The following is a 57,318-nucleotide window of genomic DNA, read 5'->3' on the forward strand; positions in this document are numbered from 1 at the left end:
GTCGCCCCCCCCCCCCCGCCGGCCCGGGCCGGGGGTTGGGGGGGTCCCGCGCCCTCTCTCCCCTCCGGGCCCCCCCCCCGGCCGCCCCCCCCCCCGCCCCCCCCGGGCGGGCGCGATCCGGCGATCCGGCGATCCGGGGCCCTCTTGTGACCACCCTCTCGAGTCACAACAATGTCCATGCCAAAACCGAAAGAACTTCGGTCTCGAGAGGACCCCCCACATGAAACGACCTCTCAGAGGAGTCTTCGCGGCAGCCCTCGCGGCCCTCGCCGCGGTCGCGACCCTCGGCCTGTCCGCCACCCCCGCCTCGGCGACCGGCCGGGACGCAGTGGCGGCATCACCGGACGCCACGGCGGCGGTCGCCGTCGACTTCGCCGGGACGGTGTCGCTCAGCAACTGCTCCGGATCGCTCATCCGCTTCCCGGGCTCCGCGTCCACCGACCCCGCCCTGGTGCTCTCCAACGGGCACTGCCTGACCAGTGGCTTCCTGGACCCCGGCGAGGTGCTGGTCGACCAGGCGTCCACCCGGACCTTCGGCCTGCTCAACGCCTCGGGCCGCTCGGTCGCCACGCTGCGCGCCACCAAGCTCGCGTACGCGACCATGACCGACACCGACATCTCGGTGTACCAGCTGAACCGCACCTACGCGCAGATCCAGTCCTCCTACGGGATCTCCGCGCTGGAGGTAGCCGGCACGCACCCGGTGCAGGGCACGGCCATCAAGGTGGTCTCCGGCTACTGGAAGACCATCTACAGCTGCAGCATCGACGGCTTCGTCCACCTCCTCAAGGAGGGCGACTGGACCTGGAAGGACTCGGTCCGCTACACCTCCTCGTGCAACACCATCGGCGGCACCTCGGGTTCGCCCGTCATCGACACCGCGACCGGCAAGGTCGTCGCCATCAACAACACGGGCAACGAGGACGGCGGCCGCTGCACCCTCAACAACCCCTGCGAGGTGGACGCGAACGGCACCGTCACCGTCCGCCGGGGCATCAACTACGCCGAGCAGACCTACGGGATCGGCGCCTGCGTCACCACGGGCAACCGCTTCGACCTCACCCTGCCGGGATGCCTGCTCCCCAGGCCGTGACCGCGGTTCAGCGCCGGTACATCGCGTCGATCTCGGCGGCGTAGGCCTCCTCGACCGCCCGGCGCCTGAGCTTGCGCGAGGGGGTGACCAGCCCCCGCTCCTCGGTGAACGAGGCGGCCAGCACGCGGAACGAGCGGATCGACTCCGCCTTCGACACCCGTGTGTTGGCCGCCGACACCGCCCGCCGCACCTCGGACTCCAGGTCCGGGTCCCGCACCAGTTCCTGCAGCCCGGCCTCCTCCTTGCCGCGCAGCCGCAGCCACTGGGCCGTCGCCTCGGCGTCCAGGGTCACCAGGGCCGTCACGTACGGCCGGTCGTTGCCGATGACCAGGCAGTGCTCGACCAGCGGATGCTCGCGGACCCGCTCCTCGAGTACGGCCGGGGAGAGGTTCTTGCCGCTGGTGGTGACGATGATCTCCTTCTTGCGACCGGTGATCGTCAGATAGCCGTGCTCGTCGAGGGAGCCTAGGTCGCCGGTGTGCAGCCAGCCGTCGCGCAGGGCCTGTGCCGTGGCCTCGTGATCGCCGAGGTAGCCGGAGAAGACCGCCGGGCCGCGCAGCAGGATCTCGCCCTCCTCCGAGATCCTGACCGTCGTCCCCGGCACGGGGTGGCCGACCGTGCCGTAGCGCACCCGGCCGGGCGGGTTGGCGGTGGCCGCCGAGGTGGACTCGGTGAGTCCGTAGCCCTCGTACACCGTGACCCCCGCGCCCTCCAGGAACAGCCCTAGCCGCCGCCCCATGGTGGAGCCGCCGCTCACCGCGTTGCGGACCCGGCCGCCCAGCGCCTCACGGACCCTGGCGTACACCATCCGGTCGTAGAAGCGGTGCAGCACCCGCAGCGCCGCGCTCGGGCCCGGGCCGGTGCCCAGCGCGCGGCGCTCGCGGGCCTCGGCGAAGCGCACCGCCACGTCGACGGCCTTGTCGAACACCCCGAGGTGGCCCGCCTCCTCCGCCTTGTCCCGCGCGGAGTTGAAGACCTTCTCGAAGACGTACGGCACGGCGAGCACGAAGGTCGGCCGGAACAGCGCCAGGTCGGGCAGGAGTTCGGCGGCCGTCATCTCCGGCTGGTGGCCCAGCCGCGCCCCGGCCCGCACGGTCGCCACCTGGATCATGCGGCCGAAGACATGGGCCAGCGGCAGGAAGAGCAGCACGGACGGCTGCGCGGCCGTGCCGCTGTCGAAGACCGGCCGCCAGCCGGCGATGAGGTTGTCGGTCTGGCACATGAAGTTGCCGTGGGTCAGGACGCAGCCCCGCGGGCGCCCGGTGGTGCCCGAGGTGTAGATCACGGTGGCGACGGCGTCGGGGGTGACCGCGACCCGGTGCCGGTGGACGACGTCCTCGGAGATCCGCTCGCCGTCCGCCACCAGCTGCTTCACCGCCCCGGAGTCCAGCTGCCACACCCGGGTCATGGCGGGCAGCCGGTCGATCACCGAGCCCAGCGTCATGGCGTGGTCCTCGTGCTCCAGGACGCAGCCGACGGCCCCGGTGTCGTGCAGGATCCAGCGCAGCTGCTCGGCGGAGGAGGTCGGGTAGACCGGCACCGGCTGCGCCCCGACGGTCCACAGCGCGAAGTCGAACAACGTCCACTCGTAACGGGTGCGCGACATGATCCCCACCCGGTCCCCGAACCGCACCCCGTGCGCGAGCAGCCCCTTGGCCAGGGCCATCACCTCGTCGCGGAACTCGGCCGCGGTCACGTCACGCCAGCGTCCGTCCTCCTTGCGGCCCAGCCGCACCTCGTCGGGGGCCCGCGCAGCCGTCTCGAAGACCACGTCGGCCAGACCACCGGCGAGGGTGGCGGGGACCAGCGCGGGCAGACCGAATTCGCGCACGCGGGCACCTCGTGGGGGTCGGAGCAGGCGGAGAAGCGTAACGTAACGGATCTCTCACTCACTGTCGGCCCCCGGCCGGCCGGTGTCCCGCTTCTTCACCAAACCTCCCCCGGCGAGAGATCATGGATGCAGGAGGTGACCTCCATGACCACCAGGATCCGACTCCACGGCGGCCCCGGGGACGGTCTCACCCTCGGCGTCGCCCTGGGAGCCGGGGGGCAGCCCCCCGAGGGCATCCTGTACGACCCGCTGGCCATCAGCGTGCAGGACGCCGGGGTGCACCAGGCGTGGCCCGACAGCGCCGCGTACTACAAGCGCCTCGAGCACATGGCCGACGAGCCGTGGGACTACGAGTACGAGAGCGAGGCCACCGCTCCCCTGGAGTGACCGGCCGGCGTGCCGCGGACCGCACCCGGGACCCTCCCGGGCCGTCTCCCGCGGCGGCCGGACGTGGCACGGGCGAATGCCGCCGTTTTGGCCGGGCGCCCCGGCCTCCGTAGAGTTCCGCAGGACACCAGTGGGAACACACGATCCAGGGAACGACGGCGGGCATGACGGCGACCGAGAACGAGCAGAGCACGGCCACGGCCCGGGACGGCGTCCCCGGCATCGACCCGGTACGCCTGGAACTGTGCCTCAGCGTGCTGAGGGAACTCGACGAGCTTCCGCTGGACCACCCCGACGCGATCACCGTGCGCAGGGCCACGGCCGGCATCTACCGGAACGTGAAGCAGCGCCGCCGCCAGGAGCGGCGTTCCGCCAAGACGGCCCACGACAAGTCCGTCACCGAGGCCACGGCCACCGGCTCCGCGGAACGCATCGACGACGAGACGCAGGGCCTGCTGCCGTCCTCCTCGACGCTCGGCGAGATCGCCGGCATCCTGCAGCGGCCGCGCTCCTGCTACGTGTGCAAGAGCCGCTACGTCGAGGTCGACGCCTTCTACCACCAGCTGTGCCGGGAATGCGCGGCCCTCAACCGCGCCCGGCGCGACGCGCGCGCCGACCTGACCGGCCGGCGCGCCCTGCTCACCGGCGGCCGGGCCAAGATCGGCATGTACATCGCCCTGCGGCTGCTGCGTGACGGCGCCCACACCACCATCACCACGCGGTTCCCCGCGGACGCCATCCGCCGCTTCAAGGCGATGCCGGACAGCGACGAGTGGATCCACCGCCTCAAGATCGTCGGGGTGGACCTCCGCGACCCGGCCCAGGTGGTGGCGCTCGCCGACTCCGTGGCCGCCGAGGGTCCCCTGGACATCCTGGTCAACAACGCGGCGCAGACCGTACGCCGCTCCCCCGCCGCGTACGCGGAGCTGGTGGCCGCCGAGTCCGCGCCGCTCCCGGCCGGGGCCCTGCCGGCCTCGGAGGTCTTCGGCGCCTTCGGCAGCGGCGCCCAGCCCGCGCTGCCCGCCCCGCGCGCCGAGCTGTCCGCCCGGGCCCAGGAGGTCACGGACCTGGCGCTCGTGAGCGGTTCGGCCTCGCTCGCCCGGATCGAGGCCGGCACGGCGATCGACGCCGGTGGGCTGATCCCCGACCTGGACGCGGAGAACAGCTGGACCCGCGCCGTGGGCCAGGTCGACCCGGTCGAGATGCTCGAAGTGCAGCTGTGCAACGAGACCGCGCCGTTCATCCTGGTCAGCAGGCTGCGCCCGGCGATGGCCGCCGCCGCTGCCCGCCGCAAGTACGTGGTGAACGTCTCCGCGATGGAGGGCAAGTTCACCCGCGGCTACAAGGGCGCGGGCCATCCGCACACCAACATGGCCAAGGCCGCGCTCAACATGCTGACCCGCACCAGCGCCCGGGAGATGCTGGAGACCGACGGCATCCTGATGACCAGCGTCGACACCGGCTGGATCACCGACGAGCGCCCGCACCCGGACAAGGTCCGCATGGCCGAGGAGGGCTTCCACGCCCCGCTGGACCTGATCGACGGCGCTGCCCGGGTGTACGACCCGATCGTCCGCGGCGAGCAGGGCGAGGACCTGTTCGGGGTCTTCCTCAAGGACTACGCGCCGACCGACTGGTGAGGGCCCCGGCACCGTCCCCCAGGGCCATGTGACGGCCCGTTGCGGGACAGGTGGGACAGGCGGGGCGGCCGGTCCGCGGCTACGATCGAAGCGTGGCCGAGCGAGGTTCCGCGCCCACCGCGCCCAAGCTCGTGCTCGAGACCGACGGGGACACCCGGATCCTGGTCCCGGGTCGGGACTACCACGTCGGTCGCGACCCCGACGGCGACATCGTCCTCGACGACCCCCGGGTGTCGTGGCACCACGCGGTGATCCGCCCCGCGGGCGACAGCTGGATGCTGCACGACGTGGGCAGTACCAACGGCACCTTCGTCAACGGCCGGGAGGTCCGGCAGTGGGGCATCGGCCCGGGCAGCGTCATCCGCTTCGGCCACGCCGAGCAGGGGCCGTGCGCCCGGCTGAGCAGCGCCGAGGCACCCACCGGGGTCTACCGCGCGCCGCCCGTGTCCTCCCCCGCGGCGACCGGCACCTTCCGCCGCCCGACGTCGGTGCGGTCGCTGCCGCACCGCACGATCCACATCGGCCGCGCCTCCGACAACGACCTGGTCGTCTCGGACCTGCTGGTCTCCCGCCACCACGCCGAGCTGCGGTCGCTGCCGGACGGCGGCTACGAGATCGTCGACCTGCACAGCCACAACGGCACCTACCTGGACGGCCAGCGCGTCGACCGGGCGGTCGTGCACCAGGGCGACATCATCGACGTCGGCCACGCGGTGTTCCGGCTGGTCGGCGACAAGCTGCAGCAGTTCACCGACACCGGGGAGGTCTCGCTCAACGTGCGCGACCTGTCGGTGCGGGTGGGCGCGGGCGGCAAGGTGCTGCTGGACGACATCAGCTTCCCCGTCGGCGAGAAGTGCCTGCTCGCGGTGGTCGGGCCGAGCGGCTCCGGCAAGTCGACGCTGCTGAACGCGCTGACCGGGCTGCGCCCGGCGGACCAGGGCACGGTGCTCTACGACGGCCGCGACCTGTACCGGGAGTACGCGGACCTGCGCCAGCGCATCGGCCTCGTCCCGCAGGACGACATCCTGCACCAGCAGCTGCCCGTGGGCCGCGCCCTGTCCTACGCCGCCGAGCTCCGCTTCCCCGGCGACACCGCCAAGGAGGAGCGGCAGGCCAGGGTGGACGAGGTGATCGCCGAACTGGGCCTGGAGGCCCGGGTGCGGCAGCCGGTGCACACGCTCTCCGGTGGCCAGCGCAAGCGGGTGAGCGTCGCCCTGGAGCTGCTGACCAAGCCCTCGCTGCTCTTCCTGGACGAGCCGACCTCGGGCCTGGACCCGGGGATGGACCGTTCGGTGATGACGATGCTGCGCGAACTCGCCGACGACGGCCGCACGGTGATCGTGGTGACGCACAGCGTGCTGAGCCTGGAGGTCTGCGACCGCCTGCTGGTGATGGCCCCCGGCGGGCGCATGGCCTACTACGGGCCGCCGTCCAAGACCCTCCCCTTCTTCGGCTTCCGGCAGTGGCCGGAGGCCTTCGAGGCGTTCGAGCACGAGGAGAACCGCGACTGGGCGGGCCAGTACGAGGCCTCGCCGCTCTACGACGAGTACATCGCGGCGGCGCTGGAACCCGCGGGCCCCGAGGCGCCGGCGGAGCTCGAACCCCTCGCGCCGCCCAAGCCCCAGGGCTGGGGCGGCCAGTTGTGGACGCTGGTGCGCCGCTACACGGCGTCGCTGGCCGCCGACCGCACCTTCCTGGCGATCATGGTGGCGCTGCCCTTCGTGATGGGCGGGATGGCACGCGCCCTGGCCGGCGGTTCGCTGGGCCGCAACAACGCGCTCAACGTGCTGCTGATCCTGTGCGTCGGCTCGGTGCTCACCGGGGCCGCGAACGCGGTCCGCGAGCTGGTCAAGGAACGTGTGATCTACCGGCGGGAACGGGCCGTGGGCCTGTCCCGCTCGGCGTACCTGGCGTCCAAGGTCGTGGTGCTGGGGCTGATCACCGTCGCGCAGGCGGTGGTCCTGACGATGGTCGCGCTCGTCGGAGTGCGTCTGAGACCCCAGGGCGGCAGCGGGGTCCTGATGCCGCCGTTGCTGGAGATCACCCTGGCGGTGGCACTGCTGGCGTTCACCTCGATGATGCTCGGGCTGCTGATCTCGGCCCTGGTGCGCAAGGAGGAGGTGACCATGCCGCTGCTGGTGCTGCTCGCCATCGTGCAGGTCGTCTTCTGCGGTGCGCTGCTCCCCCTGCACGGGGTTCCGGGCCTGGAGCAGGTGGCCTGGCTCGTGCCGTCGCGCTGGGCACTGGGCGCGATGGCCGCGACGCTGGACCTGCATGCCATCACACCGGGCAACGTGACGTCGGACCCGCTGTTCCGGTCCGTCCCCTCGATGTGGCTCCTGGACATGGGCATGCTCGTGGTGCTGTCGGCGGTCTTCGGGCTCGTCGTCACCAGGCTGCTGCGGCGCCAGGAGCCGGCCGTCATGCGGAGGTAGGCCCTGATGTACGAGCCGGAGTTCGTCCCGACCCACGTCGCCCCGGCCGCGGGGCTCCCCACCTGGCGGGCGCCGGACGACTCCAGCCCCTCCGCCGGGCTGGACCCGCTGCTGCCGGTGCGGGTGACCGAGCACCGGGGCGACTGGGCGCGGATCGTGTGCTCCAACGGCTGGTCCGCGTGGGTGGACGGGCGTCTGCTGATCACGGTCCCGCAGGGACCCCCGGCTGTCGGCGGCTCCCCGGCCCGCACCGCGGACGCCCGGCCCCTGCTGGGCCGGCTGGTGGAGGCGCTCGACTCGTACCAGGCCATGGTGCAGGACCTCGCGGCCGGCCGGATCGACCTGGAGACCTTCGACCGAGGCACGAGCGGCATCCGGATCGGCGCCGTCGTCGACGGCGACGCGGTCTGGCTCTTCGACGCCGAGCACGACCGCTGGTGCTACTGCGACGGCACCCGCATGGCCACGTACGCCTCCTCCTCACCCCCCGCCATGCGCCCGGGCGAACCCGTTCCCCCGGCCGGGTCCCCGCCGGGCAGCGACTCCTCCCCGACCCAGACCCATCCCATCCCCTGGACGGGCGAACCCTGACGGGAACGTGGGACCCCGGACCGGGGGCGTCGTCAGCGGGCCGGGGCGTCCCGGCGGGCGGGGCGGGCGCGGGCCAGGAGGCCGGCGGCCATGCTGCCGAGGAGACCGGCGGCCACACCCCACAGGGCGGCGATGCCGATCGCGGGGAGCAGGTTCGGGAGCAGCACGATGGAACCGCCGAGGCCGCCGGTGTCGGAGGGGTCCCCGATGCCGAACAGCGACAGGCCGTAGTGCGCGTCGATCCTGGTGAGCACGCCGATCAGCAGCATCGCCACCGCCGACGCCACCGCCAGGTGGACGGCGTTGCGCACGTGCCCCGTGCCGGGCGGTGCGCGCCGGGCGGTGGCCCAGCCGGCGCCCAGCATGGCGACGGCGGCGGCGACCACCAGCCACCACGCCCTCCCGTCGTGCTCGGACAAGGCCCCGAGGTCGAGGGTGACGTCCCCGTCCCCGCTGCGCAGCACGGCCGCCAGCGCCTCCGGCATCGGCACGCCGAGCGCCCCCTGCACGGAACCGTGCCACGAGGCGCCCATGCCGAGGCCGAGGGCGAGCCAGGCGACGTTCGGCAGGCCGAGGAAGACGACGGCGAAGCTGTCGGCGGGCTCCGCGCGGGTGAAGGCCGTGACCACCGCGATCACGGCGCCGACGACCACGTAGGCGAGCAGGACGCCCACCATGGCCCGGGCGGCCGGCCGGACGACGGTGTGGGCGGGCACCAGCCGGGAGGGCAGCGGCGCCCTCCGCGACACGGCGAAGGCCAGGACGAGGACGACCGCCAGCCAGAGCAGCCCGGCGACGACCGTGACCGGTACGTCGGCGCGGAAACCGATGGTGGGGGTGACGCCGAACAGGTCGCCGAGGTCGTTGAGGAACTCCTCCCCCGTGGAGATGGTGAAGGTGTGGCGTGCGCCGAGGGCGATCAGCAGCGTGGCGAGGGCCCACAGCACGCCCGTCCGGACGAAGAGCCACGTCATCCGGCGTCCGGGGAACACCGCGTGCCGGCGCAGCGGCCGTACGACCACGTAAGCGGTGACGAGGGCCCCGGCGAGGGCGACGGACAGCGGGAAGACGGTCACCGCGGCGTCCGACCGGGCGATGGCGCCCGCGCCGCCCTCGAGGCCGACGCGTCCCCCGACGGCCATGACCACGGTGGCCGCGATGACGGGCAGGAACGCGCCCTGCGGCAGCTCGGAGGCCCCCGCGAGCCAGAGGCCCAGGGCCGCCACGACCACCATGACGACGTACCCGGCCACGACCGCCGCGAGCGCGTGCAGCCAGCCGTGGGCGAACCCCGGGGCGGGGGGCGGGGCGGAGGGCGGATGCCGGGTCACGGTGTCAGGCTAAGCAGCGCGGCGGCAGCCCGCCCGTCCGGAATGTCCCGGCTTGCGGCCGGGTCGGAGGGTGGACGGAGAATGCGGGAGTGACCTCACCCCCGCCCCAGGAGCCACCCGGAGCCCCCGGCCCCCGCCCCGGTCAGGACCCGCCCGCGCACGCGCGCCGCAGGTGGTGGACGTCGAGCGCCGGACTGTCGGCGATCGCGGCGCTGGGGGCCGCGGCGCTCGTCCTGGCGGTCTTCCTGGCCACGCGGGGCGGTGACGGAGGCACCGGCGCCCCGGAGGCGAGCCGGACGCCCCCCGGGCCGCAGATCGTGCTGCAGCCGGCCCAGGTGGCGGGGCTCGACGCCTTCACCGCGGGCACGGCCAGGGAGTTCCCGCCCGCGGACGCCCCGGCGCCCACGCTGGCCCCCAAACTCTCCGACACCTACGGGGCGCCCAGCGTCTCCGGCGGTACGCGCGCCCTGTACGGCGGCACCAAGGGCGCGTCCTCGTGCGACGTCGCCGAGCAGACCGAGTACCTGACCGCGGACCCCGCCAAGGCGGCCGCGTTCGCCCGGGTAGCGGTCATCGACGCCGACGGTATCGGGCGCTACCTGAAGTCGCTGACCCCGGCGCTGCTGCGCGCCGACACCCGGGTCACCGACCACGGCTTCGCGGACGGCTCCGCGACCTCCTTCGCGGCGGTGCTGGAGACCGGCACGGCGGTGCTCGTGGACGACCGCGGCGTACCCCGGGTGCGCTGCGCGGGCGGCAATCCGCTGTCGGCACCGAAGGCGGTGAAGGGCGCCGGCCACACCGGGCAGCCGTGGCCGGGCTTCCAGGCGTCGGAGGTGGTCGCGGTGCGACCCGCCCCACGGACGCACACGTCGTTCGTCCTGTACGACGCGGGTCGCGACGAGCTCTTCCGCCGGCCGGTGGGCACGCGGGGCGCCGACGACACCTGGGTCGGGTGAGCCGGGCCGCCGGAGTCGGGCGGGGGATCGGCCCAGGGACCTTGCGGAGCGCTACAGGCAGTTGCCCGCGGTGCTCGGCGGGGAGCCGTCGCGTCCCGGACACGTGGCCGAGTTCCGTCGGCCGGCCGGGGTCTCGGGGCGCATCCCTGAGGGCCCGCCGTGCCCTCAGGAGTGCTCCTGCAGGCGGGGGCCGTACATGTCGAGCATCCTGGCCCGGGCGGAGCCCAGCCGCTGGGCGATGGTCTGGGCGGCGGCCAGCACGATGGCCTGGCCCAGCACGGGGTTCTCCCGGCACAGGTCGCGGATCTCGGCCCCGCTGAACTCGTACGCGCCCACCGAGCCCAGGGCGTGGGCGCCGACCTGCCAGCGGTAGGGAGGGAACAGCCAGGACCAGCCGACGAGTTCGCCCGGGCCCAGGGTCTCGACGGAGACCGCACCGCGCCCGGGGACGTCCATGTCGATGGAGACGGCCCCCGACTCGACCACCCAGAACCGGTCGGCGAATCTGCCCTCGTCGCAGATGCGCCAGCTCTGCGGGAAGCTGACCTTCCTGGCGTGCTCGAGGAAGGCCCGGCGGTGGGCCGGCGGGAGTGAGTCCAGCATGGTCACCGTGCTGCTCATCGGCGCATCCTCCTGCTCCCTTCCACACCCCCTGACCTCAGGGTACGGTCACGGACCGGCCGTCGCAGGGAGGTGACCGGCCAACCAGTCGCGCGCCAGGTGCGCCACCTCGTCGAGTGCTCCGGGCTCCTCGAAGAGGTGGGTCGCGCCGGGCACCACGTGGAGCAGGCTGGGGCAGCCGAGCGCTTCCTGGGCACGCCGGTTGAGCTCCAGGACGGTGGTGTCCCGGCCGCCGACGATGAGCAGGGTGGGCGCCCTGACCTCGCCGAGCCGTGGCATGGCCAGGTCGGGACGGCCGCCCCGGGAGACCACCGAGGAGACGGACGGGGCGGCCCGCGGGTCGGCCGCGGCCCACAGCGCGGCGGCGGCGCCCGTGCTGGCCCCGAAGTAGGCGAGCGGCAGGTTCTCGCCGCGGGCCCACTCGGTGACGTCGACCAGGCGGGCGGCGAGCAGTTCGACGTCGAAGACGTTGGCCCGGTCCGCCTCCTCGGCGGTGGTGAGGAGGTCGAACAGGAGGGTGCCGAGGCCCGCCTGGCCGAGGGCGGCGGCGACGGCGCGGTTGCGCGGGCTGTGCCGGCTGCTGCCGGTGCCGTGGGCGAAGACCACCAGGGCCCTCGCGTCGGCGGGCATGGCCAGCGTCCCGGCGAGCCGCACCCGCGTCCCGCCCCCCACGGCGAGCTCCACCTCGGTGGTCCGCGGTCCCCGGGCGGCGGCCTGTTTGAGCAGGCCGGACACCTCGTCGTCGGCGGTCTGGGAGAAGTCGTGGTACCACTCCCCCACCGCGAAGAAGGCGCTCGGCGCCGACAGGCACACCACGTCGTCGGCGGCGTGCCGCAGTGCGGGCAGCGACTGGGGCGAGGCCACGGGCACGGCGAGCACGACCCGGGCGGCGCCCTGTGCGCGGGCCACCTCGCAGGCGGCGAGGGCGGTGGCGCCGGTGGCGACGCCGTCGTCGACGACGAGCACCGTGCGACCGGCCAGCGGGGTCCGCGGGCGCCCCTCGCGGAAGCGGTGCGCCTGCCGGGCCAGCTCGGCCTCCTCGCGGTGCTCGACGGTGTCGATGTCGGCGCGGGAGACGTGGCTCATGCGGACGATGTCGTCGCTCAGCACCTTGGCGCCGCCCTCGCCTATGGCGCCGAAGCCGAGTTCCCGGTGGTACGGGACGCCCAGCTTGCGGACGACGATCACGTCCAGGGGGGCGTGCAGGGCCTGTGCGACCTCGTAGGCGACGACCACGCCGCCACGCGGCAGGCCCAGCACGATGGGGTTGTCGAAGTCCAGATGCCGCAGCCGCTCGGCGAGCTGCCGTCCGGCATCCGCGCGGTCTGTGAAGTGCATGGTTCCACCCCCGCGAGCGGGGAGATGCGGGACTCCTTACGACCTACCCTGAATAGGGACCAGCAAGCAACCGGCAGGGACCGAGCGATGTCCGTGCTCGTGGGAACCTCGGGGTGGCAGTACCGGGACTGGCGCGGCGTGCTGTACCCGCCCCAGGTGCCGCAGCGGCTGTGGCTGGAGGAGTACGCGCGCCGGTTCGGCACGGTCGAGAGCAACAACGCCTTCTACCGGCTGCCCTCCCGGGAGACCTTCGCGGCCTGGCGCGAGCACACGCCCGAGGGGTTCGTCATGGCGGTCAAGGCCAGCCGCTACCTGACCCACATGAAGCGGCTGCGCGACCCGCAGGAGCCGGTGCGCCGGCTGCTGACGCACGCGGAGGGGCTCGGCGACCGGCTCGGTCCGGTGCTGCTGCAGCTGCCGCCGAACCTGAGGGCCGACGCCCGCGTCCTGGAAGCGTGCCTGCGCTGCTTCCCGGCGGACGTGCGGGTGGCCGTCGAGCCGCGGCACGCCTCCTGGTGGACCCCCGAGATCCGCGCGCTGCTGAGGCGCCGCGGGGCCGCACTGTGCTGGGCCGACCGGCGGGCACGTCCGGCGACGCCGTTGTGGCGCACCGCGGACTGGGGCTACGTACGCTTCCATGAGGGCATCGCCCGGCCGTGGCCCCGCTACGGGTCCCGGGCGCTGACCACCTGGGCACACCGCATCGCGGACACCTGGCCGGAGGGCTCCGACGTGTTTGTGTACTTCAACAACGACCCCGGCGGGGCGGCCGTCCTGGACGCCGAGGCCTTCCGCGACGCGGTCCGCCAGGTGCGGCCCTCGTGATCCGGCGGCGGGTCGTGGTGACGGGTGACGTCCAGGGGGTGTACTTCCGGGACACCTGCCGTACGACCGCGGGCGGGGCCGGCGTCGCCGGGTGGGTCCGCAACCGGCCGGACGGCACGGTCGAGGCGGTCTTCGAGGGCCCGCGCGAGGCGGTGGAGGAGATGGTGGCCTGGTCGCACGAGGGCTCGCCGCTGTCCATCGTGGACCGCGTGGAGGTCGTGGAGGAGGAGCCGGAGGGGCTCACCGGCTTCGAGATCCGTCCGACCCCGTGGCGCGACTGAGAGCCCGCTCGACGAGGGAGTCCAGCCGCCCACGGTGGGCGCCGCGCCAGTAGATCCGGGCGCAGTCCGCACAGCGTGCGAAGACCTCCTGGGTCCGGCGGGTGCCCGGCTCCAGGAGGTGGGCGATCTCGTCCTTGGCCACCGGAACGAGTACGCCGTTGCAGGCGGTGCAGCGGGTCCACGGCGCCAGGGGCGGGGCGAACCGGTCCAGGACGTCGGCCAGTTGCTCGTCGGCACGGTCGCCGCGCACATAGGCCCCGCGACGCAGCGCCCGGCGCGCGAGCAGGCCGCGGTCACGGGTCAGCAGCACCCGGCCTTCGGCGTTCGCCCGGGCCACCAGCGTCACGTCGTCGAGGTCGTTGCCGTACGCCGTGTCCAGGCCGAGGACGCGCATGCGCCGGGCGAGCTTGCCCAGGTGCACGTCGAGCAGGTACGCGGCCGCCGCCGGCTGGGGCCTGGCCACGGCGGCGACCTCGACCAGCTCACCGCCGTGCGGCCGGTACGCGGGTCCGACCGGACGCCCGTCCGCCGTCATCGCGCCGACCTCGGTCGGCGGCACGCCCACCGACTGCACGACGTGCCCGAGCGTGGACACCCCGTCGGCCGCCACCCGCACCTCCCGTCCGCGCAGCGGCGCGGCGAGGAACGTCACCAGCTCCGCCGCGAACCGCAACCGCAGCGCGGGCCACGGCCGGGGCCACGGCAGCGGCGCCCGGGCGTCGTCAGCCATGACGCCGCAGACCCTCGAGGTCGACCGGCGGAAGGTACTCGCGCACCAGGCTCCGCTCCCACCAGGCACCGGTGGCGCGCCGGGTGCGCCGGTCCGTGAAGCGGTAGTGGTAGAGGCGGGCGCGGACGTAGGTGGGCGGGGCGTCCGGGAAGGGGTTGCTGCGCAGCAGCCGGAGCGTGCGGGGGTCGTTCTCCAGGAGCTTGCCGACGAACGGGATGAACCAGCTCCACGCGTAGGCCGAGGAGATCCCGGCGAACCACATCATCCAGTCCAGGCGCAGGTGGTACGGGGCGAACTGGCGGGGCAGCCGGTGCCGGTCGGTGGGCTTCCCCTTGAAGCCGTACTCCTTCCACACGGTGCCGGGACCGGGTTCGGCGGCGTCGGTGCCCTCGACGACGACCTCCAGGCGCATCCGGTTGATGCTGCCGAAGGCACCGTAGGAGTTGACCAGGTGCAGCCGGTTGAAGGAGACGTTCATCATCTGGCCGCGGGAGAGCAGGTTGCGGGCCGGCCAGTAACTGAGGACGGCCACCAGGACGGTTGCGGCGATCACCAGGGCCGCGTACCAGTCGGGCGGTGGGACGGACGCCGCGGCCGGCGGCGCGGCGGCGTACGAGCCGTCGAGCGCGGCGACGGCGAGGACGATCGTCAGCCAGTTCAGCCAGGCGAAGTTGCCCGAGAGCACGAGCCACAGCTGGGTGACGATGACGACGCAGGCGGCGACGCTCGCCACCGGTTGCGGGGTGAACAGGGCGACGGGCACGACCAGCTGGGCGAAGTGGTTGGCGGCGGTCTCCGCCCGGTGCGCCCCGCGCGGCAGATGGTGGAAGAACCAGCTGAGCGGGCCGGGCATGGGCTGCGTCTCGTGGTGGTAGTACAGGCAGGTCAGGTCGCGCCAGCAGGCGTCGCCGCGCATCTTGATCAGCCCGGCGCCGAACTCGACGCGGAAGAGCAGCCAGCGCATCAGCCACAGGATCAGCACGGGCGGCCCGGTGTCGTCGTTGCCGAGGAACACCGCCAGGAAGCCGGCCTCCAGCAGCAGGGACTCCCAGCCGAACGCGTACCACGTCTGGCCGACGTTGACGATCGACAGGTAGAGCAGCCACAGCACCGCCCAGATCAGCATGGCGGCCCACAGCGGCACGAGGTCGGTGGCGCCCGCCACGACGGCGGCGGACAGCGCGACGCCGCCCCACGCGACGGCGGCGAAGAGGCGGTCGGAGTAGCGGAGGTGGAACAGGCTCGGCGCCTGGCGCAGCGACACGCGCCGCAGGAAGTCCGGGACGGGCAGCAGTCCGTGCTCGCCGATGAGGGCGCGGAACTGGTTGGCGGCGGTGAGGAAGGCGACCAGGTAGAGCACGCCGAGGCCGCGCTGGACGACGACGCGGCTCAGCCAGTAGTCGGGTGCCGTGAACCACTCCATGGCCGCTTCTCTAGTGCCCCGCCGGGGTGTCCGCGACCCGGCGGGACGGTGGCGGGGCGAGGTTCATCCGATGGGACGCGGCGGGCGCGCGCTACTGGTGGTCGGCGACGAGGGAGAGCAGTCCGCCCTCAGGGTCGCGGATGCCCGCGACCCTGCCGTAGGCGCTGTCAAGGGGTTCGCCCGTCACCTCGCCGCCGAGGTCCTTGGCGCGCCGGACGGCCTCGTCGACGTCGGCGACGGTGAAGAAGACGTGCCACCGCGGCCGGACCTTGGGGTCGGCCGCGGCCTCCACGCCGCCGCCGCGGATGCCCGCGACGCTGTGCCCGTCGACGTAGAGGACGACGCGGTCGTTCTCCCACTCCACGACGTAGCGGGGGCCGCGCCGGTCCCAGTGGAAGACCTCGCCGTAGAACAGGGCCGCGGCGAAGGCGTCGCGGGTGCGCAGCTCGATCCAGGACGGGGCGCCGTGCATCCGCAGCTTGCGGGCGGGGCCGTGCTCGCCCTCCCAGATGCCGAAGGAGGCGCCCATGGAGTCGGCGACCAGGGCGAGCCGCCCGGCGTCGAAGTCGAGCGGGCCGACGGCCACCGTGCCGCCGCGGTCACGGATGTCGGAGGCGGCGGCGTCGGCGCTCTCCACCCCGAAGTACGTGGTCCAGGAGACCGAGGTCTCCCAGTCCCGGGCGATGGCCCCGATGCCGGCGACCTCCGTGCCGTTCACGAGTGCGCGTTCGTACGGGCCCCACCGTGAGGGCCCGGGTTCGAACTCCCAGCCGAGCAGTGGTCCGTAGAACGCCTTCGCCACGTCCAGGTCGCGTGCCATCAGGCTGACCCAGCACGGGGCGCCCGCCACACAGCAGATCTTCGTGGTGGACACGTACCGGCCTCCTTGTCCTGCCCCGTTCCCAGAATGGCGGCAGCGGGACCGGGGGGCATCTCCGGCGGTCCGTCGTACGTACCGGTCGCCGGGCGCCACGTGCTCCGGCGCGGCGGGTCAGTGGCCGAACAGGTGCATGCCCCGGCGGCGGGACGCGGTCGTGGGGGTCTTCTGCGTGGTGACCGCCTCGTCGTCGGTCCTGGCGGTGCTGGCGGCGGGGGCGGTGCCGGCGGCGGCCTCGGGCGCCTGCTCGGCGGCACGGGCCCGGCGGCGCAACCGGCGCAGCTCCGCGCGGCGGCTGCGCTCACGTCCGGCGCCGGCCAGGGCGATGACCGAGGCCAGGCAGAACACCAGGGCGAGCGCGAGACCGGCGAGGAACGCGCCGAGGGTGTTGACGGTGGCGATGTCCGAGCCGAACAGCGTCACGGTGTAGTCGGGTCCTCCCCCGAGGTTCTCCGCGATCAGGAGTCCGGTGAAGGCGGCGGTTGCGCCCATGAGCACGAGTCCCAGCAGCAGCATCGTGTCCTCCTCGATGTCGGGCGTGATACGGGCCCTCACGCTGCGCCTACCCCGGGTACGGTCACGGATGCGTACGGCGTGCCTCGCGCAGGAAGCGCCGCAGCCGGGTGAGCGGCCAGGCGTTCACGACGTCGTCCTCGGTGAGCCAGCCGCGCTGGGCGGTGCCGACGCCGTAGCGCATGTAGTCCAGGTGGACGGTGGAGTGCGCGTCGCTGTCGACGGCGAACTTCACGCCGTGCCGGCGGGCCCGCAGGATCAGTTCGTCGCCGAGGTCGAGCCGGTCGGGCTGGGCGTTGACCTCCAGCGCGGTGCCGGTGCGGGCGCAGGCGGCGAAGACCTCGTCGAGGTCGGCGTCGATGCCCGGGCGTCTGCCCAGCAGGCGGGTGGTGGGATGTCCGATGATGTTGACGTACGGGTTCTCGGCGGCGCGCACCAGGCGCCGGGTGAGGGCGTCCCGGTCCTGGTTGAAGTGGGAGTGGATCGAGGCGACGCACAGGTCGAAGCCGGCCAGGAACTCGTCCGGCCAGTCCACGCCCCCGTCGGGGTCGATGTTGAGTTCGGTGCCGTGCAGGACGCGCATGCCCTTGTGGGTGCGGTCCAGGCGGCGGACCTGCTCCCGCTGGGCGAGGATCTTCGCATCGGTCATGCGCTGCATGTACAGGTTGGGCGCGTGGTCGGTGACCGCGTAGTAGGCGTAGCCGCGCGCCGCCGCCGCGGCCACCATCTCCTCCAGGCCGGCGAGGCCGTCGGTGAGGTCGGTGTGGGTGTGCAGGTCGCCGCGGACGGCACGCGGCGCGAGCGGCTCGGGGAGCTCCCCGGCCAGCCCCGCCTGGATCTCGCCCCGGTCCTCGCGCAGGGTGGGCGGTATCCAGGGCAGGCCGAGCCGGGCGTACACCTCCTCCTCGGTCCGGGAGACGACCCGCTCGCCGGTCGCGGTGTCGAAGAGCCCGTACTCGGAGAGCTTGAGGCCGTGGTGGACGGCCATCTGCCGGGTGCGGATGTTGTGGGCCTTGGAGCCGGTGAAGTACTGCAGCGCCGCGCCCCAGGAGTCGGGGGGCACCACCCGCAGGTCGACCTGGAGCCCCTTGGTGGTGCGGATCGAGGTCTTCTTCCCGCCCCGCACGATGACCTCGGCGGTGGTCGGCATCCGGGTGAACGCGTCCATGAAGCGCCCGGACCGGTCGGCGGCGACGAGGACGTCGACGTCGCCGACGGTCTCCCGCATGCGGCGCAGCGAGCCGGCGTACGTGCAGCGGTCGCAGCTGGGGAGCGCGGAGAGCTCGGCGACGACCTCCTCGGCGACCTCCGTGGCGACGTTGAGCGGGACCCGGCCGCCCGAGGACTGCAGCAGGCCGATGCCGTGCAGGATGTTCTCCTCGGTGCGGGCGCCGAAGCCGGGCAGGTCGCGCAGGCGTTCGGCGCGGATGGCGTCCGCGAGCTCCTGCACCGAGGCGATGTGCAGTTCCTCGTAGAGCATCATGGCCCGTTTGGGGCCGAGCATCGGGATCGCGGTCATCTCCCGCACGCCCGCGGGGATGCGGGCGCGCAGTTCCTCCACGGCGGGGACGCTGCCGGTGCGCAGGTACTCGGTGACCTTCTCGGCCACGGACCTCCCCACGTTGGGGATCTTCCGCAGCTCCTTGTCGTCGAGCCGGGACACGTCCTCGTGGTGGCCGCCGATGGCGCGGGCGGCCTTCTCGTAGGCGCGCGCCTTGTAGGCGTCGCCGCCGGTGATCCGGACGAGGTCGGCGTACTCGCGGAGCAGGGCTTCGACCTCGTCGTTGGCCCTGGCCATGTGGGGCCCCTTCCCGTGGCACGCCGTGGGCTAACCGCCCCGGGCCGTCCTTCCCCTCGCGGCCCGAGGGGCGATGAGGCACCGTGGAGGGGCGGCGGAACCGCCCGTCCCACCGATCAGGGAGGCCCCATGACCGACCACACGTACCGGGTGACCGAGATCGTCGGCTCGTCCAGCGAGGGCCTGGACGCCGCCATCCGCAACGGGCTCAGCCGGGCCTCGGAGACCCTGCGCAACCTCGACTGGTTCGAGGTGACGCAGATCCGCGGTCACCTGGCGGACGGGCAGGTCGGGCACTACCAGGTCGGGCTGAAGGTCGGCTTCAGGATCGAGGAGAACGGCTGAGCGACTGTCGTACCCGTCGGGCAGCATGGGGCCCACCGGTGCCGGCACCGGGCGGGCCACTTCGACGGAGGCACACCATGGTCGCGTTCCAGCTCACGATCGACTGCGCGGACCCTGAGGCGCAGGCGCGCTTCTGGGCGGACGCGCTGCGCTACCGGCCGGAGGACGCGCCGGGCGGTTTCGCCACCTGGCGGGAGTACTGGCTCTCCGTCGGTGTGCCCGAGGAGGAGCTCGGCGACGGGGAGTGCTGCGACTCCATCGTGGACCCGGAGGGTGACGGGCCCCGGATCTGGTTCCAGCAGGTGCCCGAGGGCAAGGTGGTCAAGAACCGGCTCCATCTCGACGTCAAGGTGGGCGGCGACCGGGCCGAGGTGCCCCTGGAGACGCGCAGGGAGCGGGTCGAGGCCGAGGCCGGCCGGCTGGTCGCGGCGGGGGCGTCCCGGCTGCGCGTGCTCGCCGAACCGGGCGTCGACCACTACGGCGTGGTGATGCGGGACCCGGAGGGCAACGAGTTCTGCGTCGCGTAGCCGGTGACCGGCCGCCGGATCACGTTGCCTGCCCCAAACGGCGCATTTAGGCTCGGAACGACGGGGTGACACGGCGGTGCGGACCGCCGCCACGACCAGCACCGGATCCCGCCGGGAAGAGGGGCAGTGGCATGCCTGCGACCAAGAAGATCCTGGTCATCGTGACGAACGTCGACGAGTACGAGAAGGTCGGCATGCGGACCGGGTTGTGGCTCGGGGAGCTGACGCACTTCTGGGACGTGGTCGAGCAGGACGGCTACACCATGGACATCGCCAGCCCCGCGGGCGGCAAGGTCCCCCTCGACCCGGAGAGCCTCTCCCACGAGGTGCTGGGCGAACTCGGCACGGGGCGGCACTACGCCGACCGGGAGTACATGGACCTGCTCGAGGACACGTTGCCGGTCGCCGAGGTGAACCTCGAGGACTACGACGCCATTTACCTCACCGGCGGCCACGGCGTGATGTTCGACTTCCCGCAGAGCCGGGAACTGGAGGACCTGATGGCCCGGTTCTACGAGTCGGGCCGGATCGTGTCCACGGTCTGCCACGGGGCGACGGGACTGCTCAACGTGACGTTGAGCGGCGGCGACCCGCTGGTCCGTGGCAGGCGGGTGACCGGGTTCTCGTGGCCCGAGGAGGAACTCGCCCACCGGGCCGAGGCGGTGCCGTACAGCCTCCAGGACGAGTTGAGGAAGCTCGGCGCCGACTACTCCACGGCAAGGCGGCCGTTCGACACCTACGTCGTGGAGGACGGACGGCTGATCACCGGCCAGAACCCGGGCAGCGCCCGCGCGGTGGCGGAGGCGGTCGTCCGGCAACTGGAGGGGGCCTGAGCTCGGCTCCCAAGCCGCCTCCGTCAACTCGCACCGTCCGATCGCCTGACAACCTGACGAAGCGCTACTCGGGGAGGAGTTGCCGCCAACTGGGGTCCAAGGCGATCTCCTGGAGTTGGAAGATGCTCAGCGCGGGGTTTTCGCGGGTGGCGGGTATGCCATACGCGCGTGCGTTGTCGGAGGAGACCACTACGCGTAGACCGTCTTCGCGAAGGGTGTCGACGGTCCGCTCGATGGCGCCTTTGCCGCCCAGAGCGGGAGGCTTCTCGCTCGTGGTGATCCGAGTGCCGTCGGACAGCGTGCGGGCGCCGTGAAAAAGTTGGCGGATCCTCGGATCGCCGGGTTTCCACGACTGCACGTTCATCGCCACCAGGCTGGGCCCATGACCGTCGTTGAGGACGACGTGACCGAAGCCGTCGCTTCCTTGCGGATCAGAGACACTCATTCTCTTCGGCACGAGCCGCTGCAGCGTATCGGTGATCTGCTGTGCGCTGATCTTCCGCCCGACGGAAGGTGGCGCGGAAGGGGCGGGCAGAGCGGACAGGTAACGCTTCCAGGTGCCGGATGCGGCAATGGCCGCCAGGCGCTTCGTACTCAGCGGCGGCACGGATCGCGTGGGGGCGGTGTCCTTTTCGGTACGGGCGTTGGTTTCGCTGACGAAGACTTGTCGACCGTCCGGAGCGGTGTACAAGGCGGTCCAACGTTTGACTGCGGATGGTGTGGTGTCAGTGACGGGCGAGATGTCCACGCTCAGCTGCGCTCCGCCGCTCTGGGTGGTGTGGGTGCACTCGCTGTAGGGATGGTAGGCGGAATCCGGGCACAGGGGGACTGGTGTCCGGGTGTTGAGGGTGACCTGGACCAGCGTTACTCCGCGCCCGTCATCGAACAGGACCTGCGCGCGCGTTGACCCGCCCGCGGACACGGGCCGGTGGTTCGCCGGTTGCGCGACCTCGGAGACGCTTCCTCGGGGCAGCAGCGCGGTCAAGGCTCGCACCATGTCGTGCTGCGATCGCACTGCCGGCGCAGCAGGCTGTGCCGACCCGCTTGACGAGGTGCACCCGGTCAGGACGGACAGTCCCGCCGCGGCCGCGGCGACGACGATCGTCCAGCGCCGGGAGCCCCGTGATCGCCCGCCACCGAGGAAAGGGGTGGGCGATCCGGCGCCGCCGGACTGGGCCCGAACCACGGGACCGGAGGCCGCCGCGCGACCCGTCCATTCGACAAGCATGTGTATATCCATCATTCAGGTGACGGCCGGCCACGCCCTGGGATAAGGATTTCCGGGGCTCAGCGCTGTGGGACCGCTCGCGCGAAATGCCCGGCAAGCGACAGGAACGGGGACAGGTAAAAATTCTTCGTCTTGTGCATACGCTCCCTGGGGTGCAGCCCCGTAGACAAATTGAAGGGTGCACCCCAGGTCGCACGCTATTCACTTCGGGAACAGCCTGCCGGCACTACATGCCCAGCTTGTTTCAGGCCTGCAGCGCCGAACTGAGCGTGTCATTCCACGACGTGTATGCGAAATCCACTTGGTATCCATGCATGATGTACATGGCGCTGCCCGTGTAGTTGACGCCCTGGTAGAGGTAGAAGGAGTGGCTGTTGGCGTTCCAGACCCCGGTGACCAGGTCGTTCCAGTTCTTCGCAGTGCCCCAGGGCCCCGTGGATCCCATGTTGTAGAAGTTGGGCTGACTACCCGAGAAGGCCACAACCGCGCCGGTGTAGCCGCCGTCCTGGTAGAAGTTCACCAGGCCGTTGATCCCGGATCCATTACCCGGCCCGGCTGCCTGCGCGGGGGCGGCCGAAAGTCCGGCACCCAGCACTGCGGCACCGATTACGGTCAGAGCCGCCAGGGCCTTCTTTGAACGAGTGAACACGATGACTCCATCGATCTGAGAATTCAAGTGCAGTGGAGTGCCATCGGATAGCAGCAGCACGTTGCGGCGGCACAACGCCGCCATCGGCAGAGAAGTGCCATAACGTCGCACACGTCACATACGCTCTTCAGCCGCACCGCACCTCCCGGTGCCGGGTTGGCCACCAGGCGTGAGTGACGTGCAGGTTCACCTCGTGGGTGGTTTCTGCGACTCATCGGCAGGCCTATCCGAACGCCCTCCTTTCCGGCACGATATCTAATCATGCCTGCGCAAGCAACTATCTCCCCATGGCGGCCCGGCGCGCGACCGCGTGATCCCGGTTGCGGGTCGTTGACGGGCGAAACAGCATGAAAGGGAGACCGATCTGGAGGTGGACCGGTGTCCTCACATGTTCCGGCGAACACCGCGGCGGAGTACGGCGTACTGCAGGAGCGCGGCCCCGGCCCCGTCCCCGTCGCCCTGCACGTCAACGGGGAGCGGCGGGCGGTGGACATCGAACCCCGGGTGAGCCTGCTCGACGCCCTCCGGGAGCACCTCGGTCTGACCGGTGCCAAGAAGGGCTGCGACCAGGGCACCTGCGGGGCCTGCACGGTGCTGGTGGACGGGCGGCGCGTGCTGGGCTGCCTGACGCTCGCCGTCACGTGCGAGGGCCACGAGGTCACCACCATCGAGGGGCTGGCCCGGGAGGGCCGGCTCGACCCGATGCAGGAGGCGTTCATCGCGCACGACGCCTTCCAGTGCGGCTACTGCACCCCGGGCCAGATCATGTCGGCGGTGGCGCTGCTGCGGGAGGGGCACGCCGCGGACGACGCGGAGATCAAGGAGTGGATGAGCGGCAACATCTGCCGTTGTGCCGCGTACCCCAACATCCTTGCGGCGATCCGCGCGGTCCGCGACGCGGACCCGGACGCCGCCCCCCGAACCGGCAGCGGAGCGTGACACCGTGCGGCCCATCAGCTACACCCGCGCCACGGGCACGGCGGACGCGATCGCGGCCGTCACCGCCGACCCGCGGAGCCACTTCCTGGCCGGCGGCACCACGGAGGTCGACCTGCTGCGGCAGAACGTGCTCGCGCCGCGCCGGCTCGTCGACATCAACGACCTCCCCCTGACCGAGGTGGAGGGCATGCCCGACGGCTCGCTGCGGATCGGCGCGCTGGCCCGGATGAGCCAGGTCGCCGAGGCGCCCGTCGTACGGGAGCGCTTCCCTCTCATCGCGCAGGCGCTGGAGCTCGGGGCCTCGGCCCAGCTGCGCAACATGGCGTCCATGGGCGGCAACATGATGCAGCGCGTGCGGTGCGGCTACTTCCGCGACACCGCGTCGGCCTGCAACAAGCGCGTGCCCGGCAGCGGTTGCGCGGCGATCGAGGGCACGAGCCGCGGGCACGCGGTCCTCGGCACGAGCGCGCACTGCATCGCCACCCACCCGTCGGACGTCGCCGTGGCCCTGGCGGCGCTCGACGCGAGGATCAGGACCCAGGGGCCCGGCGGTGAACGCTCCTACTCCTTCGAGGAGTTCTTCCTGCTGCCCGGCGACACCCCGGACCGGGAGCACCCGCTGGAGCACGGCGAGCTGATCACCGTGATCGAGGTGCCCTCGGTGCCCATCGCCCGCCACTCCACGTATCTGAAGGTCCGGGACCGCGAGTCGTACGAGTTCGCCCTGGTGTCGGTGGCGGCCGCGCTCGCGCTGGCGGACGGGCTGGTACTGGACGTCCGCCTCGCGCTCGGCGGGGTGGGCACCCGGCCCTGGCGGGCCGAACGCGCCGAGGAGTTCCTGCTCGGGGCACCGGCGATCGCGGAGAACTTCCACGAGGCGGCGCGGGTCGAGATGGCCGCGGCGCGCCCCACGGCGATGAACGCGTTCAAGGTCGAACTCGCCTGCCGGGCCGTGGTCCGCGCGCTCGGGACCCTCACCGGGAGCCCGTCATGACACCCGCCGTGGGACAGCCCCTGGACCGGGTCGACGGGCGCCCCAAGGTCACCGGCTCGGCACAGTACTCCGCGGAGATACCGCTGCCCGGCATGGCGTACGCCGCGCTCGTCGGGGCCCACATCGCCTGCGGGCGGATCACCTCGATCGACGCCGGCGAGGCCGAGGCCGCCGAGGGGGTCCTCGCGGTCCTCACCCACGAGAACACCCCGCCCATCGCGGCGCAGCCGCCGCTGATCCCCTCCCTGGCGGGGACGGCGGCACCCGGCCAGACCTTCTTCCCCCTGCAGGACGACGTCGTCCACTACGCGGGCCAGCACATCGCCGTCGTCGTCGCCGACACCCACGAACGGGCCCGGCACGCGGCGAGCCTGCTGCACGTGCGGTACGCGGAGGAACCGTCGGTCACCACCCTCGACCAGGGCCGGGACCTGGCCCACGTCCCCGAGGCGATCTTCGGCGGCTTCATGCCGGGGCGCATGAGCCGGGGCGACCTGCGCAAGGGGATCGACGAGGCCGAGGTACGGCTGGACGCCACCTTCACGTACGCGGCGAACAACCACAACCCCATCGAGCCGCCGGCGACCACCGCGTCCTGGGAGGGAGACGAACTCACCCTCTGGGACGCCACGCAGGGCATCACCTCGACCCAGCAGACGGTCGCGGCGCTGCTCGGCCTGCCGGTCTCCCGCGTGCGGGTCATCGGGCACTACACGGGCGGAAGTTTCGGCGGCAAGGCGATGATCTGGCACCATCCGGCCCTCGCGGCGATCGCCGCCCGGCAGGTGGGACGGCCGGTGAAGCTGGCGCTCACCCGCGAGCAGATGTTCACCTCGATGGGGCACCGCGAGGAGCAGGAGCAGACGATCATGCTCGCCGCGGCCGGGGACGGGCGGCTCACCGCGCTGCGCCACCACAAGCTCTCCCCCACCTCGCACTTCGACGAGTGGGCCGAGCCCTCACTCGGTGTCGCCTCGCAGATCTACGGGTGCCCCCACTACGAGGGCGAGTACCGGCTGTTCCGCGCGAACACCATGACGCCGACCTTCATGCGCGCACCCGGCGAGGCCTCGGGCATGTTCGCCATGGAGTGCGCGATGGACGAGCTCGCCGAACGTCTCGGGATGGACCCCCTGGAACTGCGGCTGCGCAACATCACGGCGACCGACCCGATGACGGGCGACCCGTGGTCGAGCTGGGGGCTGGAGGAGTGCTACCGCCGCGGCGCGGAGCGCTTCGGCTGGGCCGGCCGCGACCCGCGGCCGCGCTCCCGGCGCGAGGGGCACTGGCTGATCGGTACGGGCATGGCCAGCGCCGGCTACCCGGTGGCCCAGCCGGTCACGCCGCAGCGGGCCCGCGCCCGCCTCTACGCCGACGGCACGGCGCTGGTGCAGGCGGCCACCCCCGACTTCGGCACCGGCGTGGCCACGGCCATGACGCAGGTCGCCGCGGACGCCCTCGGCCTGCCGGCCGAGCGGTGCCGCTTCGAGAACGGCGACACCGCCCTCCCGCAGATCGCCGCGGCCGTCGGCTCGGCCGGCGCGGGCATGATCAGCGCGGCCGTCCACACGGCCGCGACGGCCCTGCGCGACGCGCTCGTCGCGCGGGCGGTCGCCGACGCCGAGTCACCGCTGCACGGGGCGGCCCCCGAGGCCGTCGAACTCCGGGACGGCCGCATGGTGCTCCGGGACGAGCCCGGGACGGGCGAGACCTACGCAGAGATGATGCACCGTCAGTTCCTGCCGGACGTCGAGGCCCTGGGCTCCTGGACCCCCGGCCCCGGCGCGAACGGGCACGCCATGATGACCTTCGGCGCCCAGTTCGCCGAGGTCGCCGTCGACGCCGACCTGGGCCTCGTCCGGGTCCGCCGCATGGTCGGCGCCTTCGCCCCCGGGCGGGTCCTCAATCCCAAGACCGCCCGCAGCCAGCTCGTGGGCGGCATGATCTGGGGTCTGGGCCAGGCCCTTCTCGAGGCCAACCACATGGAGGCCCGCACCGGCCGCTGGGCGGCCTCGAGCCTCGGCGACTACCTGGTCGCCGTCAACGCGGACGTACCTGACGTCGACGTCGAACTCGTCGAGGTCGAGGACACCGTCGTCAACCCCCTCGGCGTCAAGGGCGTCGGCGAGATCGGCCAGGTCGGCGCCGGCGCCGCCATCGCCAACGCCGTCCACCACGCCACGGGCCGCCGGGTCCGCAAGATGCCGATCACCATCGAGGACCTTCTCTAGGCCCGGGCCGGTGCGCGCGACGGCGCAACGGCTGCCACGCTGATGGCGCACACAGGGCCGTGAGGGCCGCGCTCAGGGGCCGGCGCCGCGGCGGCCGCGGCGGCGGATGAGGTAGCGGGCGGCCAGGGCTGCGCAGAGGAGGGCCGCGGCGATCAGCGCGTAGAGCTGGAAGCGGGTGAGCCAGGCGTAGAGGGTGCCGAGGCGGGTCCCGGCGGCGTAGGCGAGCGCGGCCCAGACGCCGACCCACAGGACCGCGCCCAGGGTGTTGCACAGCAGGAAGCGCCACCAGGGCATGCCCGCGGTGCCGGCGATGATGCCGTTGGTCTGGCGCAGGACGTCGACGAAGCGGGCGAGCAGGACGACGAGGTCGCCGCGGCGGGCGAAGAACTCCTCCCCGCGCAGGAAGCGTTCGGGGGTGAGGAGGACGTAGCGGCCCCAGCGGTGGACGAAGGCGCGGCCTCCGCTGCGGCCGATGAGGTACCCCAGGCAGTCGCCCGCGACGGCCGCGGCGACGGCGACCGCGACGACGGCGGCGATGTCCATCCGCCCGGTGCCCGCGTAGGCGGCCGCGACGACGAGGACGGTCTGACCGGGCACCGGGATGCCGCCGTTGTCGAGCAGGACGAGGACGCCGACCGCCAGGTAGCCCCAGTCGTCGAGGAGCGGAGCCAGGTGTGCGAGGGGGCCGGGGAGGGGCGGCGGGACGGCGGCCGGGGCCATGGCTCAGCCCGCGGCCTGGTCGCGGGGGTGCTCGGGGAGCGTGAGGTTGTCGCCGGTGGCCGGGTCGAAGATCTGGGCCTGGGCGGTGTCCAGCCACAGCCGCAGACGTTCCCCCTCACGCGCCCGGGTCCTGGTGGAGAGCCGGGCGACGACCTCCGGCCCGCCGGCGCCGGTGTCGGCGAGCCCTGAGTCGGCGGCGAGTTCGGCCAGTTGTTCCGCGGCGGCAGCGGCCGCCGCGCCACCGTCCTGGGCGACGTGGACGTAGACGTCGGAGCCGAGGGACTCCCGGACGTCGACGGTGACGGTGACGGTGGCGCCGCCACGGCCGGGGTCGACGAGCGCGGCGTCCTCGAAGTGCTCGGGCCGGAAGCCCGCGATGACCTCGCGCGGTGCGTCGCGGCGTGCCAGGGCGGCACGCAGGCGGTCGTCGAGCGGCAGCTCGCCGAGCGGGGTGCGCAGCCGGTCCTCCTCCACGGCGGCGGGCAGGAAGTTCATCGCGGGCGAGCCGATGAACCCGGCGACGAAGAGGTTGCGCGGCCGGTCGTACAGCTCCTGCGGCGAGCCGGTCTGCTGGACGACGCCGCCGCGCATCACGACGACGCGGTCGCCGAGGGTCATGGCCTCGGTCTGGTCGTGCGTGACGTACACCGTGGTGGTGCCCAGGCGCCGCTGCAGCCGGGCGATCTGGGTGCGCATCTGGACCCGCAGCTTGGCGTCGAGGTTGGACAGCGGCTCGTCCATCAGGAATGCCTTGGGCTCGCGGACGATGGCGCGGCCCATCGCGACGCGCTGGCGCTGCCCGCCGGAGAGGTTGGCGGGCTTGCGGTCGAGGTGGCCGGTGAGGTCGAGGACACGGGCCGCCTCCTCGACCTTCCCCCTGATGACGGCCTTGTCCACGCCGGCCAGTCGCAGGGCGAAACCCATGTTCTGGCGGACGGTCATGTGCGGGTAGAGGGCGTAGCTCTGGAAGACCATGGCGATGTCGCGGTCCTTGGGGGCCTTGTCGTTGACGACCCGGCCGCCGATGCGGAGGGTGCCCTCGGTGATGTCCTCCAGCCCGGCGATCATGTTGAGGGTGGTCGACTTGCCGCAGCCGGACGGCCCCACGAGGATCACGAACTCGCCGTCCGCGATGGCGAGGCTGACGTCGCGGACGGCGACCGCGCCGTCGGGGTAGCGCTTGGTGACGCCCTCGAGGGTGATCTCGGCCATGTGCGGTCCTTCAGCCCTTCACTGCGCCGGAGGTCAGTCCGGCCACGATGCGCCGCTGGAACAGCAGCACGAAGACGACGATCGGGACGGTGATGACCACGGCGGCCGCGGCGATCGAACCCGTGGGCTGCTGGAACTGGGAGCTGCCTGTGAAGAAGGCGATCGCCGCCGGGACGGTGCGCGCGGCGGTGGTGGAGGTCAGCGAGATCGCGAAAAGGAAGTCGTTCCAGCAGAAGATGAAGACCAGGATCGCCGTGGTGAACACCCCGGGCGCCGCGAGCGGTGCGATGACCAGCCGGAAGGCCTGGGCGGGGGTGGCCCCGTCGACCTTGGCCGCCTTCTCCAGGTCCCAGGGGATCTCGCGGAAGAAGGCCGACAGCGTGTAGATCGCCAGCGGCAGCGAGAAGGTCATGTACGGGATGATCAGCCCGGCCCAGGTGTCGAACAGCCCGAGGAAGCGCTCGATCTCGAACAGCGGCGACACCAGGGAGATCGGCGGGAACATCGCGATCAGCAGCGAGGTGCCGATCAGCAGTCCCTTGCCGGGGAAGCGCAGCCGCGCCACGGCGTAGGCGGCCATGGTGCCCAGCGTGACGGCGACGACGGTGGAGATCAGCGCGATCCCGATGGAGTTGATCAGCGCGCGGGTGAACTCGGAGGTCGCGAAGATGCCCCGGTAGTTCTCCAGCGTCCACGTGCGGGGAACGAAGCTGCCGTCGGAGAGCGTGGCCGGGTCCTTGAAGGACAGGGCGACGATCCACCACACCGGGAACAGCGCGTAGAGCACGACCACGGTGTTGACGACGCTCCAGCGGGCGATCCGGCGCCGCTGCGCCGGGCTCGTGCTCATCGTCCGGTGTCCTCCGATCCTGGGGCGGCCGTGCCGAACAGCCTGATGAAGGCGAAGGCGATGACCGCCACGCAGAGGAAGATCAGCACGGAGATCGCCGATCCGATGCCGAGGTTCAGCGCCGTGAAGAGGTTGTCGTAGCCGAGGATCGACACGGAACCGGTGCCGTTGGAGCCCTGCGTGAGCACATAGATGTTGTCGAAGATCCGGAACGCGTCGAGGGTGCGGAACAGCAGCGCCACCAGGATGGCCGGTTTCATCAGCGGCAGTGTGACGAGCCGGAAGCGCTGCCACCGGCCGGCGCCGTCGACCATGGCCGCGCGCAGGGTCTCCTCGGGCACCAGCGCCAGCCCGGCGAGCAGCAGCAGCGCCATGAAGGGCGTGGTCTTCCAGACCTCGGCCAGGATGATCAGCCCGATGGCCTTCCAGTGGTCGGTCAGCGGGGCCTCCCCCGCCGCGTCGACGAGGTAGCCGATGCCGGGGGTCCAGGCGTACTGCCAGGAGAAGGCGGCGACGACGGTCACGATGCCGTACGGCAGCAGCACCGCGGTACGCACCCCGGAGCGGCCGAGGACGGCCCGGTGCATGACGACGGCCAGGCCCATGCCGAGGGCCAGTTCCACCGCGACGGAGACGACGGTGATCAGGCAGGTCACCCAGAACGCCTCCCACCAGAACCCGGAGCTCAGGACCGCCGCGTAGTTGTCCAGGCCCACGAAGCGGGCCAGCTGCGGGAAGCGCAGGTCGTAGCGGTGCAGGGACAGGTAGACGGCGTAGAGCACGGGGTAGGCGGTCACGGCGAGCATGACGAGCACGGCGGGGGCGCAGAGCAGCCAGCCGAGCCGCCGTTCCTGCCGGGCGCCCTCCGACAGCCGCGTCACGGGACCAGCCCCTTGGACTGCAGGGCGTCCTCGATCTGTCCCCGCAGGTCCCGGACGGACTCGGCGGGCCGGATCGCGGCGGGCGGTGACAGGGTGTGGGACACCGCGATGGACACGTTCTGGTAGGCGGGGGTCTGCGGGCGCAGGGCGGCGTTCTCCAGCTCGGCGAGGATGTCCTGGGCGAAGGGGTAGCTCCGCTCGACCTGGGCGTCGTCGTAGAGGGAGCGCAGGGTCGGCGGCAGGCCGCCCCGCAGCGCGGCGTTCCGCTGGTTGTCCCGGTCGCGCAGGCACAGGGCCGCCTCGAAGGCGAGCTCGGGCCGGCGGCTGTAGGCGCCGACGGCGAGGTCGATGCCGCCGATCGTGACCCGGGCGGGGCGGCCGGCGTCGACCCGGGGGTAGCGGGCCCACCGCAGGTGCCGGAACAACTGCGGGTTGTCGGCCTTCATCGCCGGATACACGAAGGGGTAGTTCACCTGGAAGGCGGCCGTGCCGGACTCCATGGCCAGCCGGTTCTGGTCCTCCGTCTGGTTGGGCAGCGACGGGTCGGCGGCGGGCGAGACCGCCAGGTCGCGCATGATGCCCGCGGCCCGCACGGCGGGCGGGCCGAGCGAGGGCGCGGTCGCGTCGGCGTTGAGGATCGACCCGCCGGCGCTGGCGACGAGCGTGTTGAACCAGACGGTGAGCCCTTCGTACTGGGCGCCCTGGACCTCGATCCGGTGGGGTTTGCCGGCCTTCGCCAGGGCGCGGGCCGCGTCGAGCATCGCGGCCCACGTGGTGGGGGGCTCCGCCACGAGGTCGGCGCGGTACCAGAGCAGCTGGACGTTGGTGTTGTACGGGACGGCGTAGAGGCGGCCCTTCCAGGTGGCCGTGCGCAGCGGGGCGGCGAGGGTGTCCCGGACGGCGTCTGCGCGCCGGGTGCCGGTCCACGGGCGGATCCAGCCGGCCTCGGCGAATTCCGGGGCCCAGGTGACGTCGAGGCCGAGGATGTCGAGCGCGGGGTCGTGCGCGGCCAGCCGGCGTACGAGTTGCTGCCGCTGGCCGTCCGCCGTCCGGGGGAGTTTGTTGTAGCGGATGACGTACCGTCCGCCGGAGTCGCGGCTGCACCGGTCGGCGGCCTGCTGCAGGGCCCCCGAGTCGTCGGGGAAGTTGTACCAGTCGAGCGTGGCCCGTCCGGACGTCCGTGACGCGCCGCCGCACGCGACCGCGGCGGCCGCGAGGACGAGCACCGCGGCAAGGGCCCGGGAGCGCCGCACCGCGCACGCCATAGGCACCTCGATCCCTGCTCGGACACACTCCGGCCCCGGACCATGAAGCCCCCGCCCGGGTCGCCGACGGTGCCTCAGGGGCGTGTCGGGGCCGGGTATTCACGCGGTCGGCGCAACCCGCTCCCGCTGACCGGTGCCGGAGTCCCGCGCCCGGGGAGACTGGCAGGGTGCCCGGCGTCCTCCCCGCCCCGCTCGCCGACCTCCTGCGGCGCAACAACGACCCGATCGTCGTGCAGACGGTGCGCTCCACCGTGGCCGCGGTGCTGTCGTACGCCGTGGCCGACCGGCTGCTGCCCAACCCCGCGCCGCTGACGGCCCCGCTGACGGCCCTGCTCGTGGTGCAGGTGACGCTCTACACGACGGTGACCACGGGCATCCGACGGGTGGTCAGCGTGGTGGCGGGCGTCCTGATCGCGGTGGGCTTCGCGGAGCTGATCGGGCTGACGTGGTGGAGCCTCGGGCTCATCATCCTGGCGTCGCTGGTGATCGGTCACTTCATCCGGGTGGACGAGTTCGTGGCCGAGGTCGCGATCAGCGCGATGCTCATCCTGGCCGTCCCCGCCCCCTCCGGCGAGGCGCTGGACCGCATCCTGGAGACCCTGGTCGGAGCCGGCGTCGGGGTGCTGCTGAACGTGGTCGTGCCGCCCCCCGCCTTCGTGGAGCCGGCCGGTGACGCGGTGCGCGAGCTGGCCGAGCACATGCGGGCGCTGATGCTCCGCATGGGCCGGGAGGTACGCGCCGGCGCCACCGCCGGCCAGGCCCGTTCCTGGCTGATGGACGCACGCCGGCTGGACAACGAGATCGCGCGTTTCGACGCCTCGCTGCGCAGGGCGGAGGAGGGGACCCGGCTCAACCCGCGGGTGAAACCGGCGGAGGGCGCGATGACCCGGCTCCTGCTGCGCAGCGGGCTGGACACCCTGGAGGTGTCGACCGTGCTGCTGCGGACGCTGTGCCGCTCGCTGACGGAGCTGGACCGTGAGCGCGGCGGACGTGAGCCGCTGTTCACCGGCGAGCTCGCCGCCGGCATCGACGAGTTGTTCGCCGACATGGCCGACGCCGCCGACAGTTTCGGCCGGCTGATCGCCGCCCAGGTCACGGAGGGCGCCGACCAGGCGGAGGCCCGGCTGGCGGACGCCCTGCGGCGCGGGCGGGAGGAACGGGACCGCATCGCGGTGCTGCTGCGGGCGGAGACGGAACGGCGCTGGGAGAGCTGGGACCTGTACGGGGCGCTGCTGGCCAACATCGACCGGCTGCTGGACGAGCTGGACCTCGAGAAGCGCTCGCTGTGGCTCTCGGAGCAGCTGGTGGCCGCCGCGCCGCGGCGGCCGACGCTGTCCGGCCGGATGCGCCGTCAGGCGCGCTCCGCGGCCGCCCGGCTGCGCCTCGGGTCCCCCGGGAGGACCGGTTCCGGGCGGGACGGCCGGTGATCATGCCGCATGCTGGTGGGATGGACCTGCTGAACGTGTGCGTCGCCGGGGCGACCGGCTGGACCGGGGAGGCGGTCGCGCGCGCCGTCCTGGACTCCGCGGACCTGCGGCTGCGGACGGCGGTGGCGCGGTCGGCGGCCGGCGCGGACCTCGGGGCGGTGTGGGGCGGTCCCGAGCTCGGGGTGCCGGTCTTCAGCACGGTCGACGACGCGCTGGACGGTGTGGACGTGCTGATCGACTACACCTCGCACACCGCTGTCGGGCGCCATGTGCGGACCGCCGTGGTCCGCGGGGTCGACGTCGTGGTGGGCTCGTCGGGCCTGTCGGGCGCCGACTACGAGGAGATCGCCGCGCTGGCCGAGGAGCACGGGGTCGGCGTCGTGGCCTCGGGGAACTTCTCGCTGACGGCCGCGCTGGCGCAGGCTGCCGCCCGGCTGGCGGCCCGTCACCTGCCGCACTGGGAGATCATCGACTACGCCTCCGCGACCAAGCCCGACGCCCCCAGCGGCACCGCACGCGAACTCGCCGAACAACTGGCCGCCGTACGGCGCCCCGAGTACGCCGTGGACCCGGAGCGCACGGCGGGGCACCCGGAGGCCCGCGGCGCGTCGATCGCGGGCACACAGGTCCACTCGCTGCGGCTGCCGGGCTACACCCTCGCCGTGGAGGCGCAGTTCGGGCTGCCGGACGAACGTCTGGTGATCCGGCACGAGGCGGGCGCCTCCCCCGCGCCGTACGTCGCGGGGACCCTGCTCGCCGCCCGCGCGGCCGCGGCACGCCCGGGTCTGGTGCGGGGTCTTGACGCCCTGTTGCTCGGCGGGGACTGACATTCCGTGCCTTCGTGGCACTGCGTCACTTCCTTGGCCACGCTGTCGCCCGGACGCTCCGCTCGACGGGCGGCCGTTTACCGCGCGACGTACGACTGGATCGCAGGGGCGGCGGCGAACGCCGCCCGCCACGCGTCCGAAGGAAGGACACTCATGCGAACCAGTCTGATGCGCCGCACCGCTCTCGGCGTCGCGACCGGACTTCTTGCCACCGGCCTCCTGGCCGCCTCGACCGGCAGCGCTGTCGCCACGCCGGGCAGTGACGACGGCAGGAACGGCTCCCACAGCAAGGGCAGCGACGGCTACGGCGACGACGACGACAACGGATACGGCGACGACGGCGGGGACAACGGCTACGGCGGGGGCAACGGGGACAACGGAGACAACGGTTACGGCGACAACGGCCGTGGCGGCGGAGGCGGGGGCGGCGGCAACGGCCGCGGAGGCGGCGGGGGCGGTGGTGGCGGCGGCGACAACGGGGACGACGACGGCGGCTACGGCGACAACGGCCGCGGAGGCGGCGGGGGTGGCGGTGGTGGCGACAACGGCCGCGGCGGCAACGGCGGGGGCGGTGGTGGCGGGGGCGGCAACGGCCGCGGCGGCGGTTCCGACTGGAACGACGACGGCGCCTACGGCGACAACGGCCGCGGTGGCGGCGGCAACGGTGGCGGCGACAACGGCCGGGGCGGCGGCCGCGACAACGGCAACGGCGGCGGCGGCAAGGGCGGCGGCGGCAAGGGCGGCGGCAACAACGACAACGGCGGCAAGAACAACGGGAACGGCAACAACGGCGGCAACGACGACAACGGGGACAACGCGACCTACAAGGACAAGGACGACAACAACGGGAAGGGCAACAGCAACGGGAAGGGCAACAACAAGGGCAACAACAAGGGGAGCAAGGGCAGCAAGGGCAAGGGCGGCAAGGGCCACGACAAGGGCCACGGCAAGAAGCACAAGAAGCACCACAAGAAGCAGTGCAACAAGCACGGCTACCGGTTCAGCTTCAGCTACAAGTACAGCGTGAGCTACGGCTATGGCATTGGATTCGGCAACGGCGTCCGCGCCCTCGGTCTCGGCAAGGGCCACGTCGGCCACGGCAAGCACGCCGGCTACGGGTTCGGCGACAAGTTCGACCGCGGTTACGGAGGTCTGTACGACTACGGTCTGATGAACGTGCTCATCTGACGCGGGGCCGCCGGGTACGACGAGGGCCGGGAGGAACGTTGTGTTCCTCCCGGCCCCGCGTACGCGCGGACTCCCGCCTCAGTTGAGGTCGGAGGCCTTGATGTAGCCGCTGTCGACGAGCACCTTCTTGTAGTTGTCCTTGTCGACGGCGACCGGGGCGAGGAGGTACGCCGGCACGATCTTGTTGCCGTTGTCGTTGGTCTCGGTGTCGTTGACCTCGGGCCGCTTGCCGGCGAGCACGTCCTGGGCCATCTTGACCGCGACCTTCGCGAGCTCGCGGGTGTCCTTGTAGACCGTCATCGACTGCTCGCCGGCGATGATCTCGTTCACCGACTCGACCTCGGCGTCCTGACCCGTGATGACCGGCATCGGCTTGGAGCCGGTGCCGTAGCCCTTCTTCTTCAGGGCCTTGATGACACCGCGCGCGATGCCGTCGTTGGGGGCCAGGACGGCGTCCACGGTGGAGCCGTCCGAGTAGTCGTCCCTCAGCCGGGTGTTCATCGTCTCGGTGGCGACGTCCGCGTCCCACTTGAAGGTGGTGACCTGGCTCAGCCGCAGCTGCTTGCTCGGGATCTTCAGCTGACCGTCTTTGATGTAGTCGGCCAGCGTGTCCATCGCGCCGTTGAAGAAGCCCTGGACGTTGTTGTCATTGGCGTCGCCGGCGAACAGCTCGAGGTTGTAGGGGCCGGCCTGGCCGCCCTTCTTCAGCCCGAGCTTCTTGATGATGTACTGGGCCTGGAGCTGCCCGACCTGGTAGTTGTTGAAGCTCGCGTAGTAGTCGACGTTGCTGGAGCCCAGCAGCAGACGGTCGTAGGCGATGACCTTGACACCGGCCCGGGCCGCCTTCTGGAGGGCGTCGCCCAGCTCGAAACCGTCGACCGCGCCGACGATCAGGAGCTTGTCGCCCTCGTCGATCATCTTCTCGATCTGCTCGATCTGCTTGTCGACGCTGTCCTCGGCGTACTGGACGTCGGTTTTGTACCCCTGCGCCTTGAAGAGCGCCTTCATGTTGTCGCCGTCGCTGACCCACCGGGTCTGCTTTGTGGTGGGGAGGGCGATGCCCACTGTGACCTCGCCCGTCCCGCCCGAACCGTTGCCGCAGCCGGTGGCCGCGGCCGTCAGGGAGAGCGTGAGGACCGCCAGGGTCACGGTGCGCAGTCTGGCAGCTCCGCCAGCGTGCATGGGACTCAGTTCCTTTCGGGCCGAACAAAGGTGTGCTCTCATCGCCCACCCCCGAGAGCGACAGTGTCCGGGCCCGTCACGGAAGTCCGCGGCAGCCCAGCGATCCGCCGGAGCCCGGTGAACTGCTGATGCGTCAGGCCCGAGGAGTGCTGATGGGAGGCCGACGGCAGCACGCCGCGCTCCCGGTCCCGACGGGGCCCGTGACCACCGGACCCCACCTGGACGGATACCTCGAAGTTGGATCCGGACAATAGCACAGCAGCTCGTACGGACGTTCAGCCGACCGGCAGTGCGTTCGGGCTCGCCTGGGTGCCGCTCCCGGGGACCGGCTCGGAGGCGTCGGCGCCCAGCGCGACGATCCGGTTGCCGGCGTCCACGTGCACCACGCGCGGCCGCAGCGCGCGGGCCTCCGCGTCGTCGACCTGCGCGTAGCTGATCAGGATCACCAGGTCGCCGGGGTGCACCAGATGGGCGGCGGCACCGTTGATGCCGATCACCCCGGAGCCGCGGCGGCCCTCGATGACGTAGGTCTCCAGGCGCGCGCCGTTGGTGATGTCGACGATGTGGACCAGCTCGCCGGGCAGCAGGTCGGCGGCGTCCATCAGATCGGCGTCCACGGTAACGGACCCGACGTAGTCGAGGTCGGCCTCGGTCACGGTGGCACGGTGGATCTTGGACTTGAACATGGTGCGCAGCACGGCTCACACTCCCGACGCGAAGGGTCGCGTCCCGGGCCGGGTACGCGCCTGATGGGGCCATCGTAGTCGGCGCGAACCGATGGCCCCGAGGCACCCGTTCGCGTCAGTCGCTGCCGTTTCCGCCCCACCTCTAGGCAGGTGGACCAATCGCCGGATATCTTCCCTGCCTGCCGTCTCGTGCGGCGGGGCAGCGGCTCGGGGAAGGGGGGCGCCGTGCGCGAGTTCAGCCTTCCGCCCCGGGCGGAGCAGTTGCGGTCGGGGGGACTCGCCGACTCGGTGTACGAGACGGCCGACAAGCGCCCCGACGCGGCCGTCCTGGCCCGGCGTGACGGGCACGGGGGCGGCCTCTGGCGGGAGGTCGGCGCCGCGGCCTTCCGTGACGAGGTGGCCGAACTGGCGCGCGGCCTGGTGGCGGAGGGGATCCGCTTCGGCGAGCCGGTGGCCGTGATGGCCCGCACCCGGTACGAATGGACGCTCTTCTCCTACGCGCTGTGGTCGGTGGGCGCCCGGATCGTCCCGGTGTACCCGACGTCCTCGGCCGAGCAGGTCCGGTGGATCCTCGCCGACTCGGGGGCGGTCGCGATCGTCGTCGAGCACGAGGACCACGCGATGACGGTGGGGGCCGTGTGCGACACGCTGCCCGCGCTGCGCCGGATCTGGCAGCTCGACGCGGGGTGCGTGCCGTGGCTGGCGGCGCTGGGCCGGCAGGTCCACCCGGTGCTGCTGAACCAGTTGCGCTGGGCGGTCGAGCCGCAGTCGGTGGCGGTGATCGCCTACACCTCGGGCACCACGGGGCCGCCCAGGGGCTGCCTGATCACCCACGCCAACCTGGCCGCCGAGTGCGACACCCTGCTGGCCGGGTACGGCTCGATCTTCGCCCCGCCGGGGGTGCGGCCCTCGGTGCTGGCGTTCCTGCCCATGTCGCACATATACGGGCTGATGGTGACCACCTGCGCGGTCCGCGGCGGGGTGCTGCTCGGCCACCAGCCCGACCTTTCGCCGGGCGAACTCCTCCCGGCGTTCCGCTCCTTCCGGCCGACGATCCTGCTCGCCGTCCCGTACGTCTACGAGAAGATCATCCAGGGCGCGCGGAACGCCGCCACCCGCGGCGGCAAGGGCCATGTCTTCGACCGGGCCGCCGGGGTGGCCGTGCGCTACGCGGAGGCCGTGGAGCGGCACGCGCAGGGTTCGGGGCCGGGGCCGGGTCCGCTGCTGCGGGCGGCCCACTCGGCGTTCGACCGGCTGGTCTACGCGCGGATCCGCGAGGTGCTGGGCGGGCGTGTGAACTACACGGTCTCCGGCGGGTCTCCGCTCAGCCGGGAGTTGTCGCTGCTGTTCGCGGGGGCCGGCCTCACCATCCACGACGGGTACGGGCTGACCGAGACCACGGCCGCGGTGACCGCGCAGCCGCTGGGGAAGGTCCGCTTCGGCACGGTGGGCCGGCCGCTGCCGGGCAGCGCGGTACGGATCGCACCGGACGGCGAGGTGCTGGTCCGGGGGACGACGGTCTTCGCCGGCTACCACGCCGATCCGGCCGCGAACCACGAGGTGTGGCGCCGCGGCGGCTGGATGGCGACCGGGGACATGGGCTCGCTCGACCCGGACGGGTACCTGACGATCACCGGCCGGAAGAAGGACATCATCATCACCAGCGGTGGCAAGAGCGTGGCCCCGCTGGTGCTGGAGGAGCGGCTGCGGTCGCATCCGCTGGTCTCGCAGTGCATCGTGGTCGGCGACAACAGGCCCTTCGTCGCCGCGCTGATCACCCTGGACCGGGAGGCGGTGCAGCTGCGGACGGCGATGACCGAGCCGGACGTGCACGCCGAGGTCCAGCGCGCGGTGTCGATGGCCAACTCGGCGGTCTCGCGGGCCGAGTCGATCCGGGCGTTCCGCATCCTGCCGCACGAGTTCTCGGTGGAGAACGGGATGCTGACGCCCTCCCTGAAGCTCCGCAGGAACACGATCCTCGGCGAGTACGCGGCGCAGATCGAGTCGATCTACGCCTCGCCCGCCCCCTGAGCGGCTCCGCCCGCCGCGCCGCCGTCGAGCAGCCGGCGCAGCCGGTCCAGGAACGTCCGCTGCGCGGAGAGGATCTTCCCGTGGGCGGCCGGGCCGAGCGTGAACCAGGCGGCCCGGTCCACCTCGGGGAACTCCCTGACCCGACCGGAGCCCCGGGGCCATTCCATGGAGAAGGTCCCGGGCTCCACGAGGCCGGTGTCGAGGTCGCCCTCCAGCGCCCAGACGGTCACGACCTTCCCGCCCGGCTGCCGGTTCTCGCCGAGCGGCAGCAGCTCGCCCTCGGGCACCGGCAGGCCCAGTTCCTCCAGGAACTCGCGCCGGGCGGCCGCCTCGGCGGTCTCGTCGGGCTCGTACTCGCCCTTGGGGATGGTCCACGCCCCGGCGTCCTTGGACGACCAGAACGGGCCGCCCATGTGGGCCAGCAGCACCTCGGGCGCACCGCCCGAGGTGCCGCGGAAGAGCAGGATCCCCGCGCTGCGTTTGACCGCCTTGTCCGCCACCCGACCAGTGTGGCCGGTCAGTCGCGGGCCAGCCACAGGTCGGGGCCGAAGACCTCGTAGTGCACGGCCGAGGCGGGCACACCGCGCTCGATGAGCTGGGCGCGCACGGAGCGCATGAAGGGCAGCGGGCCGCACAGGTAGGCGCGCAGGCCGTCGGGCAGCTCGACGCCGGACAGGTCGACGCGGCCGGCACGGTCGCCGGGGCCGGCGTCGGTGCCCGGGTCCTCGTACCAGAAGTGGGCGCTGCCCCCGGGGAGCTTCTCGGCCAGGGCGCGGTGGTCGGCGGCGTGGGCGTGGTGCCGCGGCGTGCGGTCGCCGTGGACGACGGTCACGGGCGCCCCGTAGCCGTCACCGGCGAGCCGGTGCAGCATGGCGAGCATCGGGGTGCAGCCGATGCCGGCCGATGCGAGCAGCAGGGGTCCCCCGTCGTCGGCGAGGACGACGTCGCCGTAGGGGGCCGACAGTTCGACGCGGGCACCCTCGCCCACGTGGTCGTGGAGGTGGGCGGAGACCTCGCCGTCCGGGTCCCCGGCGAGTCCGCGCTCGCGCTTGACGCTGATCTGCCGGGTGGTGTCCCCGGGGGCGCCGGAGAGGCTGTACTGCCGGATCTGCCGGGCGCCGTCGGGGAGTTGGACGCGCACCGAGACGTACTGTCCGGGGCCGAAGTCGGGCAGCGGCAGGCCGTCCGCGGGACGGAGCCGGAAGGAGACGACGTCCTCGGTCTCCCGCACCTTCTCGGCCACCTCCCAGGGACGCCAGATGTCCCCGGTCAGGACGCCGCGCTCGGCGTACAGCCGCTGCTCGATGGCGATGAGGGCGTTTGCCATCAGCCAGTAGACCTCGTCCCAGGCGGCGGCGACCTCCTCGGTGACCGCGTCGCCCAGCACGTCGGCGATGGCGGCGAAGAGGTGCTTCTGCACGATGTGGTACTGGCCGGGGCTGATCCCGAGCGAGGCGTGCTTGTGGGCGATGCGGGCGAGCATCGCGTCGGGGCGCTGCCCGGGGTGCTCGACCAGGGCGGTGGCGAAGTGGGCGATGGCTCCGGCGAGGGCCTCGCGCTGAGTGCCGGCCGCCTGGTTGCCGCGGTTGAACAGGTCCCTCAGCAGCTCGGGGTGGGCGGCGAAGAGCCGGTCGTAGAAGAGCCCGCTGATCTCGGAGATCGCGCCGCCGACGGCGGGCAGGGTGGCGCGGACGGTCGCTGCGGACTTCTCACTGAGCATGGACGTGCTCCCTAATTTGGTATCTGAAATTCGCATTAAAGGGCGTGCGAAGCCGCCCCGGGAAGGTGGTCGGTTCGAAGGTGGCCGGATCAGCCCCGCGGGCCGGGCGGGCCGGAGCCGACCAGTCCCACCAGCACGGGTCCGGTGGGCGCGGCGGTCAGGTCGGCGACGGTCAGCGGGTCCAGCGAGGCGTAGAAGGCCTCCTGCGCCCGGCGCAGCGCGCCGCGGAGCCGGCAGGCACCGGCGAGCAGGCAGGGCGTCTCGCCCTCGCAGTCCACGACGTCGCCGACCCCTTCCAGCTCCCGCACCAGCCGGCCGACCGAGGCCGTCCGCCCGGCGGCGGTGAGCTCCAGGCCACCGCCGCGGCCGCGGCGGGTCTCGACGACCCCCAGGTGCTGCAACCGGGCCACGACCTTGGCCAGGTGCGAGTACGGGACCCGCATCGCCTCGGCCACGTCCCGGGCGGTGGACGGCTCGTCCTTGACGGCGAGGGCCATTACCGCACGGAGCGCGAGGTCGGTGGACTTCGTCAGGCGCATGCCTTGAGGCTAGATAATGCGAATCAGGGATTCAAGTTAAGACGGGGTCGTGCGGTCCATGTCACACGTACTCCGATGCGGCGTCCAGCAGCCAGTCCGCGAGGTAGCCCGCGAAGGAGGAGCGGACCAGCAGACAGAAGCCCGCCCTCGCCTCCTGTCTGGCCACCAGCACCACCTGGGCGCGGGCGAGGGTGGTCTGCGCGCAGCTGCCGGGGGTGAAGACCTCCGGGTGCAGGTCGAGCGAGCAGCCGTGCGCCAGCAGGTCGCGGGCGCGGGGACCGGAGACCAGCAGGGTGGTGCGCTGGGCGGAGACGTCGGTGACGGAGACGTGCGCCTCGCCCGCGGCCTTGCGCAGACGCGCTTCCAGCTCCTCCTGGGCGCCGGGCGGCCCCACCACCAGCCACTGGTCGGGACCGAGCCACAGGACGGCCAGGTCCCCGGCCCGGACGGCGGTGCAGGGCTCCAGGGGCAGCGGCGCGCCCAGGGCGAGCCCGGCGGCCCCGGCGGCCGGGCTCCCGGCATCCAGGCGCAGGTCGATCTGGGTCAGGAAGGGAAGTTCGGCCAGGCGCAGCGCGCCGCCCGAGGCGCGGGTCGCGGCGGCGAGGCGCCCGGCCGCGGCCGACAGCGGACTGAGGCGGGTGTCGGTGTCAGCCGTCACGGCGGGCCCCCTCGGGGTCGTAGAGGACGGGGGAGGCGACGGTCACGGGCACCAGACGGCCGTCGACGGGCGCGTACAGCCGCTCCCCCACCCGTTCCCGGCCGCCCTTGACCAGGGCGAGCGCGAAGGTGCGGCCCAGGGCGGCACTGCGGTAGCTGGAGCTGACGTGACCGAGCGCGGTGACGGGGGGCCGGGGCGGCACCGGGTCCGCGACCAGGTGCGTGCCCTCCGGGAGCAGCAGCCCCGGGTCCTCGGGCAGCAGGCCGACCAGGTGCTTGCGGTCGGGGCGTGCGGTGTCGGCGCGGGTGTGGGAGCGCTTGCCGATGAAGTCGCGCTTCTTCTTCGACACGACCCAGCCCATGCCGAGGTCCTGCGGGGTGACCGTGCCGTCGGTGTCCTGGCCGACGATCGGATAGCCCTTCTCGGCGCGCAGCACGTGCATGGTCTCCGTGCCGTACGGGGTGGCGCCCGCTGCCCGCACCGCCTCCCAGAGGGTCGCCGCCCGCCAGGGCAGGACGTTGATCTCGTAGGCGAGCTCACCGGAGAAGCTGATCCGGCACACCCGGGCCGGCAGACCCGCCGCCGTCGCGTCCCGCCACGCCATGAAGGGGAACTCGGCCCTGCCCACGGCCAGTCCGGGGGCGAGCGCACCCAGCACCTCGCGGGAGCGGGGGCCGACGAGGGCGACGGTGGCCCACTGCTCGGTCACCGAGGTGCAGTGGACGCGCAGTTCCGGCCACTCGGTCTGCAGCCACTCCTCCATCCAGTCCAGGACCGCCGCGGCGTTGCCGGTGGTCGTCGTGACCAGGAAGCGGTCCTCCGCGAGCCGGATGACGGTGCCGTCGTCGAAGACCATGCCGTCCTGGCGGCACATGACGCCGTAGCGGATCATGCCCGGACGCAGGGTGGACATCACGTTGGTGTAGAGCCGGTCCAGGAACTCCGCGGCCTCCGGGCCCTGGACGTCGATCTTCCCCAGGGTCGAGGCGTCCATGAAGGCGACGTCCTCGCGGGCGGCCCGGCACTCGCGCAGCACGGCGCTCGTCATGTCCTCGCCGGGCAGCGGGTAGTAGCGCGGGCGCTTCCACTGGCCGACGTCCTCGAAGACGGCGCCGGCGGCGACGTGGAGGCCGTGCAGCGCGGTCACCCGGACCGGGTCGTGCAGCGCGCCCCGGTCGCGGCCCGCGAGCGCGGCGAAGGACACCGGCGCGTACGGCGGGCGGTACGTCGTCGTGCCGAGCGCGGACACCTCCACGCCGAGCAGGCCCGCGACGACGCCCGAGGCGAGGACGCCGGAGGTCTTCCCCTGGTCGTTCGCGGTGCCCGCGGTGGTGTACCGCTTGGTGTGCTCCACCGAGCGCATCCCGGCCCCGGTGGCGCGCCGCAGGTCGGCCACGGTGACGTCGCGCTGCAGGTCGACGAAGCGCGGGCCGGGGGCCGTGGCGGGGACGTCGAAGAGGGTGAGCGGCGGGCGCCCCGGTCCCGGCTCCGCCGGTGGGAGGACGGGCCGGCCCGGCGTGAAGCCCTCGGCCGCGAGCGCCCGGGCGGCGGCGGCCGCGCCCTCGGCGGGTGTCGCGGCGAACTCCACGGCCTGGTGCGTCGATCCGGGCACCGGGACGAAGGTGCCGCGGGCCTCGTCGTACCGCAGGGCGCCGCCCGCCTGGCCGAAGAGGTGACCGACGGGGTTCCAGCCGCCCGAGACCAGCAGCAGGTCGGCCTCGATCCGCCGCTCGCCGAGCAGTACGGCCGTCAGCCGCCGGTCCGTCCCCTCGGTGCCGGTGACGTACACCCCGTCGCGCGCGTCGGCGACCGCCGCGATCTCCACGCCCGCGGCGGCGAGGTCGCGGACGACGGCATCGGTGCCGTCGTTGGTCGTGAACACCACGGCCCTGCGGCCGGGGACGACGCCGTACCGGCGGAGGTAGGCGCGGGCGGCGCCGGCCAGCATGACGCCGGGGCGGTCGTTGTCGGGGAAGGCCAGGGAACGCTCGTGCGCGCCGGTGGCGAGCACGACCCGGCGGGCGCGGACGCGGTGCACGCGTTCCCGGGCGACGTGCGCGGGGGCGGCGGCGCCGAGGTGGTTGGTGCGGCGCTCCAGTGCGAGGACGTGGTTGTCGTCGTAGTGGCCGAAAACGGTCGTACGGCGCAGGAGGCGGATGCCGGGTTCGGCGGCGAGGAGGGCCTCGGTCGCGGCGGCCCAGTCGAGGTGCCGTCCGCTGCCGAGGAGGCTGCCGCCCGGTTCGGGCTGCTCGTCGGCGAGGATCACCCGCGCGCCGCTGCCGGCGGCCGTGGCGGCGGCCGCCAGCCCGGTGGGGCCCGCGCCGACGACGAGCAGGTCGCAGTGGGCGTGGACGGCGTCGTAGCGGGCCGGGTCGGGACCGGTGGCGAGCCTGCCCTGACCGGGCAGACCGGTGGCGACGAGGCCGTCGTACAGCTCGACGGTCGTCGTGGGCAGCATCGGCTCGGGAAAGGGGGCCTCGATCTGCACCACGGCGTTGGGCTCCTCCACCCCGGCGGAGAAGATGCCGCGCGGACGCCCCAGCCTGATGCCGGTGCCGGTGGCGATGACCCCGTTGGCGAGCAGCGCGGAGGCGAGGGTGTCCCCGCGGTAGCCGGTGTACGCGGTCCCGTCGAAGGTGAACTTCAGGGGCGCGGCGCGGTCGATGCGTCCGCCCTCGGCGAGCCGGAAGGGCTGGGCGGGGTCGCGCGCGGGGCGAAGGGCGGGGGCAGGGGACGGGGACGGGGACGCCTGCGCGGCGGAAACGGAGGGGCCGGCCGGGGCGGCGGCGGGCGTGGCGGCGGGCTCGCCGGTGACGAAGCGGTTCGTCGCCGTGTCGCGCACCGCGTCGAACCAGCGGCGGCAGCCCGCGGTGTGCATCCAGCGTTCGGCGAACGGGCCCTTGGGGTTGTCGCGGAAGAAGAGGTGGCGGGCCCACTCCTCGTCCGTCAGGGCCGCCGGGTCCGGCGGGTAGGCGAGGTGCGCCTGACCGCCGTAGTGGAACTCGGCCTCGTCGCGGGGCCCGCACCAGGGGCAGGGGATGAGCAGCATCGTTCGGGCTCCTCAGTGGGCGACCGCGGCCGCGCCGTGCTCGTCGACGAGCGCGCCGGTGGTGAATCGTTCGAGCGAGAAGGGTGCGGCCAGGGCGTGCGGGGGTGTCGTGGGCGATGGTGTGCGCGTAGACCGAGCCCACACCCGGAGTTGCCTTGAAACCGCCGGTGCCCCAGCCGCAGTTGAGGTACAGGCCGTCCACCGGGGTGAGTCCCACGATCGGCGACGCGTCCGGGCTGACGTCGACGATGCCGCCCCAGGTGCGCAGCAGATGGGCACGGGCGAAGACCGGGAAGAGCTCCAGCACGGCGGCCATCTGCCGCTCGATCACGTGGAAGGCGCCGCGCTGGGTGTAGGAGTTGTAGGCGTCGATGCCCGCGCCCATGACCAGTTCGCCCTTGTGGGCCTGGCTGACGTACACGTGCACCGCGTTGGACATGACGACCGTGGGGTGCACGGGCTCCAGCAGTTCGCTCACCAGGGCCTGCAGCGGGTGGCTCTGCAGGGGCAGGTCGAATCCGGCCATCCTCGCCAGCACCGAGGAGTGGCCTGCCGCGCAGAGCGCGACCTTGCCGGCGGCGATGGGCCCGAGGTTCGTCCGTACCCCGGTGATCCGGCCGCCGCTGACGTCGATGCCGGTCACCTCGCAGTTCTGGACGAGGTCGATCCCCGCGGCGTCGGCCGAACGGGCCAGGCCCCAGGCGACGTGGTCGTGCTTGGCGATGCCCGCGCGCGGCTGGTGGGTCGCGCCCAGCACCGGGTGGCGCACGTCCGGGGAGGTGTTGACGATCGGGCAGACCTCCTTCACCTGCCCGGGGTCCAGCCACTCGGCGTCGACTCCGTTGAGCCGGTTGGCCTCGACCCGGCGGACGCCCTCGCGCACGTCCTGGAGGCTGTGGGCGAGGTTGAGGACCCCGCGCTGGGAGAAGAGGATCGGGTAGTCCAGCTCCTCCTCCAGGCCCTCCCACAGCTTCAGGGCGTGCTCGTAGATGCCGGCGCTCTCGTCCCAGAGGTAGTTGGAGCGGATGATCGTGGTGTTGCGGGCCATGTTGCCGCCCGCGAGCCAGCCCTTCTCCAGCACGGCCACGTCGGTGATGCCGTGGTTGCGCGCCAGGTAGTGCGCCGTGGCCAGGCCGTGCCCGCCGCCGCCGACGATCACGACGTCGTAGCTGCGCCTGGGCTCGGGCGTGCGCCAGAGGAAGTCCGGGTGCTCGGGGAGCGCGGCCCCCGGGGTACGGGGGGTCATCGGGCGTCGTCTCCGTCCTGCGGCAGCTGCGGGTAGAGCGGGTGCGCGGCGGACAGGGCCTCGGTGCGGGCGCGCAGCGCGGGCACGTCGGGGCCGGGGCGCAGGGCGAGCGCGACGACGTCGGCGACCTCGGCGAAGTCGTCCTCGGTGAAACCGCGGGTGGCCAGCGCGGGTGTGCCGATCCGCAGCCCCGAGGTGACCATGGGCGGGCGCGGGTCGAAGGGGACGGCGTTGCGGTTGACGGTGATGCCGACGGAGTGCAGCAGGTCCTCCGCCTGCCGGCCGTCGAGGGCGGAGGCGCGCAGGTCGACGAGGACGAGGTGCACGTCGGTGCCCCCGGTGAGCACGGAGACGCCCGCCCGCGCGGCGTCGTCCCCGGTCAGGCGCTCGGCGAGGATGCGGGCACCGGCCAGGGTGCGGGACTGACGCTCCCTGAACTCCTCCCCCGCGGCGACCTTGAAGGAGACCGCCTTGGCGGCGATGACGTGCTCCAGCGGGCCGCCCTGCATGCCCGGGAAGACCGCCGAGTTGAGCTTCCTGGCGAGGTCCGCGTCGTCGGTGAGGATCACTCCGCCGCGCGGGCCGCCGAGCGTCTTGTGGGTGGTCGTGGTGGTGACGTGGGCGTACGGGACGGGGTTCGGGTGGAGCCCGGCGGCGACCAGGCCCGCGAAGTGCGCCATGTCGACCAGGAGCAGCGCCCCCACCTCGTCGGCGATGCGTCGGAAGGCGGCGAAGTCCAGCTGCCGTGGGTACGCCGACCAGCCCGCGATGATCATCTTGGGGCGGTGCTCCTTGGCGAGCCGCTCGACCTCGTCCATGTCGACCCGGTGGTCCGTCGCGGAGACGTGGTAGGGGACGACGTCGAGCATCTTCCCGGAGTAGTTGAGCCGCATCCCGTGGGTGAGGTGGCCGCCGTGCGCGAGGTCGAGCCCGAGCACGGTGTCGCCGGGCCGCAGCAGGGCGAAGAGCACGGCGGTGTTGGCCTGTGCCCCGGAGTGCGGCTGGACGTTGGCGTGGGCGGCGCCGAAGAGGGCCTTCACGCGCTCGACCGCGAGCCGTTCGGTGACGTCGACGTGCTCGCAGCCGCCGTAGTAGCGGCGGCCGGGGTAGCCCTCGGCGTACTTGTTGGTGAGGACCGAGCCCTGGGCCTCCATGACGGCGGCGGGGGCGAAGTTCTCCGAGGCGATCATCTCCAGGGTGGAGCGCTGGCGGGCCAGTTCGGCGCGCAGCGCGGCGTGCACCTCGGGGTCGAGCTCGGACAGGGGGACGGTGAGCGGGTTCATGCGCGGGGCTTCCTCTCAGCGGCGGCGTCGGAGGTCTCGCGTGGTGCCGTCGGCGGGATGTCAGCCGCGGAGGCGGGACATGGCCGGGTCGAACAGCGGCTCCGCGGCGACCCGCGCCGCCACGCGCCGGTCGAAGTACGCGATGTGGAGGGCGCGCCCGGGCACGGATAGCTCCGCCGGCAGCCACGCGTAGGCGATGCCCCTGCCGATGGTGTAGCCGTAGGCGGCGCTGGTGACGTAGCCGACGGGCCGGTCGCCGTCGTACACCGGCTCCTTGCCCATCACCACGGCGCCCGGGTCGTCGACGGTCAGGCAGGTGAGCCGGCGCCGGACCTCCTCCCGGCGCCGGGCGAGCGCGCCCTTTCCGGTGAAGTCGTCCTTGTCCTCCTTGACGGCGAAGGCGAGGCCGGCCTCGTACGGGTCGTGCTCGAAGGTCATGTCGGTGCCGAAGGAGCGGTATCCCTTCTCCAGGCGCAGGCTGTTGAAGGCGCCGCGCCCGGCGGGGATGCCGCCCAGCGGCCGGGCGGCGGCCAGCAGGGTGTCCCAGAGCTTGAGGCCCAGGTCCGCCGTGGTGTAGAGCTCCCAGCCGAGTTCGCCGACGTAGGACAGCCGCATCGCCGTGACGGGGACGGCGCCGACGTGCGCCCGCTTGGCGCGGAAGTACTTGAGCCCGGCGTCGGAGAAGTCGGCGTCGGCGAGCGGCTGCAGGACCTCGCGGGCAAGCGGTCCCCACAGGCCGACGCAGCAGGTGCCGGCGGTGACGTCGCGGACCGCGACCGTGCCGTCGTCGGGCAGGTGCCGGGTGAGCCAGTCCAGGTCGAGGTTGCCGTTGACGCCCACCTGGAAGAGGTCGCGGCCGAGGCGGGCCACCGTGATGTCGCTGCGGATGCCGCCGTCGTGGTCCAGGAGCAGGGTGTACGTCACCGACCCCGCCGACTTGTCGACGTTGCCGGTGGTGAGCCGCTGCAGGAAGGCCGCCGCGCCGCGCCCGGTGACCTCCAGGCGCTTGAGCGCGGTCATGTCGTACAGGGCGACCGTCTCCCTGGTGGCCTGGGCCTCGGCGCCGACGACCGGCGACCAGTAGCGGGCCGCCCAGTCGTCGGGGGTGGGGATGGAACGGCCCGCCACCAGGCCCGCGTTGGCCTCGTACCACTGCGGCCGCTCCCAGCCGTTGGCCTCCAGGAAGAACGCCCCGAGCTCCTCCTGGCGGGGGTGGAAGGGGCTGGTGCGGATCGGCCGCGGGGCGCCGGTGGGCTGGAGCGGGTGGACGATGTCGTAGACCTCGGCGAAGTTGCGGCAGTCGCGGGCGAGCACGTATTCGGGGGCGAGCTGGTGCGGCTCAAAGCGGTTGACGTCGCATTCGTGGAGGTCGAAGGACGAGCAGTGGCCGTCCACCAGCCATTCGGCCATCGCCCGGCCGACGCCGGCCGAGTGGGTGACCCAGACGGCCTCGGCGACCCAGAACCCCTTCACCGCCGGCGACTCGCCGAGCAACGGCATGCCGTCGGTGGTGAAGGAGAACAGGCCGTTGATGCCCTCCTCGACCTTGGCGTCGCGGGTGGCGGGCAGCAGGGCGCGGGTCTCGGTCCAGGCGTCGGCGAAGTCGTCCTCGGTGAACGCCAGGACGGACGGCATCCCGTCCGAGGCGCCGAACGCGGCGATGTCGTCGGCGTGGACCGGCATGGGGCGGTGGCCGTAGGAGCCGATGCCGATGCGGTCGTGGCGGTCGCGGTAGTAGAGGTCGGCGTCCTGGTGGCGCAGGATCGGGCGGACGGCCTCGACGGCCTGGCCCGCCAGGGCGGGGACGGGACCGGTCCACGCGAACTGGTGGGCGAGCGGGGTGAGCGGCAGCTCCATGCCCGCCATCCGGGCGACCCGGGGACCCCAGATGCCCGCGCAGCAGACGACGACGTCGGCCGCGAGTTCGCCGCCGCGGTCGGTGACGACCCCGGTGACGCGGCCCTCGTCCCGTGTGACGGCGAGGACTTCGTGGCGTTCGAGGAAGCGGACGCCGCGCGCGGCGGCGCGCCGGGTCTGCGCCTCGACGGCGAGGACGGCCTTGGCGAGGCCGTCGGTGGGGACGAACAGTCCGCCGAGGACACGCGCGCGGTCCAGCAGGGGGTGGAGCGCGACGCACTCCTCGGGTCCGACGACCCGGGCCTCGACACCCCACGACGTCACCCAGCCGTGCCGGCGGTGCAGTTCGGCGAGGCGCTCGGGGGTGGTGGCCACCTCCAGGCCGCCGACCTGGAGGAAGCAGGGCTGTCCGGCGACGTCGAGCGAGCAGAGCTTCTCGACGGTGTAGCGGGCGAGTTCGGTCATGGTCTTGGAGGGGTTGGCCTGGAAGACCAGGCCCGGCGCGTGGGACGAGGACCCTCCGGTGGCGGGGAGCGGCCCCTGGTCGACCACCGTGACGTCGGTCCATCCGGCGGCGGACAGTTCGTCGGCCAGCGCCGCCCCCACGACGCCCGCTCCGATGATGACCACGCGGGGTCCCGTCATCGCCAAACCTCCCAGTTGCTGTCAGCGCAACATGATTCAGGTTGCGCAACTCAATGTGCCGGGCGCCGGAGAGGGTGTCAAGAGGCCCGCCAGGGACGGGAGAAGGCCGCCAGGAGACCGCCGCGCGGGGCCCGGAACGGCAGGGCGGGGGCCGGGGAACGACGGTGCCCGGCGGGCTGTCGGAACAGCCCGCCGGGCACGGGAGCACGGTGGTGCGGGGTGACGCGGGGCGGGTGGGCGCGGGACTACTTGGTCCAGGCGTCCACCTTGCCGGGGTTCGCCTTCACCCACTTCTCGGCGGCGGCCTCCGGCGTCATCTTGTCCACGGCGATGTACTTGGCGACGAGGTTCTGGTCCTCGTTCGTCCAGTTGAAGTTCTTCACCAGGCCGTAGGCCGGGCTGCCGGAACCGGCGAACTTCTTGCTGACGATCTTGTCCAGGTCGTAGACGGGGTAGTCGCAGGCGACCTTCTCCGCGTCGGCGTCGCAGCCCGCCTCGTACGGCGGCAGCTCGACCTTGGCGAGCGGGACCTCCGACAGGAACCACTGCGGCTCGTAGAAGTAGCCGAGCAGCCACTGCTTCTTGGCCTCGGCCTGCCGGAAGGCCTGGATCAGCGCGGTCTCGCTGCCCGCGTACACCACCTTGAAGTCCAGCTCGAGGTTCTTCACCAGGGCGGCGTCGTTGGTGACGTACGACGGATCGCCGTCCAGGAGCTGGCCCTTGCCGCCGGACTCCGAGGTCCGGAACTTGTCGGCGTACTTGTCGAGGTTCTTCCAGTCGGTGATGTCCGGGTGCTCCTTGGCCAGCCACGGCGGCACGTACCAGCCGATCACGCCCTTGTTGCCGGTCGGGCCGGCCTCGACGGCGGTCTTCTGCTGCTCGATGTACTTCTTCTTCAGGTCGTCGTGGCCCCAGTTCTCCAGGATCGCGTCGACCTCGCCGGTGCCGAAGCCCTGCCAGGCGATCTCCTCCTTGAGGTCCTTCTTCTTGACCGTGCAGCCCAGCTTCTCCTCGGCGACGTACGCCACGACCGCGGCGTCCGCCTCGTAGCCGACCCACGGGTTGACGGCCAGGTTGAAGGTGCCGCACTTGCCGGAGGAGCCGCCGGAACCGGCCTCCGACCCGCCGACCTTGGCGCCGCCGCAGCCGGTCAGGACGAGCCCGAGCGCCGCGGCCGCGGCCGTGACCGCCCCGGCCCGCCTCCGTACGGACGGGCCGGCCGCCGTCAGGTGTGTTGCCATGTCTCTTCCGCCTCCTGCCTAGCGCCCGCCGGGCACCCTGGTGGTGCGCCCGGCCGCGGCCTGGGTGATCCGGTCGAACATCACGCCGAGCAAGACGATGGCGAGTCCCGCCGCCAGCCCCTTGCCGTACAGCTCGCCCTGCGAGAAGCCGGCCACGACGTCGTAGCCGAGGGCGCCCGCACCGACCAGGCCGCCCACCACGACCATCGACAGCACGTAGATCAGGCCCTGGTTGGTCGCGAGCACCAGGGCACCGCGCGACATCGGCAGCTGGACCTTGGTGACGAGCTGCCAGGTGCCGGACCCGGCCGCCGTCGCCGCCTCGACGGTCGTGGCCGGCACGCCCCGCACGCCGTCCGCGACGATCTTCATCGTCACGGGCGCGGCGTAGACGACGGCCGCGACGATCGCGGTGAAGCGGCTCGCGCCGAACAGCGCGAGGAAGGGTACGAGGTACACGAAGGGCGGCATGACCTGCGCCGCGTCCAGGCCGGGCCGGAGGATCCGGTCGGCGAGCGCGCTGCGGCCCATCCACACGCCCACCGTGACGCCGAGCAGCATCACCAGCAGCGTCGCCACGACGGTCGAGGCGAGCGTGGTCATCGCGTCCTGCCACAGTCCGGTGCCCACCAGCAGCCCCACGCACACCGCGGCGGTGACGCCGGCGCCGGTGCCGCCGAGGACCGCGCCCAGGGCCACCAGCACCAGGCCGGTGAGCCACCAGGGCGAGTCGGTGAGCAGGGTCTGGAAGGGGTTGAGCAGGGCGGTGGTGAGCACGTCGCGGATGCCGTTCGTGACGCCGGACAGATGGTCCTGCGCCCAGGTGGTGACGGTGTCGGCGGCGCTCGCCAGGGACCGTCCCGCTCCGCCCTCGCCGGGGAACTCCGCGGCCCAGACGTACGTGTGGGACAGCCAGGCCGCTACCGCCGCGGCCACCGCGCCCGCGCCGAGCAGCGGCCCGCGCCACCGGCGCGGCGGGCCGCCGGAGCGCTGCGCCCGCTCCGTCCTGACCGCGGCCGCGGTGGTGACCCGGTCCAGGACGATGGCCATGACGACGATGGCGAGGCCCGCGTTGAAGGCGGTGCCGACGTCGAGCGACTGCAGGGCCTGGACGACGGTCTTGCCGAGCCCGGGCGCGTCGATGAGCGCCGCGATGGTGACCATGGAAAGGGCCGCCATGATGGTCTGGTTGACGCCCATCACCACGGTGCGCCGGGACATCGGCAACAGCACCTTGGTGAGGGTCTGCGCCCTGGTCGAACCGAGCGACTCGGCCGCCTCCACGGTGGTCGCCGGGACCGAGCGGATCGCGTGCGCGGTGATGCGGACGGCGGGCGGCGCCGCGTAGATCAGCGTGGCGATGGTGGCGGACGCTGGACCGATGAGGAAGAAGAGGGTGAGCGGCGCCAGGTAGACGAAGGTCGGCATCGTCTGCATGAAGTCGAGCACCGGTGTCACCACGCGGTTGACCCGCGACGACAACCCGGCCCACACGCCCAGCGGGATGCCGAACAGCAGCGCCACCAGCACCGCGGACAGGGTGAGCGCGAGGGTGTCCATGCTCTCCTGCCACAACCCCTGCAGCCCGAAGAAGGTGAAGCCCGCCACCGCCAGCAGCGCCACCCGCCAGTTTCCCAGCGCCCAGGAGACGTAGCCCGCGATCGCGACGACGCCGAGCCACCCGATCTGCGGCACCGGACGGCCGTCGGGGGGCTGTGAGACCAGGGTCTGGACGAAGGTCACCAGGTTGTCGATGACCAGCCGGATCTCGTTGAAGAAGTAGAGGAACAGCGGGTTGCTGTTGCGGTCCGCGCCGATGGTGTCGTTGACCTCGTTGAACCAGCGGTGCAGCGAGGTCAGGTCGGCGGCCGCGAGGGCGAGCGTGTGCCGGCCGCGCAGCAGCGCGAAGAGCACCAGCCACAGCACGACGATGCCCGCCACGACGGCCCGGCGGCGCAGCCTGAGGGGTACGGGGCGTTCCCGCGTGCCGGAGGCGGCGACGGCCATCACGCGCCGCCTTCCGCGCCGGCGAGGACGGCGAGGATCTCCTCGTCGCCGACGACGCCGAGCAGCCGTCCCTCCTCGACGACCCTGACCGGCTTCCCGGCGCCGAGCACGACCCGCGTCGCCTCGCGCACGACGGTGCCGGGGCCGAGTTCGGGACCGTCGAGGACGTCGTCGGGCCGGGGGTCGCGCATGATCCAGCGGAGCGTCAGCACATCGGCGCGCGGCACGTCCTTCACGAACTCGCGCACGTAGTCGTCGGCGGGGGCGCCGACCAGTTCGTCGCCCGTGCCGCACTGCACCGTCCTGCCGTCGCGCATGATCAGGATGCGGTCGCCGAGCTTGAGGGCCTCGGACAGGTCGTGGGTGATGAAGACCATCGTCTTGCCGACCTCGCGGTGCAGCCGGATGACCTCGTTCTGCATGTCGCGGCGGATCAGCGGGTCGAGTGCGGAGAACGGCTCGTCGAAGAAGAGGATGCCGGGGTCCCCGGCCAGTGCCCGGGCCAGGCCGACGCGCTGCTGCATGCCGCCCGAGAGCTGGTCGGGGTAGGAGTTCTCGTAGCCCGCCAGGCCGACGAGTTCGACGACCTCCAGGGCCCGCTTCGTGCGTTCGGCCCGGCCCGTGCCGCGGATCTCCAGGCCGTACGCGACGTTGTCGACGACCCGGCGGTGCGGCAGCAGGCCGAAGTGCTGGAAGACCATGGAGAACCGGTTGCGGCGCAGTTCGCGCAGGCGTTTGGCGTCGGCGGCGCGGATGTCCTCGCCCTCCAGGACGACCTCGCCCGCGGTCGGTTCGACGAGCCGGGTCAGACAGCGCACCAGGGTCGACTTGCCGGAGCCGGACAGCCCCATCACGACGAAGACCTCGCCGGGCGCGACGTCGAAGTGGACGTCGCGCACGGCCGCGGTGCAGCCGGTGCGCTCCATCAGCTCGCGTCGGCCGAGTCCGCACAGCTCCTGCGACCCCGGCACCCTGTCGGCCTTCGGCCCGAACACCTTCCACAGCCCGCGCACGGAGATGACCGCGTCCCGGTCCTGGCCCTGGTCCTCGTCGCGGGACGCGCCGCGCCGCTGCGGCGCATCGGTCGGTGCTGGGGTCACGGTGGGCCTCTCTTCGGCGTTCAGCCGCGGAACCAGTGCTGCGGCCTGGGTCGGATGTTCTGCCAGATGTGCTTGGGCTCGCGGTACTCGTCCAGGCCGGTCGGTCCCAGTTCCCTGCCCACGCCCGAGTGCCCGAAGCCACCCCATTCCGCCTGGGGCACGTAGGGGTGGTAGTCGTTGATCCACACGGTGCCGTGGCGCAGCCGGCGGGCGACCCGCTGCGCGCGGCCGGCGTCCCGTGTCCACACGGCGCCGGCGAGGCCGTACTCGGTGTCGTTGGCGATGCGTACGGCGTCGTCCTCGTCCGTGAAGCGCTCGACGGTCAGCACGGGCCCGAAGGACTCCTCGTGGACGACGCGCATGCCCTGGTCGCAGTCGTCGAGCACGGTCGGCGGGTAGTAGAAGCCGTCCCGGAGCGCCGGGTCCGCCGGCCGGGCGCCGCCGCAGCGCAGCACGGCGCCCTCGGCGATCCCGGCGGCGACGTACGCCTCGACCTTGTCGCGGTGCGCGGCGGAGATCAGCGGGCCGGTCTCGGCCGCGGGGTCGAAGGGCCCGCCGAGCCGGATGGCCGAGGCGCGCCGTACGACCTCGTCGACGAAGGCGTCGTGGACGGTGTCCTGCACGATCAGCCGGGCCCCGGCGGAGCAGACCTGCCCGGAGTGCAGGAAGACGGCCGTGAGCGCGAAGTCCACGGCCGTCTCGAAGTCGGCGTCGGCGAAGACCACGTTGGGGTTCTTCCCGCCGAGTTCGAGGGCGACCCTCTTGACCGTGGCGGCGGCCGCGGCCATCACGCGTCTGCCGGTGGCCAGACCGCCGGTGAAGGAGACCATGTCGACGCCGGGGTGCTCGGCGAGCGGGGCGCCGGCCTCGGGCCCCGCGCCGAGGACGAGGTTCCCGGCTCCCGGCGGGAGTCCGGCCTCCTCCAGGGCCCGCATCAGCAGCACGGAGGTGGAGGGGGTCAGCTCGCTGGGCTTGAGGACGAAGGTGTTGCCCGCGACGAGCGCCGGCGCGACCTTCCAGGAGGCCTGCAGCAGCGGGTAGTTCCAGGGGGTGATCAGGGCGCAGACGCCGACCGGCTCGTACTCGACGCGGCTGATGGCGTCGTCGCGGCCGGTGTCGACGACCCGTCCGGCCGAGGTCCCCGCGATGCCGCCGTAGTGGCGCAGGCAGGCGACGACGTCGGCGATGTCGTACTCGCTCTCCACGAGCCGTTTGCCGGTGTCGAGGGATTCGGCGCGGGCGAAGTCCTTGGCGTCCCGCTCCACGATGCCGGCGGCGCGCAGCAGGAGGGCGCCGCGTTCGCGCTCCGGGGTCCGCGGCCAGGGTCCGTGGTCGAAGGCGGCGCGGGCGGCGGCGACCGCGGCCTCCGCGTCGGCGCGGCTCGCCTCGGGGACCGTCGCGACGAGGGCTCCGTCGGCGGGGCAGCGGATCTCCCGGCGGCCTCCGGCCACCGCTTCGCGCCACTCTCCGTCCAGGTACAGGTCTGCCACGCGCGGAGTCCTCGCTTCGTTGCACATAGCGCATCGAATTGCTTGTGGTGGAACACCATGTCCGACCGGCCACCGGCCGTCAAGGGGTGGCACGGCGTGTACGGCACATCGTGACCCGGCGAACGGGACGGCCGGCGGGGTCAGTTGGCCGCGACGTCGCGGTGCCGGTAGTACTGCGCCTTCGAGGGCGGCAGCGGTGCACGGCCGAGGATCAGGTCGGCCGCCTTCTCGGCGATCATCATCACCGGCGCGTAGATGTTCCCGTTGGTCACGTAGGGCATCACGGACGCGTCGACCACGCGCAGCCCCTCCACGCCGTGCACCCGCATGCTCTCCGGATCGACCACGGCCATCGCGTCGGTGCCCATCCGGCAGGTGCAGGACGGGTGGAGGGCGGTCTCGCCCTCCTCGGCGACCCACGCCAGGATCTCCTCGTCGGTCTCGACGCCGGGGCCGGGCGAGACCTCGCCGCCGTTGAAGGGGGCGAGCGCGGGCCGGCCGAGGATGTCGCGGGCGACACGCACCGCCTCGACCCACTCGCGGCGGTCCTGTTCGGTGGAGAGGTAGTTGAAGCGCAGGGCGGGCTTCTCGCGCGGGTCGGTGCTCCGGATCTTCACCGTGCCGCGGGCGTCGGAGTACATCGGCCCCACGTGCACCTGGTAGCCGTGGCCGCCGGCCGGGGCGGAGCCGTCGTAGCGCACGGCTATGGGCAGGAAGTGGAACATCAGGTTGGGGTAGTCCACGTCCTCGTTGCTGCGCGCGAAGCCCCCGGCCTCGAAGTGGTTGGTGGCGGCGGGGCCCTTGCGGAACAGCCACTGCAGGCCGATGAACGGGTAGCGCCACTTGGCCAGGTACGGCTGCATGGACACCGGCTGCGTGCAGGCGTACTGGACGTAGACCTCCAGGTGGTCCTGGAGGTTCTCGCCGACGCCGGGCAGGTCGTGGACGACGTCGATGCCGAGCGCCGACAGCTCCCCGGCGTCACCGACCCCCGACAGCTGCAGCAGCTGGGGCGAGTTCACCGCGCCGCCGCAGAGCACCACCTCGCGGGCGCGCACCTGTTCACGGGCGCCCCCGCGGCGTTCGTACTCCACGCCGACGGCCCGCTTGCCCTCGAACAGGACCCGGGTGACCAGCGCCCGGGTCCGCACCGTCAGGTTGGGGCGGCCGCGCACCGGGTCCAGGTAGGCCCGGGCGGCGGAGAGCCGGCGGCCGCGGTGGACGTTGCGGTCGAAGGGCGCGAAGCCCTCCTGGCGGTAGCCGTTGACGTCGTCGGTGAGGGGGTGGCCCGCCTCCTGGACGGCCTGGAGGAAGGCGGGGAAGAGCGGGCTCTCGGCGGGCCCGCGCTCCAGGACGAGCGGGCCGTCGTGGCCGCGGAACTCGTCGTCCGGGTCGGCGGCGAGGCAGTTCTCCATGCGCTGGAAGTACGGCAGGCAGTGGGCGTAGTCCCAGTGCTCCATGCCGGGGACCCTCGCCCAGCGCTCGTAGTCCATGGGGTTGCCCCGCTGGAAGATCATGCCGTTGATGCTGCTGGACCCGCCGAGCACCTTGCCCCGGGCGTGGTAGATCCGCCGCCCGCCCATGTGGGGTTCCGGCTCGGACTCGTAGCCCCAGTCGTAGAACCGGCTGCCGATGGGGAAGGTGAGCGCCGCCGGCATGTGGATGAAGACGTCCCAGGGATAGTCGGGGCGACCGGCCTCCAACACCAGGACGCGGTTGCCGGGATCGGCGGAGAGCCGGTTCGCGAGGGCGCAGCCTGCGGAGCCCCCGCCGACGATGACGAAGTCGTACTGCA

At 72.7% G+C, this 57,318-nt stretch carries 48 protein-coding genes and 1 pseudogene (1 of these 49 only partly in view); 18 read left to right on the top strand and 31 right to left on the bottom strand.

Features of this window, described 5'->3' with window-relative positions; translation table 11 throughout:
- The first annotated feature begins 220 nt into the window (after window positions 1-220).
- Complete coding sequence (locus ACFW3D_RS05865; protein ID WP_500501790.1) at window positions 221-1,093, top strand: S1 family peptidase; 873 nt, start codon at window positions 221-223, stop codon at window positions 1,091-1,093.
- A gap of 7 nt (window positions 1,094-1,100) precedes the next feature.
- Here ACFW3D_RS05865 and ACFW3D_RS05870 read toward each other — a convergent pair whose 3' ends face one another.
- Window positions 1,101-2,924, bottom strand: coding sequence for an AMP-dependent synthetase/ligase (locus tag ACFW3D_RS05870; protein WP_500501792.1), 1,824 nt, complete (start codon window positions 2,922-2,924; stop codon window positions 1,101-1,103).
- A gap of 144 nt (window positions 2,925-3,068) precedes the next feature.
- On the opposite strand from ACFW3D_RS05870, the gene ACFW3D_RS05875 reads away from it, so the two are divergent.
- The 4 genes from ACFW3D_RS05875 (at window position 3,069) to ACFW3D_RS05890 (ending at window position 7,977) form a co-directional block, all read left to right on the top strand.
- Window positions 3,069-3,311, top strand: a complete 243-nt coding sequence (locus ACFW3D_RS05875; protein WP_500501794.1) for a hypothetical protein — start codon at window positions 3,069-3,071, stop codon at window positions 3,309-3,311.
- Between the two features lie 164 nt (window positions 3,312-3,475).
- Window positions 3,476-4,951 (top strand): SDR family NAD(P)-dependent oxidoreductase, encoded by a 1,476-nt coding sequence (locus tag ACFW3D_RS05880; RefSeq protein WP_500501796.1) that lies wholly within the window; start codon window positions 3,476-3,478, stop codon window positions 4,949-4,951.
- A gap of 92 nt (window positions 4,952-5,043) precedes the next feature.
- Window positions 5,044-7,386: an FHA domain-containing protein gene (locus ACFW3D_RS05885; RefSeq protein WP_500501798.1), complete on the top strand. Its 2,343-nt coding sequence runs from the start codon at window positions 5,044-5,046 to the stop codon at window positions 7,384-7,386.
- Window positions 7,387-7,392: 6 nt separating this feature from the next.
- Window positions 7,393-7,977 carry an SH3 domain-containing protein gene (locus ACFW3D_RS05890; protein WP_500501800.1) on the top strand — a complete coding sequence of 195 codons (585 nt, stop codon included), beginning with the start codon at window positions 7,393-7,395 and terminating at the stop codon, window positions 7,975-7,977.
- Window positions 7,978-8,009: 32 nt separating this feature from the next.
- Here the strand turns inward: ACFW3D_RS05890 and ACFW3D_RS05895 are convergent, their stop codons facing one another.
- Window positions 8,010-9,308, bottom strand: coding sequence for a streptophobe family protein (locus ACFW3D_RS05895; RefSeq protein ID WP_500501802.1), 1,299 nt, complete (start codon window positions 9,306-9,308; stop codon window positions 8,010-8,012).
- An 89-nt stretch (window positions 9,309-9,397) separates the two neighbouring features.
- Between ACFW3D_RS05895 and ACFW3D_RS05900 the strand changes: the two genes are divergently transcribed.
- Entirely contained in the window at window positions 9,398-10,267 is an 870-nt protein-coding gene (locus tag ACFW3D_RS05900) for a DUF6777 domain-containing protein (protein ID WP_500501804.1), read from the top strand.
- A gap of 165 nt (window positions 10,268-10,432) precedes the next feature.
- Here ACFW3D_RS05900 and ACFW3D_RS05905 read toward each other — a convergent pair whose 3' ends face one another.
- Window positions 10,433-10,888 (bottom strand): Crp/Fnr family transcriptional regulator, encoded by a 456-nt coding sequence (locus tag ACFW3D_RS05905; protein ID WP_500501806.1) that lies wholly within the window; start codon window positions 10,886-10,888, stop codon window positions 10,433-10,435.
- 48 nt (window positions 10,889-10,936) lie between these two features.
- Window positions 10,937-12,226, bottom strand: a complete 1,290-nt coding sequence (locus ACFW3D_RS05910) for an alpha/beta family hydrolase (RefSeq protein ID WP_500501809.1) — start codon at window positions 12,224-12,226, stop codon at window positions 10,937-10,939.
- An 87-nt stretch (window positions 12,227-12,313) separates the two neighbouring features.
- Between ACFW3D_RS05910 and ACFW3D_RS05915 the strand changes: the two genes are divergently transcribed.
- Together ACFW3D_RS05915 and ACFW3D_RS05920 are read left to right on the top strand one after the other, a co-directional pair.
- A complete protein-coding gene (locus ACFW3D_RS05915) occupies window positions 12,314-13,051 on the top strand; it encodes a DUF72 domain-containing protein (RefSeq protein WP_500501810.1) in 738 nt (245 codons plus the stop codon).
- Window positions 13,048-13,332: an acylphosphatase gene (locus ACFW3D_RS05920; protein ID WP_500501811.1), complete on the top strand. Its 285-nt coding sequence runs from the start codon at window positions 13,048-13,050 to the stop codon at window positions 13,330-13,332. The genes ACFW3D_RS05915 and ACFW3D_RS05920 overlap by 4 nt, the downstream gene beginning before the upstream one ends.
- Here the strand turns inward: ACFW3D_RS05920 and ACFW3D_RS05925 are convergent.
- The 5 genes from ACFW3D_RS05925 to polX all read right to left on the bottom strand — a co-directional run bounded on the left by ACFW3D_RS05925 (window position 13,292) and on the right by polX (window position 18,673).
- Window positions 13,292-14,062, bottom strand: a complete 771-nt coding sequence (locus tag ACFW3D_RS05925; RefSeq protein WP_500501813.1) for a Mut7-C RNAse domain-containing protein — start codon at window positions 14,060-14,062, stop codon at window positions 13,292-13,294. The two genes, ACFW3D_RS05920 and ACFW3D_RS05925, sit on opposite strands and share 41 nt — an antisense overlap.
- On the bottom strand, window positions 14,055-15,485 hold the full coding sequence (locus ACFW3D_RS05930; RefSeq protein ID WP_500501816.1) for a lipase maturation factor family protein: 1,431 nt from the start codon (window positions 15,483-15,485) through the stop codon (window positions 14,055-14,057). The genes ACFW3D_RS05925 and ACFW3D_RS05930 overlap by 8 nt, the downstream gene beginning before the upstream one ends.
- A 91-nt stretch (window positions 15,486-15,576) precedes the next feature.
- Complete coding sequence (locus ACFW3D_RS05935; protein ID WP_500501818.1) at window positions 15,577-16,359, bottom strand: VOC family protein; 783 nt, start codon at window positions 16,357-16,359, stop codon at window positions 15,577-15,579.
- A 117-nt stretch (window positions 16,360-16,476) separates the two neighbouring features.
- Entirely contained in the window at window positions 16,477-16,917 is a 441-nt protein-coding gene (locus tag ACFW3D_RS05940; protein WP_500501820.1) for a hypothetical protein, read from the bottom strand.
- A 22-nt stretch (window positions 16,918-16,939) separates the two neighbouring features.
- Window positions 16,940-18,673, bottom strand: coding sequence for a DNA polymerase/3'-5' exonuclease PolX (gene polX, locus ACFW3D_RS05945; RefSeq protein WP_500501823.1), 1,734 nt, complete (start codon window positions 18,671-18,673; stop codon window positions 16,940-16,942).
- Between the two features lie 129 nt (window positions 18,674-18,802).
- On the opposite strand from polX, the gene ACFW3D_RS05950 reads away from it, so the two are divergent.
- The 3 genes from ACFW3D_RS05950 (at window position 18,803) to ACFW3D_RS05960 (ending at window position 20,378) form a co-directional block, all read left to right on the top strand.
- Window positions 18,803-19,018, top strand: coding sequence for a dodecin (locus tag ACFW3D_RS05950; RefSeq protein WP_089223498.1), 216 nt, complete (start codon window positions 18,803-18,805; stop codon window positions 19,016-19,018).
- Window positions 19,019-19,095: 77 nt separating this feature from the next.
- Window positions 19,096-19,545 (top strand): VOC family protein, encoded by a 450-nt coding sequence (locus ACFW3D_RS05955; protein WP_500501825.1) that lies wholly within the window; start codon window positions 19,096-19,098, stop codon window positions 19,543-19,545.
- A gap of 131 nt (window positions 19,546-19,676) precedes the next feature.
- Window positions 19,677-20,378, top strand: a complete 702-nt coding sequence (locus tag ACFW3D_RS05960; RefSeq protein WP_500501827.1) for a type 1 glutamine amidotransferase domain-containing protein — start codon at window positions 19,677-19,679, stop codon at window positions 20,376-20,378.
- Between the two features lie 64 nt (window positions 20,379-20,442).
- Here the strand turns inward: ACFW3D_RS05960 and ACFW3D_RS05965 are convergent, their stop codons facing one another.
- Both ACFW3D_RS05965 and ACFW3D_RS05970 read right to left on the bottom strand, forming a co-directional pair.
- Window positions 20,443-21,363 carry a hypothetical protein gene (locus ACFW3D_RS05965; RefSeq protein ID WP_500501829.1) on the bottom strand — a complete coding sequence of 307 codons (921 nt, stop codon included), beginning with the start codon at window positions 21,361-21,363 and terminating at the stop codon, window positions 20,443-20,445.
- Between the two features lie 487 nt (window positions 21,364-21,850).
- A complete protein-coding gene (locus ACFW3D_RS05970; protein WP_500501832.1) occupies window positions 21,851-22,366 on the bottom strand; it encodes a peptidase inhibitor family I36 protein in 516 nt (171 codons plus the stop codon).
- A gap of 267 nt (window positions 22,367-22,633) precedes the next feature.
- Between ACFW3D_RS05970 and ACFW3D_RS05975 the strand changes: the two genes are divergently transcribed.
- From ACFW3D_RS05975 to ACFW3D_RS05985, 3 genes are read left to right on the top strand one after another with little or no spacing between them, the layout of a single operon-like run.
- Window positions 22,634-23,194 (top strand): (2Fe-2S)-binding protein, encoded by a 561-nt coding sequence (locus ACFW3D_RS05975; protein ID WP_500501835.1) that lies wholly within the window; start codon window positions 22,634-22,636, stop codon window positions 23,192-23,194.
- A gap of 4 nt (window positions 23,195-23,198) precedes the next feature.
- Complete coding sequence (locus tag ACFW3D_RS05980) at window positions 23,199-24,188, top strand: FAD binding domain-containing protein (protein ID WP_500501838.1); 990 nt, start codon at window positions 23,199-23,201, stop codon at window positions 24,186-24,188.
- Window positions 24,185-26,419 (top strand): xanthine dehydrogenase family protein molybdopterin-binding subunit, encoded by a 2,235-nt coding sequence (locus ACFW3D_RS05985; RefSeq protein ID WP_500501840.1) that lies wholly within the window; start codon window positions 24,185-24,187, stop codon window positions 26,417-26,419. The genes ACFW3D_RS05980 and ACFW3D_RS05985 overlap by 4 nt, the downstream gene beginning before the upstream one ends.
- Window positions 26,420-26,491: 72 nt before the next feature.
- Here ACFW3D_RS05985 and ACFW3D_RS05990 read toward each other — a convergent pair whose 3' ends face one another.
- The 5 genes from ACFW3D_RS05990 to ACFW3D_RS06010 are packed head-to-tail and all read right to left on the bottom strand — an operon-like array spanning window position 26,492 to window position 31,347.
- A complete protein-coding gene (locus ACFW3D_RS05990) occupies window positions 26,492-27,139 on the bottom strand; it encodes a DedA family protein (protein ID WP_500501842.1) in 648 nt (215 codons plus the stop codon).
- A 3-nt stretch (window positions 27,140-27,142) separates the two neighbouring features.
- On the bottom strand, window positions 27,143-28,351 hold the full coding sequence (locus tag ACFW3D_RS05995) for an ABC transporter ATP-binding protein (RefSeq protein WP_500501844.1): 1,209 nt from the start codon (window positions 28,349-28,351) through the stop codon (window positions 27,143-27,145).
- Window positions 28,352-28,361: 10 nt separating this feature from the next.
- Window positions 28,362-29,201 (bottom strand): carbohydrate ABC transporter permease, encoded by an 840-nt coding sequence (locus ACFW3D_RS06000; protein WP_500501847.1) that lies wholly within the window; start codon window positions 29,199-29,201, stop codon window positions 28,362-28,364.
- Window positions 29,198-30,082 (bottom strand): carbohydrate ABC transporter permease, encoded by an 885-nt coding sequence (locus ACFW3D_RS06005; protein WP_500501849.1) that lies wholly within the window; start codon window positions 30,080-30,082, stop codon window positions 29,198-29,200. The genes ACFW3D_RS06000 and ACFW3D_RS06005 overlap by 4 nt, the downstream gene beginning before the upstream one ends.
- Window positions 30,079-31,347 carry an ABC transporter substrate-binding protein gene (locus tag ACFW3D_RS06010; RefSeq protein WP_500501851.1) on the bottom strand — a complete coding sequence of 423 codons (1,269 nt, stop codon included), beginning with the start codon at window positions 31,345-31,347 and terminating at the stop codon, window positions 30,079-30,081. Before ACFW3D_RS06010 ends, ACFW3D_RS06005 begins: the two co-directional genes overlap by 4 nt.
- 167 nt (window positions 31,348-31,514) lie before the next feature.
- Between ACFW3D_RS06010 and ACFW3D_RS06015 the strand changes: the two genes are divergently transcribed.
- From ACFW3D_RS06015 to ACFW3D_RS06025, 3 genes are all read left to right on the top strand, one after another.
- Window positions 31,515-32,774 carry an FUSC family protein gene (locus ACFW3D_RS06015; protein WP_500501853.1) on the top strand — a complete coding sequence of 420 codons (1,260 nt, stop codon included), beginning with the start codon at window positions 31,515-31,517 and terminating at the stop codon, window positions 32,772-32,774.
- A 20-nt stretch (window positions 32,775-32,794) separates the two neighbouring features.
- On the top strand, window positions 32,795-33,601 hold the full coding sequence (gene dapB, locus ACFW3D_RS06020) for a 4-hydroxy-tetrahydrodipicolinate reductase (protein ID WP_500501855.1): 807 nt from the start codon (window positions 32,795-32,797) through the stop codon (window positions 33,599-33,601).
- A gap of 153 nt (window positions 33,602-33,754) precedes the next feature.
- Entirely contained in the window at window positions 33,755-34,789 is a 1,035-nt protein-coding gene (locus ACFW3D_RS06025; protein WP_500501857.1) for a hypothetical protein, read from the top strand.
- Window positions 34,790-34,867: 78 nt separating this feature from the next.
- On the opposite strand, the gene chvE is transcribed toward ACFW3D_RS06025, so the two are convergent.
- Together chvE and panD are read right to left on the bottom strand one after the other, a co-directional pair.
- The gene (gene chvE / locus ACFW3D_RS06030) at window positions 34,868-35,971 is read right to left on the bottom strand and encodes a multiple monosaccharide ABC transporter substrate-binding protein (RefSeq protein WP_500501859.1); all 1,104 of its coding nucleotides are present in this window, start codon (window positions 35,969-35,971) and stop codon (window positions 34,868-34,870) included.
- A gap of 275 nt (window positions 35,972-36,246) precedes the next feature.
- On the bottom strand, window positions 36,247-36,669 hold the full coding sequence (gene panD / locus ACFW3D_RS06035) for an aspartate 1-decarboxylase (protein ID WP_500501862.1): 423 nt from the start codon (window positions 36,667-36,669) through the stop codon (window positions 36,247-36,249).
- Window positions 36,670-36,882: 213 nt separating this feature from the next.
- Here panD and ACFW3D_RS06040 point away from each other — a divergent pair, with 213 nt between their 5' ends.
- Entirely contained in the window at window positions 36,883-38,688 is a 1,806-nt protein-coding gene (locus tag ACFW3D_RS06040) for an AMP-dependent synthetase/ligase (RefSeq protein ID WP_500501864.1), read from the top strand.
- Here the strand turns inward: ACFW3D_RS06040 and ACFW3D_RS06045 are convergent.
- From ACFW3D_RS06045 to betA, 13 genes and pseudogenes are all read right to left on the bottom strand, one after another.
- Window positions 38,667-39,188 (bottom strand): NUDIX hydrolase, encoded by a 522-nt coding sequence (locus ACFW3D_RS06045; RefSeq protein ID WP_500501866.1) that lies wholly within the window; start codon window positions 39,186-39,188, stop codon window positions 38,667-38,669. The genes ACFW3D_RS06040 and ACFW3D_RS06045 overlap by 22 nt on opposite strands.
- Window positions 39,189-39,205: 17 nt before the next feature.
- Window positions 39,206-40,408, bottom strand: coding sequence for a globin domain-containing protein (locus ACFW3D_RS06050; protein ID WP_500501868.1), 1,203 nt, complete (start codon window positions 40,406-40,408; stop codon window positions 39,206-39,208).
- Between the two features lie 89 nt (window positions 40,409-40,497).
- Complete coding sequence (locus ACFW3D_RS06055) at window positions 40,498-40,947, bottom strand: RrF2 family transcriptional regulator (protein ID WP_500501870.1); 450 nt, start codon at window positions 40,945-40,947, stop codon at window positions 40,498-40,500.
- A gap of 61 nt (window positions 40,948-41,008) precedes the next feature.
- Window positions 41,009-41,605 carry a sarcosine oxidase subunit gamma gene (locus tag ACFW3D_RS06060; RefSeq protein WP_500501873.1) on the bottom strand — a complete coding sequence of 199 codons (597 nt, stop codon included), beginning with the start codon at window positions 41,603-41,605 and terminating at the stop codon, window positions 41,009-41,011.
- Window positions 41,595-44,654: a sarcosine oxidase subunit delta gene (locus ACFW3D_RS06065; RefSeq protein WP_500501875.1), complete on the bottom strand. Its 3,060-nt coding sequence runs from the start codon at window positions 44,652-44,654 to the stop codon at window positions 41,595-41,597. The genes ACFW3D_RS06060 and ACFW3D_RS06065 overlap by 11 nt, the downstream gene beginning before the upstream one ends.
- Before the next feature lie 12 nt (window positions 44,655-44,666).
- Window positions 44,667-45,900, bottom strand: a pseudogene (locus ACFW3D_RS06070) (sarcosine oxidase subunit beta family protein).
- A complete protein-coding gene (gene glyA, locus ACFW3D_RS06075) occupies window positions 45,897-47,183 on the bottom strand; it encodes a serine hydroxymethyltransferase (RefSeq protein WP_500501877.1) in 1,287 nt (428 codons plus the stop codon). The pseudogene ACFW3D_RS06070 and the gene glyA overlap by 4 nt, the downstream one beginning before the upstream one ends.
- A gap of 60 nt (window positions 47,184-47,243) precedes the next feature.
- Window positions 47,244-49,685, bottom strand: a complete 2,442-nt coding sequence (locus ACFW3D_RS06080; RefSeq protein WP_500501879.1) for a GcvT family protein — start codon at window positions 49,683-49,685, stop codon at window positions 47,244-47,246.
- 245 nt (window positions 49,686-49,930) lie between these two features.
- A complete protein-coding gene (locus ACFW3D_RS06085; protein WP_500501881.1) occupies window positions 49,931-50,926 on the bottom strand; it encodes an ABC transporter substrate-binding protein in 996 nt (331 codons plus the stop codon).
- 18 nt (window positions 50,927-50,944) lie between these two features.
- Window positions 50,945-52,933, bottom strand: coding sequence for an ABC transporter permease (locus ACFW3D_RS06090; RefSeq protein WP_500501883.1), 1,989 nt, complete (start codon window positions 52,931-52,933; stop codon window positions 50,945-50,947).
- A complete protein-coding gene (locus ACFW3D_RS06095; protein WP_500501885.1) occupies window positions 52,933-54,033 on the bottom strand; it encodes a quaternary amine ABC transporter ATP-binding protein in 1,101 nt (366 codons plus the stop codon). The genes ACFW3D_RS06090 and ACFW3D_RS06095 overlap by 1 nt, the downstream gene beginning before the upstream one ends.
- Window positions 54,034-54,053: 20 nt before the next feature.
- Window positions 54,054-55,523, bottom strand: a complete 1,470-nt coding sequence (locus ACFW3D_RS06100) for an aldehyde dehydrogenase family protein (protein WP_500501887.1) — start codon at window positions 55,521-55,523, stop codon at window positions 54,054-54,056.
- A gap of 140 nt (window positions 55,524-55,663) precedes the next feature.
- On the bottom strand, window positions 55,664-57,318 hold the 3' portion of the coding sequence (betA, locus tag ACFW3D_RS06105) for a choline dehydrogenase (protein ID WP_500501889.1). It continues 13 nt past the right edge of the window; only the last 1,655 of its 1,668 coding nucleotides appear in the window; the start codon falls outside the window, past its right edge; the stop codon is at window positions 55,664-55,666.

It is taken from the genome of Streptomyces sp. NPDC058864, assembly GCF_042742985.1.
Classification (GTDB): domain Bacteria; phylum Actinomycetota; class Actinomycetes; order Streptomycetales; family Streptomycetaceae; genus Actinacidiphila.

Bases quoted from the DNA above. Each gene is read 5' to 3' on its own strand.
- ACFW3D_RS05865 (WP_500501790.1), top strand. From the start codon at position 221: ATGAAACGACCTCTCAGAGGAGTCTTCGCGGCAGCCCTCGCGGCCCTC.
- ACFW3D_RS05875 (WP_500501794.1), top strand. From the start codon at position 3,069: ATGACCACCAGGATCCGACTCCACGGCGGCCCCGGGGACGGTCTCACC.
- ACFW3D_RS05880 (WP_500501796.1), top strand. From the start codon at position 3,476: ATGACGGCGACCGAGAACGAGCAGAGCACGGCCACGGCCCGGGACGGC.
- ACFW3D_RS05890 (WP_500501800.1), top strand. From the start codon at position 7,393: ATGTACGAGCCGGAGTTCGTCCCGACCCACGTCGCCCCGGCCGCGGGG.
- ACFW3D_RS05905 (WP_500501806.1), bottom strand. From the start codon at position 10,888: ATGAGCAGCACGGTGACCATGCTGGACTCACTCCCGCCGGCCCACCGC.
- ACFW3D_RS05910 (WP_500501809.1), bottom strand. From the start codon at position 12,226: ATGCACTTCACAGACCGCGCGGATGCCGGACGGCAGCTCGCCGAGCGG.
- ACFW3D_RS05915 (WP_500501810.1), top strand. From the start codon at position 12,314: ATGTCCGTGCTCGTGGGAACCTCGGGGTGGCAGTACCGGGACTGGCGC.
- ACFW3D_RS05925 (WP_500501813.1), bottom strand. From the start codon at position 14,062: ATGGCTGACGACGCCCGGGCGCCGCTGCCGTGGCCCCGGCCGTGGCCC.
- ACFW3D_RS05930 (WP_500501816.1), bottom strand. From the start codon at position 15,485: ATGGAGTGGTTCACGGCACCCGACTACTGGCTGAGCCGCGTCGTCGTC.
- polX (WP_500501823.1), bottom strand. From the start codon at position 18,673: ATGGCCAGGGCCAACGACGAGGTCGAAGCCCTGCTCCGCGAGTACGCC.
- ACFW3D_RS05950 (WP_089223498.1), top strand. From the start codon at position 18,803: ATGACCGACCACACGTACCGGGTGACCGAGATCGTCGGCTCGTCCAGC.
- ACFW3D_RS05955 (WP_500501825.1), top strand. From the start codon at position 19,096: ATGGTCGCGTTCCAGCTCACGATCGACTGCGCGGACCCTGAGGCGCAG.
- ACFW3D_RS05960 (WP_500501827.1), top strand. From the start codon at position 19,677: ATGCCTGCGACCAAGAAGATCCTGGTCATCGTGACGAACGTCGACGAG.
- ACFW3D_RS05985 (WP_500501840.1), top strand. From the start codon at position 24,185: ATGACACCCGCCGTGGGACAGCCCCTGGACCGGGTCGACGGGCGCCCC.
- ACFW3D_RS05990 (WP_500501842.1), bottom strand. From the start codon at position 27,139: ATGGCCCCGGCCGCCGTCCCGCCGCCCCTCCCCGGCCCCCTCGCACAC.
- ACFW3D_RS05995 (WP_500501844.1), bottom strand. From the start codon at position 28,351: ATGGCCGAGATCACCCTCGAGGGCGTCACCAAGCGCTACCCCGACGGC.
- ACFW3D_RS06000 (WP_500501847.1), bottom strand. From the start codon at position 29,201: ATGAGCACGAGCCCGGCGCAGCGGCGCCGGATCGCCCGCTGGAGCGTC.
- ACFW3D_RS06010 (WP_500501851.1), bottom strand. From the start codon at position 31,347: ATGGCGTGCGCGGTGCGGCGCTCCCGGGCCCTTGCCGCGGTGCTCGTC.
- dapB (WP_500501855.1), top strand. From the start codon at position 32,795: ATGGACCTGCTGAACGTGTGCGTCGCCGGGGCGACCGGCTGGACCGGG.
- ACFW3D_RS06025 (WP_500501857.1), top strand. From the start codon at position 33,755: ATGCGAACCAGTCTGATGCGCCGCACCGCTCTCGGCGTCGCGACCGGA.
- chvE (WP_500501859.1), bottom strand. From the start codon at position 35,971: ATGCACGCTGGCGGAGCTGCCAGACTGCGCACCGTGACCCTGGCGGTC.
- ACFW3D_RS06050 (WP_500501868.1), bottom strand. From the start codon at position 40,408: ATGCTCAGTGAGAAGTCCGCAGCGACCGTCCGCGCCACCCTGCCCGCC.
- ACFW3D_RS06055 (WP_500501870.1), bottom strand. From the start codon at position 40,947: ATGCGCCTGACGAAGTCCACCGACCTCGCGCTCCGTGCGGTAATGGCC.
- ACFW3D_RS06065 (WP_500501875.1), bottom strand. From the start codon at position 44,654: ATGCTGCTCATCCCCTGCCCCTGGTGCGGGCCCCGCGACGAGGCCGAG.
- glyA (WP_500501877.1), bottom strand. From the start codon at position 47,183: ATGAACCCGCTCACCGTCCCCCTGTCCGAGCTCGACCCCGAGGTGCAC.
- ACFW3D_RS06080 (WP_500501879.1), bottom strand. From the start codon at position 49,685: ATGACGGGACCCCGCGTGGTCATCATCGGAGCGGGCGTCGTGGGGGCG.
- ACFW3D_RS06085 (WP_500501881.1), bottom strand. From the start codon at position 50,926: ATGGCAACACACCTGACGGCGGCCGGCCCGTCCGTACGGAGGCGGGCC.
- ACFW3D_RS06090 (WP_500501883.1), bottom strand. From the start codon at position 52,933: ATGGCCGTCGCCGCCTCCGGCACGCGGGAACGCCCCGTACCCCTCAGG.